Raw genomic sequence first — 57,671 nt, forward strand, 5'->3', positions numbered from 1 at the left:
GACGGCAGCCAGAACGACCACGACCTCGGCCTCTTCGAGATCGGCTCGCAGGCGGGACCGTCCGGAGCCGGCCGCAGCACGGTCGGGCTGTACCACCTGGCCTGGGAGGTCGACACCCTCGACGAGCTCGAGCGGATCGGCCGCAAGCTCACCGAGCTGGGGTCGCTGGCCGGCGCCTCGGACCACGGCACGACCAAGGCGCTCTACGCCAAGGACCCGGACGACATCGAGTTCGAGGTGTCCTGGCTGGTGCCCGCCGAGCTCATCACTGACGACCTGGAGATGACGACGGCACCGCTCGACCTCGCCGCGGCCAAGGAGCGGTACGGCGCCACCACCCGCGGTGGGGTCGGCGTCTCGTTCCCCGCTCGCGTCTGAGGATCTGACCGGCAGCCTGCGACACTGTCGCCGTGGCGGCCATCGACCTCAACTGCGACCTCGGCGAGGGGTTCGGACGCTGGGCGCTGGGTGACGACGAGGCGCTGCTCGACGTCGTCACCAGCGCCAACGTCGCCTGCGGGTTCCATGCTGGTGACCCGACGACGCTCGCCCGGGTGTGCGCGGGGGCGGTCGAGCGCGGCGTGAGCATCGGCGCCCAGGTCGGCTACCGCGACCTGCCGGGCTTCGGGCGGCGGTTCATCGACATCGGGTACGACGACCTGCGGGCCGACGTGATCTACCAGATCGGTGCGTTGCAAGGGCTTTCGCGGGCGGGTGGGGGCCGGGTCGACTACGTCAAGCCGCACGGCGCGCTGTACCACGCCACGACCACCCACGAGCGGCAGGCGGCCGCCGTGGTGGATGCCGTCCGCGCGGTCGACCCCGACCTCGCCGTCCTCGGCTGGCCGGGGTCGCTGCTGCTCCAGGCGGCCGCGTCGGCCGGACTCCGTTGCGTCACCGAGGGTTTCGCCGATCGCCGGTACGGCGACGACGGCAGGCTCGTGGACCGCAGCCGCCCCGACGCACTCCTCACCGATCCGGCGGAGGTGACGGCGCAGGCGCTGTCCCTCGTCGGATCCGTGGACTCCCTGTGCCTGCACGGTGACACCGACGGCGCCGCGGCGTTGGTGCTGGCTGTCCGGGCCGCGCTGACGGGCGCCGGGCACACGCTGCAGCCCTTCTGCGACACCGGCTCCGGGCGGTGAGCGCGCGGGCGGTGGACGAGCGGCTGGTGATCCGACCGGTCGGCGACCGGGCCCTCGTCGCCGACCTGGCCGACGCGGTCGGGCTGCGCTCGCTGACCGCCACCCTGGCCGCTGCCCCACCCCCCGGCACCCTCGACCTGGTCCCGGGCGCGAACAGCCTGCTCCTCACGGTCGCGCGGGGCACCGACCTCGCGGCCGTCGCGCGCGCCGTCCGCGCCGCCGCCGCTCAGGTTGGTGAGCGGCCGGCGGATCCGGCCCCCGCGACGCCGGTCGTCATCGACGTCCGGTACGACGGTCCCGACCTCGCGTCGGCGGCCCAGTCGGCCGGGCTGACCCCGGGCGAGCTCGTGGCGCGGCACACCGCGGAGCCGTGGACCGTGGGGTTCATGGGTTTCGCGCCCGGGTTCGGCTACCTCGTCGGCGGCGACGACTGGCCGATCGTGCCCCGCCGCGAGCACCCGCGCCGCGCCGTCCCGGCCGGCTCGGTCGCCCTGGCCGGTCGATACAGCGGGGTGTACCCCCGCGAGTCGCCGGGGGGCTGGCAGCTGATCGGGACGACCAGCGCCGCCCTGTGGGACCTCGACCGCGCCCCGCCCGCGCTGCTCGCCCCCGGGACGCCGGTCCGGTTCCGGGAGAGCGGATGACGACGTTCGAGGTGCTCGCCACCGGACCGCTCGCCACGGTGCAGGACGCCGGGCGCGCCGGGCTCGCGCACCTGGGCGTCGGGCCCTCCGGGGCGGCCGACCGGACCTCGCTGGGGCAGGTGAACCGGCTGCTCGGCAACGCCGAGGGTGCCGCGGCGGTGGAGGTCACTCTCGGCGGGCTTCACTTGCGCGCCAACGGTTCTGCCGACGTCGCGGTGGTCGGCGCGCCCGCGCAGGTGCACCTGGGTCGCCGCGCGATCGGGTCGGGGACGCCGTTCCGGGTCGAGGCCGGCGACGAGCTGACCCTGGCCGCGCCGTCGCGCGGGTTGCGCAGCTACCTGGGTGTCCGCGGCGGCATCACCACGGACCCGGTGCTGGGCAGCCGGTCCAGCGACCTGCTCGCCGGGGTCGGACCTGGACCACTGCGGCCCGGCGACGTGCTGCCGGTGGGAGCGGACGTCGGCCCGTGGCCGGGCGTCGACGTCCTGACCTGGCTGACCGACCCCGCCGAGCACCGGCGGCTACGTGCCGTCGCCGGTCCTCGGCGGGAGTGGTTCAGCGACGCCGCGCTCGATGATCTCGCGGGCGGTCCCTGGCGCGTGTCCGGCGACGCCAACCGCACGGCCGTCGTGCTGGATGGTCCGGCGATCATCCGTAGCCACGACGGCGAGCTCCCGCCGGAAGGCATGGTGCGCGGCGCGATCCAGGTGCCGCCGAGCGGGCGGCCCACGATCCTGCTCGCCGACCACCCGGTGACCGGCGGGTACCCGGTGCTGGCGGTGCTGCTCGCCGAGGACGTCGACTGGCTGGCGCAGCTGCGTCCCGGTGACCCCGTGCTGCTCCAACCAGTAGTGGCGCCAGTCCTGTGACGGGGGCCGCCACGACGGGGCCGCTGCGCCTGACGCCGATGGGCCGACACGACTCGCCTCGCCTGCTGGCCTTCGTCGGCGCCCACGCGGTGCCGGGCGTCGAGGCCTGGGACGGCACGGTCTGGACGTCGTCCCTGCACCTGCCGCACGGCCCCGGCGTCCTGCAGGTGTCCGCGGCCGATCGCGGTTACGACGTCCGACTGCGCCTGAGCGACCCCGCCGACGAGCCGGTGGCCGTCGCCCGGCTCGTGCGCCTGCTCGACCTGGACCGGGACGTCGCCGCCGCCGAGGCGCACCTGGGCGCCGACCCCGTGCTGGCCCCGTTGGTGGCCCGCCGGCCGGGGCTGCGCGTCCCCGCGGAGCTGGACGCCTTCGAGACGCTGGTGCGCACGATCATCGGTCAGCAGATCTCGGTGTCCGGGGCGCGCACCGTGACGGCCCGGCTGGTGCGGGCGGCCGGCACGGCGCTGCCGCCGGCCCTGCAGCTGTATCCGGACGTGACGCACACGTTCCCGTTGGCGCGCACGGTGGCCGCGCTCGACCCGGACGGCGAGGCGCTGGCGATGCCGCGCGCCCGGGCTCGGGCGGTGGTGGCGGCGGGGTGGGCGTTCGCCGATCGCGAGCCGGGCGGGGGCGCGCCGAGCCGGGCTGAGCTGCTCGCCCTGCCGGGCATCGGACCGTGGACCGCGGACTACCTGGACCTGCGGGTCCGGCGTGATCCGGACGTGCTGATGGTCACCGATCTGGCCGTGCGACGAGCGCTGGAGGCGCTGGGTGTGCGAGGCTCCGCTCAGGTGGCCGCGGTCGGCGAGACCTGGCGCCCGTTCCGCTCGACCGCACTCATGCACCTGTGGGCGGAGTACCTGCACCTGTGACCCCGGCTAGATTTACTTAGGGTTCCTATGTAAACTGCTGGGATGGACACCTCGACCAGTGGGACCCACAGCGGTTCCTTCGGCACCCCGGACGAGCGCGAGCTGGCCTTCCAGCTCGTCGCCAGCAGCGCCCGACTGGTGCGGCTCGCCGCCCGGCAGAGCGCGTCCCCGGTGCCGCGCGCCCTGGCCCGGACCCTGAGCGTCGTCAACGAGCTCGGGGAGCCCCGGATCAGCGACCTCGCTGCCGCCGACCGGATCTCGCAACCCACCGCGACGACGCTCGTCCAGAAGCTCGAGGAGCGCGGCTGGGTCCAGCGCACCGCCGACCCGACCGACGCTCGCGCCGTCCGGATCGCCATCACCGAAGCCGGACGCGCGGCCATCACCGAGTTCCGGCAGGCCGCCGCCGACGCCCTCGCTCCCCGGCTGGCCGCCCTCAGCGCCGCCGACCAGCGGGCGCTGGCCCGCGGCGTCCAGGCGCTCACCACCCTGCTCGACCACCAGCCCCACCAGGAGGAATCCGTATGACCACCGGCTCCACCCAGTCCTCGATCCTGCACCAGCCCCGCGCCGTCTGGGCTGTCGCGTTCGCCTGCGTCATCGCGTTCATGGGCATCGGGTTGGTCGACCCGATCCTCAAGCCCATCGCGGAGCAGCTGGACGCGTCGCCCTCCCAGGTGTCGCTCCTGTTCACCAGCTACATGGCGGTGACCGGCGTGGCGATGCTGATCACGGGGTGGCTGTCGAGCCGGTTCGGCGCCAAGCGCGTGCTGCTGGCCGGACTGGCGATCATCGTCGTGTTCGCCGCCCTCGCCGGGTCGAGCGACACCATCGGCCAGATCGTCGGCTTCCGCGGTGGCTGGGGGCTCGGCAACGCGCTCTTCATCGCGACCGCGCTGGCCACCATCGTCGGTGCCGCCAGCGGCGGGGTCGCCAGCGCCATCATCCTGTACGAGGCCGCGCTCGGCATCGGCATCGCCGCCGGCCCGCTGCTCGGCGGGTTCCTCGGCGACATCTCGTGGCGCGGCCCGTTCTACGGCGTCTCCGCGCTGATGGCCGTCGCCTTCGTGGCGATCGCGATCTTCCTGCCGAAGCTGCCGCGCCCCGAGCGCACCACCAGCCTGCTCGACCCGTTCCGCGCCCTGCGCCACCGCAGCCTGCTGACCATGGCCATCACCGCGCTGCTCTACAACTTCGGCTTCTTCACGCTGCTCGCCTTCACGCCCTTCCCGCTCGCGATGGGCGCCCACCAGATCGGCCTCATCTTCTTTGGCTGGGGCGTCTGCCTGGCGGTCGCGTCCGTGTTCGTCGCGCCGCGGCTGCAGCGCCGGTTCGGCACGCTGCCCGTGGTCGCCGCCGCCCTGACCGCCTTCGCCGTCGACCTCGCCGTCATGGCCGTCTACACCGACGACAAGTCGGTGCTCGTGGTCTGCGTCGTCGTCGCCGGGGTCTTCCTGGGCATCAACAACACGCTGGTCACTGAGGCCGTCATGCTCGCCGCCCCCGTCGAGCGCGGCACCGCCAGCGCGGCGTACAGCTTCGTCCGCTTCGGTGGCGGCGCCATCGCGCCGTACCTCGCCGGCAAGCTCGGCGAGGAGGTCAACGTGCACGTGCCGTTCTGGGTCGGCGCGGGCGCGACGGCGCTCGCGGTCGTCGTCCTGCTGTCCGGACGTCGGGTGCTGGCCCACGTGGACGACCACGAGCCCGCGGCGCACAGCGTCGACGAGGCCCGCGTCCTGGTCGCCGCCGACGCCTGACCCCCGCCCGCCCCGCAGATGTCCCGACATCCGGTTCAAAGAAGCCCCTTTGAGCCCGGATGTCGGGACATCTGCGATGGGGGCGGCGCAGGGATGGTCAGGGGGTGATGCGGGCGGCGAGGTCGGCGACGGTCATCGGCCGTCCGAGGTGGAAGCCCTGCACGAGGTCGCACTGCATCGCCCGCAGCGCCTCGAGCTGGTCCGCGGTCTCCACGCCCTCCGCGATCACGAACAGGTCGTGCGCGTGGGCGAGCTCGATGACGGCGCGCACCACGGCGGCGGAGCGCCGGTCCCGGCACACGTCGGCCACGAACGACCGGTCGATCTTCATGAAGTCGAGGTCGAACCGGCGCAGGTAGCTGAGCGCCGAGTAGCCGGTCCCGAAGTCGTCGAGCCCGATCCGGCCGCCGAGCTCGCGCAGCCCGCGCAGGTTCTCGACCAGGGTGGGCGTCGGCTCGGCGAGCGACCCCTCGGTGATCTCGAACCGCAGCTGGCTCGCGCCGTTGCGGCCGAGCACGGCGGAGATCCGGTCGGCCAGGCCGGCGACCTGCAGCGACAGCGGAGAGAGGTTGACCGCGATGTTGATGTCCGGCACCAGCGGCTGCCGCAGCACCTGCTCGACGGCGTGCGTGAACACCGCGACGTCGAGGTCGACGATCAACCCGGTGGCCTCCGCGACCGGCACGAACTCCAACGGCGGGATGGTCATGCCGTCGACCGTCATCCGGGCCAGCGCCTCGCAGCCCCGCACCCGGTCGTCGCCGACGGTGGCGCCGAGCTTGATGATCGGCTGGTAGACGGGCAGCACGGTGTTGTCGGCCAGGGCGGTGCGCAGCCGGCTCTCCATGTCCTGCCGGGTCACCGTGCGCGAACGCAGCTCGGCGTCGAACACCACGACCCGGTCGCCACCGGCCCCCTTCGCGGCGGCGGCGGACAGCTCAGCCTGGCGGTACAGCTCGGACGAGCTCACGGGTGAGGTCTCATCGACGACCGTGACCCCGATGCTGATGCTGGCGACCACCGGCTGGTCTGCCCCGGACAACCGGTACGGCTCGGTCAGCTCGCGGTGCAGCCGGTACGCGAGCCGCTCGGCCTCGCCGGCCGTCGTCCGCTCCAGGACGAGGCCGAACTCGTTGCCGCCCAGCCGGGCGGCCGTGCAGCCGGGCAGGTCGACGGCGGCGAGCCGCCGTCCGAGCTCGACCAGCAGCGCGTCCCCGACGGGGTGGCCGTAGCGGTCGTTGACCGCGTGGAACCGGTCGACGTCCACCAGCAGCAGGCCGCCCCCCTCGTGCCCTGCCCGGCGCGACAGCGCCTCGTGCAGCAGCTCCTCGGCCTGGGCCCGGTTGGCCAGCTCGGTGAGGGAGTCGGTCATCGTCAGGCGGCGGACGGCGGCCTCGGCCTCGCGCCGGTCGGTGACCTCCTGGGTGGTCCCCCACAGGCCGGTCACGGTGCCGTCGGCGTCGACGACGGACTCGGCCCACATGTGCCAGTGCCGCCAGCCGTCCTCCCACCGGTACCGGATGTCGACCTCGGCGGTCTCCTGCCCGGCGAACAGCGCGCCGAGCATCTGGTCGTGGGCCGGGCGGTCCTCGGGGTGGATGCCGTCGAGGTAGTCCTGCATGGTCTTCTGCTCGCCGGCGATGCCCATGCCGCGGCCGTCACCGTCGAGCCACTGAACCCCGGTGTCGCCGAGCTGGTAGCGCCACACGGACAGCCGGGCCATCCGCTGGGCGACGCTGAGCAGGTGGTCGCGGTCCCGGCGGGCGGCGACGTCGGCGTCCGCGTCGGGTCTGCTGATCGTCACGGCGATGGCGTCGGGCGCCCGGACGTCGTCCGCGGCGGAGTCTTCGCCGTCCGCCGACATGGGCGTGGCCCGGACGGTCAGCCAGCTGACGGTGCCGCCCGAACCGGGCACCCCGACGATGCGCTCGGAGACGAGCCCGGTGACCAGCGCGACGCGCAGCGGGTTCTCGGCGTCGGTGACGGGTCGGCCCTGCGGCCCGAGGGTGGCGCCCCACACCTGCAGGCCGTCCAGCCCGACCAGGTCGGTGCGTCCGAGGAGCTCGGCGGCGGCGTGGTTGGCGCGCTCGATGCGGCCGTCGGCGCCGTGCAGGACGAGTCCCTCACGCAGCAGGTCGGTGACTCCGGCGTCCCAGGCGGACGGCGCGAGGTCGTGGTCTCGGGTGTCGCGGCGCCGGTCTGCCGTCCGCGGGCGTGGCAGATCGCCACGGCGCGCGGGGGCAGGGGGCAGAGCGGTCACGCCCTTCTGATCGGCATCCGCGGCGGCCATCTGAACCGAAACGCGAGGAGCCGGAAGCAACCCTCGCGTTCGACGGGACGACATGGCAGAGTCCCCCCATGAAGAGCACGATGCAGGCCGTCCCCCTGCTCATCTCGCAGATCCTGAACTACGGCACGACCGTGCACGCGACGTCCGAGGTCGTGACCTGGACGGGCGGCGAGCCGCGGCGCTCGAGCTACGCGGACGTGGGGCGCGACTGCGCACGACTCGCCAACGCCCTGCGCTCGCTCGGGGTGGACGCCGACCAGCGCGTCGCGACCTTCATGTGGAACAACGAGGAGCACCTCGAGCTCTACCTGACCGCGCCGAGCATCGGGGCGGTGCTGCACGCGCTGAACATCCGGCTCTTCCCCGAGCAGCTCGTGTACGTCGCGAACCACGCCGAGGACTTCGTGGTCGTCGTCGACAACTCGCTCGCGGCGCCGTTCAGCAAGCTGCTGCCGCACCTGAAGACCATCCAGCACGTGGTCGTGAACGGTCCGGTGCCCGACGAGGTCCGCGAGGCGCTCGGCGCCGACGGCAAGGCCGTCCACGACTACCGCGAGCTGCTCGACGCCCAGCCGGACACCTTCGAGTGGCCCGAGCTGGACGAGGACCTCGGCGCGGCCATGTGCTACACCTCCGGCACCACCGGCAACCCCAAGGGCGTCGTCTACAGCCACCGCTCCAACTACCTGCACGCGATGCAGGTCTGCATGGGCAGCGCGATGGCGATGGCCCAGGGCCAGCGGCTGCTGTCGATCGTGCCCCTGTTCCACGCGAACGCCTGGGGCATCCCGTACGGCGCGATGATGTCCGGCGCCAACCTGGTGATGCCGGACCGCTTCCTGCAGGCCGAGCCGCTCGCCACCATGATCCAGTCGCTCGGCGTGACGCACAGCGCCGCTGTCCCCACGATCTGGAGCGACCTGCTGGTCTACCTGGACGCCCACCCGGACGTCGACGTCTCGTCCCTGAAGTCCTGCATCGTCGGCGGGTCCGCGTGCCCGCCGGCGCTGATGAAGGCCTTCGAGGAGCGGTACGGCGTGGACGTCGTGCACGCCTGGGGGATGACCGAGATGTCGCCGCTCGGGTCGGTGGCCGTGCCGCCGGTCGAGGCCGAGGGCGAGGCGCGCTGGGCGTACCGGCAGTCCCAGGGCCGGCTGTCGCCGCTGGTGCAGGGCCGCCTCGTCGGGCCCGACGGATCGAGCATGGGCTGGGACGGCGAGCAGGTCGGTGAGCTGGAGGTCCGCGGGCCGTGGATCACCGGCTCCTACTACCTGGACGACGACCCGGAGAAGTTCGACGGCGGCTGGCTGCGCACCGGGGACGTCGGCTCGCTGACCCACGACGGGTTCCTCCGGCTGACCGACCGCGCCAAGGACGTCATCAAGTCCGGCGGCGAGTGGATCTCGTCGGTCGACCTGGAGAACGCGCTGATGGCGCACCCGAAGGTCCGCGAGGCCAGCGTGGTCGGCGTCCCGGACGAGCGGTGGGGTGAGCGGCCGCTGGCCACCATCGTCGTCGCCGAGGGCGAGGAGGTCTCCGCCGAGGAGCTGCGCGACCACCTGTCCCAGCACGTCGCCAAGTGGCAGCTACCCGAGCGGTGGGCGTTCATCGCCGAGGTGCCCAAGACCAGCGTCGGCAAGTTCGACAAGAAGGTCCTGCGGAAGTCCTACGCCGAGGGTGAGCTCGAGGTCCGCACGCTCTGAGCGCCCCCGCCGTGCCACCTACCCCACCCCCGCCGTGATCATGCACGTTCGCCCGACGCGGAGCAGGTTGCCGGGGTGAACGTGCATGATCACCGCGGGAGCGGGGGGTGCGGGCGGGGAGGAGCTAGCAGACCTCGGCGAGGTCCTGGGCGTCCTTGCTGTCCGTGGAACCGAGACTGGGCGTCGGGGTGCTCGTCTTCGTGCTCGTCTTGGTGGACGTCGGGGTGGACGTCGACGCCGGGGCGCTCGGCTTCTTCGGGTTCAGCGCGGTCTGCACGTACTCGCGGATCGCCGGGAAGTCCGGGTGCACGGTGCTGATGACCTTGCTCGTCAGCGGCAACGAGTTGATCTCGCCCTTCTTCATCCGCTGAGCGAGCACCACCCACGCCTGCAGCTGGTCCTGCTTGATGTCGGTCGTCAGGTTGTGCTTGAAGACATCGGCCAGGTCGGCGTACTTGCCGAGCATGCGCACCGGGTTGACCTGGTCCACGAGGTCGCCGACCAGGCAGCGCTGGCGGCGCATGCGGTCGTAGTCGTCCGTGCTGTGCCGGGACCGGGCGAACCACATGGCCTTGTACCCGCTGAGGTGCTGCTTGCCGGGCTCGATCCACCCGGTGATCGCTCGCTGGGTGTGGTTGGTGGCGCTCACCTCGCCGCCGCCGATCGGCAGTCGCTGGTGCACGGTGACGTCGACGCCGCCCATCGCGTTGACGAGGCCCTGGAAACCGGCCATGTCGATGGTCACGTAGTTGTCGATCCGCAGGCCGGTGATCTCGCTGATCACGTCGCGGGTCGAGGTCAGCCCGGGGTTGTTGTTGCCCTTGAACAGGTCCTTGTGCTGGACGGCGGCCTGGTTCCAGACCGCGTTGAGCAGGCACTCGCTGCCGCAGTTGAAGCCGTTGGGCCAGTAGGCGTGCAGCGGGTTGGACTCCGGGAACGGCGCGTTCTGCAGGCTGCGCGGCAGGCCGACCAGCGTCGCGTCACCGGTCTTGGTGTTGATGCTCACGACCATCATCGAGTCCGTGCGGACGCCGGTGCGGTCGGCCCCGGAGTCGGAGCCCAGCAGCAGCAGGTTGACCCGCGGGATGTTCTTCCACGGGTCCTTGGCCTTGGACTTCGGCTTGGCGGCCCCCGCGGCGGAGGGGGCCGCACTCGAGTCGGAGAAGACCGTGGTGACCAGGTCGCGCTGCACCATCGCGAGCTGCGCGCCCTTGGCACTTGGTGCGGCGACGATCATGCACAGCGCGAAGACGAGAACGAAGCCGACGATGCCCTGGAACGGCGACGGCCGCTCGGGACGGGCCCGCCACGCGGTCGCCATGATCGTCAGGCACCAGATGGCGCCGATGGCCAGGGCCAGCCCGGCGAGGGCGAGCAGACGGCCAGGGCTGACGGCCACGGTGAGGACCCGGTTGACCACGCCGCCGGAGACCGCGATCACCGCGAGCGAGGCGAGCACCACGGCGGCGAGCAGCAGCAGGAGGAAGCCGACCTTGCGCCGTCCGGTCGCGACCAGCCCGGCGCCAGGCAGCAGGGCCAACGTGGTGATCCCGGCGAACCGGCCGAACCCGTCGCCGTAGCTGCTGGCGTGCCGACCACGCTGACGGGCGCTCGCGTGCCGCGTCTTGGCACCGCGGTGCTTCGGGTTCGGCGAGGTCGGCATGGGCGGTTCGTGCTCCTGGCGTGGGACGGTCGGGTGGCGGGCAGGGGTTCACGCCGTCGCCGGCGGGAGCCAGGCGCAAACGTGCTCGTCTATTTCACCACCTCCGCGCCGCTGGAGCGGGACGCCGAGTCATGACCGTGGCGAGGTCTGGTGGAGAAGTTGTGAAGGCGGGGCATTTTGGAGGTCCGCCGGTCGCCCCGCTAGGCTGGAGCGGCTCTGGACCCGGTCAGCCGGTGTCCGAGCCTCCTGGAGGTGTCGCATAGTGGCCTAGTGCGCCCGCCTGCTAAGCGGGTTGAGGATAAAACCTCTCGCGGGTTCAAATCCCGCCACCTCCGCCACCGCGAGGCCCCGGACCGATGACGTCGGACCGGGGCCTCGCGCCGGTTGGCGCGAGGCGGGGCGGTGGCCCAGGTGGCGAGACGTCAGCCCTTCGCGAGGTTGGTCAGGAACGTCGCCGCGACCGGACCGGCCACCGTGCCGCCGCTCTTGCCCTCCTCGACCAGCACGGCGAACGCGATGTCGCCCTGCCAGCCGGTGATCCAGGCCCGCGTCCTCGGCTGCCCGCCACCGCTGGCGCTGCCGAACTCCGCGGTGCCGGTCTTCGCGTACACCGGGCCGCCCGGCACGGACTTCAGCGCCGTGCCGGTGCCGCTCGTGACGACGTCACGCATCAGCGAGTGCAGGGTGGCGACGGATCCGGCGTCCAGCTTGGTGGCGGCCGCCTTGTCCTTGCCGGTCACCACCAGGGTGGGTGGCAGGTAGCTGCCTCGGGCGACCGAGCCGGTCGCGACCGCGACGGCCAGCGGGGACACCTCGGTGCGCCCCTGCCCGAACGCGGCGGCCGCCTTGTCGACGTCCGAGGTGTTCGTCGGGATGCTGCCGGTGAAGGCGTTCGTGCCGAGGTCCCACGTCTGGCCGATGCCGAGCGCCTGCCCGGCGGTGGCGAGGTCCCCGTCGTCGAGCTGCTTCGACAGGCCCACGAAGGCCGTGTTGCAGGACTTGGCGAAGTCCACCCGGAAGTCCACCGTGCCGAACTCCTCCTTCTCGTAGTTCTTGAAGGAGCGCCCTCCGACCGTGGCCGTCTTCGGGCAGGCCACGGGGTCGGACGGCTTCAACCCGTCGCCCAGCAGCGAGTACGTCGTCACGACCTTGAACGTCGACCCCGGCGCGTACTTGCCGACCAGCGCCCGGTCCAACCCGCTCGTCGGGCTGTTCGCCACCGCCAGCACCGCGCCGGTCCTGACGTCGACCGCGACCAGCGCGCTCGGCTGCTTCTGCCCGGCCAGCGCCGCGTCCGCAGCCATCTGCACCGTGGGGTCCAGGGTCAGGGTCAGGGGCTTGCCCGGCTCGGCGTCCTGCTCGAGCAGTGAGCGCGCGCTGCCGTCGGTCCCCACCGCCTCGACCGTCGTGCCTGCCGTCCCACCCAGCTGCTCGTCGTACTCGCGCTGCAGGCCCGAGACCCCCGCGACGTCACCGGCGGCGTAGCGGCCCTTGCCCTGCTGCACGATCTCGGCCGTGACCGGACCGACCGTGCCCAGCAGCGCGCGGGCGAACTCCCGCGACGGCGCCAGCGGCTGCTTGCGCTCGCGGAACACCACACCGGGCAGCGGCCGCAGCTTCGAGCGCACAGCGTCGTAGTCGCTGCGCCGCAGCGTGATCACGTCGACGAACGCGTCCTTCTGCGCGGCGCTGATGCGCTTGGCCAGCGCCCCGCCGTCCACGTCGACGATGCCGGCCACCTTGGCGGCCAGCGCGGGCACGCTGCCCGTGACCCGACTGGGCTGCACCCCGACGTCGACCACATCGCCCATGGCGACGATCTTCGCGCCGCTGGTGCTCGTGATCTCGGCCCGCTCCGGCTGCGTGCGGCTCACCTTCAGGGTCTCGCCGGTGGCGAGGTCCGGGTGCACCAGGCGGGAGTCAGCCGCGAGCTGCCAGCTCGAGCCCTTGCTCATGGCGACCGGCAGGTCGTACTGCCAGGTCACGCCGCCGGGCAGCGTCCGGGTCACGGCGAGCGTCGCGCTGGCGGTGTCGCCGGTGCGCTGCTCGCTCTTGACGGTCACGGTCGCCTTGCTGGTGCCCAGCCCCTTGAGGGCGGCGGCGGTGTCCTTCTGCAGGGCGGCGGCGCCGGAGCCGGCGACCGGCAGGCCGGACACGTCACCGGCTGCGACGGCGGAGGCCACCCGGGTGGCCAGCGCGCGGGCGGCGTCGTCGTCCACCTGCTGCTGGTGCTGGCGGAACAGGTAGCCACCCCCGCCGACGACCACGAGCAGGACCACCACGGCGGCCGCCACCCACGGCCATCGGCGCCTACCGGGCCGTGCGGTATCGAGGTCAGGGGACGGGAGTGACATGGGGGACATTGAACATCACCGGACCGACAGGTCGTGGAAAGGTGGGTGGATGCCTTCGCCCTGGTGGACGGAATGCCTGCTCTACGAGGTGTACGTCCGGTCGTTCGCCGACGCGAACGGCGACGGGGTCGGCGACCTGGCGGGCGTCGCCGCGCACCTGGACCACCTCGTCGACCTCGGCGTGGACGCGCTCTGGCTGACGCCGTTCTACCGGTCCCCGCAGGCCGACCACGGCTACGACGTGAGCGACCACCGCGCGGTCGACCCGCTGTTCGGCGACCTGGCCGCCTTCGACGAGCTCGTCGCGCGAGCGCACGCTCGCGGTCTGCGGGTCGTCGTGGACGTCGTCCCCAACCACGTCTCGGTCGAGCACCCCTGGTTCGTCGAGGCGGTGGCGTCGCCCCCGGGGTCACCGGCACGCCGCCGCTTCCACGTACGGCCGGGACGGGACGACGGCGCCGCGCCACCGAACGACTGGCAGTCCATCTTCGGTGGGCCGGCGTGGACCCGACTGCCGGACGGCGAGTGGTACCTGCACCTGTTCGACCCGGCCCAGCCGGACGTCAACTGGGCCCACCCGGACGTCACTGCGGAGTACGAGTCGATCGTGCGCTTCTGGCTGGACCGCGGGGCGGACGGTCTGCGGGTGGACGCCGCCGGGGCGCTGTCGAAGCACCCGGACTACCCGGACACCATCGAGGGTGAGCCGAGCCCCTTCTCGGACCGCGCGGAGACGCTCGAGATCTACCGGGGCTGGCGTCGTGTGCTCGACGAGTACCAGCCACCGCGCCTGCTGCTCGCCGAGGCCTGGGGGACACCGCAGGTCGTGAGCCGTTACGCCGCCCCGGGTCTGATGGACGCGACGTTCACCTTCGAGGTGCTCTACACCCCCTTCGAGGCGTCCGCCCTGCGCTCACTGGTCGACGCCTACCTGCGGGGTGCCAGTGACGGCGAGCACCTGCCGTCCTGGGTGGTCGGCAGCCACGACAGCACCCGCGCCGCCACGCGCTGGCCGGACGGCGCGGACGCGGCCATGCTGCTGCTCGCTCTCGCCCTCCCCGGCGGGTTCTGCCTCTACGCCGGGGACGAGCTCGGCCTGCCGGAGGTCGACCTGCCGGTCGAGGCGCGCCAGGATCCCACGGTGCGACGCAGCGGCGGCCAGGACCTCGGTCGGGACGGCGCGCGCGTTCCGTTGCCCTGGAGCGGATCCGGGCGGACGTTCGGGTTCAGTCCGGACGACGCGATGACCCCGCCCTGGCTGCCCCAGCCAGGGAGCTGGGGCAGCCGGTCGGTGCAGGTGCAGCGCGCTGACGGCGGGTCGCGGCTGAACCTGGTGCGGGCGGCGATCTCGTTGCGCCGCAGTCTCTGGCGCGGCGCGGGATCGCTCACCTGGGTACCGGAGCGGTCGGGTCGGGACGACGTCCTGCAGCTGAGTCGAGGCGAGGTGCACTGCGCCCTCACGACGGGTGAGCGCGGGTGGCCCCTGCCGCCGGGGAGTGAGGTCCTGCTGACCTCACGCCCCTTCGGTGACGGTGTCCTTCCGCCGCGGTCCGCCGTCTGGTTCCGCTGAGCCGGACCCGTTGGCGGAGTGGTCCGGCAGGTCCTTGAAGGGGTTGGGGATCGCTTCGAGCAACTGCCTGGTGTAGTCGTCACGAGCCTCCCGGATGACGGTCAGCGCCGGACCCTGCTCGACCAGGTGCCCCTCGTGCAGCACCAGCACCTCGTCGGCCAGCATCCGCGCGCTCAGCAGGTCGTGCGTGATGTACAGGACGGCAAGGTCCCGGTCGCGCACCAGTGAGTCGAGCAGCTCGAGGACCTCGGCGCGGATCGACACGTCGAGCATCGAGATCGGCTCGTCGGCGACGATGATCTGCGGGTTCGGCGCGAGGGCCCGGGCCACGACGACGCGCTGGCGCTGCCCACCGGAGAGCTGGTGCGGCAGCTTCGCCGCGTACTCCTCGGCCGGCGTCAGCCCGACGGTCTCGAGCAGGTTCAGCACCTCGGTGCGCAGCTCCTGGCCGGACAGGCCGCGATAGTTGCGCAGCGGCCGGCTGAGCGCGTATCCCAACGTGCGGTTGGGGTTCAGCGCCGAGAACGGGTCCTGGAAGACCATCTGCACGTGCCGGCGGTAGGCGGTCGCGGCTCGACGTCCGAGCTTGTCGATCCGCTGCTCACCGAAGGTGACCGCCCCCGAGTCCGGTCGCTCGACCGCGGTGATCATCCGCGCCAACGTCGTCTTGCCGCTGCCGCTCTGCCCGACCAGGGCCGTGACCCGCCCGCGCCGCAACGAGAACGACACGTGGTCGACGGCCTGGACCGGCGTCCCGCCGCGGCGGGCGCTGTAGGTCTTGCAGACGTCGTCGACGGTGAGGACGACGTCCTCGTCGATCTCGTCCACCAGGTCGGCGGCGGACTTCACGAACACCGGACCGGTGAAGCCGCGCACCGGCTCCTCGGTCGCGGACGGCGACCGCTGGGCCTGGGCGACGTGGCAGGCCACCTCGCCGCCGGCCAGCGGTAGCAGCTCGGGGTCCTGCTCGTGGCAGAGCGCTATCGCCTCCGGGCACCGCGGCGCGAACGGGCACGCGGTCGGCGGCCTGGTCAGGCTCGGCGGGCGGCCCGGGATGTAGGTGATGCGCACCGTCTCGGCCCGCGGGTCAGCGTAGGACCCCAGCATTCCCTTGGAGTACGGGTGCATCGGGTCACGGAGCATCGAGCCGGCGGGCTGCTGCTCCACGAGCTGCCCGGCGTACATGACCATGACGCGGTCGGCCGCTTCGAGGACGGTGCCGATGTCGTGGCTGATGAAGAGGACGGCGAAGCCGCGCTCGGCCTGCAGGCGGCGCAGGTTGTCCAGGATCGAGCGCTGCACGATCACGTCGAGCCCGGTGGTGGGCTCGTCCAGGATGACCAACTTCGGGTCCAGGCACAGCGCCAGCGCGATCGCGACCCGCTGCTTCATCCCGCCCGAGAGCTCGTGCGGGTAGAAGCGCAGGAACCGGCGCTCGATCGAGACGAGCTCGAGCAGTTCGGCGGCGCGCTCCGTGACGGCGTCGCCGCGCAGGTCGGTGTGCATCTCGATGACGTCGCGGAACTGCGCCTCGATCTTCATCACCGGGTTGAGCGAGTTCATGCTGCTCTGGAAGACGGTCGACATCTGCTGCCAGCGCAGCGGCTGCAGCGCCACGTCGTCGGCCTCGGTGATGTCGGTGCCGTCGAACACGATCGACCCGGAGGTGATCGCGCCCGGCCGCTCCGTGAGCCGCAGGATGGCGGTCCCGAGCGTGGACTTGCCGCTGCCGGACTCACCGAGCAGGCCGATGAACTCGCCCTCGTCGATGCTGAACGAGACGTCCCGCACCGCGTGCACGACGGCGACGTCGCGTGGTGCGTAGTCCACGCTCAGGTTGGTGACCTCGAGCAGTGCCACGGCCTTACCCCTCTCGCAGGTGCGGGTTGCTGAGTGCGTCCACACCGAAGTTGATGAGTGTCAGGGACGTGATGAGCAGGGCGAGGCAGATGCCGGGGGTGAACAGCCAGATCCACTGCCCGGTCAGCATCGCGGACCCGTTCTCGGCGAAGTAGAGCATCGTGCCCCAGCTCACCGTGCTCGGGTCGCCCAGGCCCAGGAAGGCCAGACCGGCCTCGGCGCCCACCGCTGCCGTGGCCGCGCCCATGAAGCCGGCGACGACCAGCGAGGTCATGTTGGGCATGATCTCGCGGAAGATGATCCGCATCGTGCCGTCGCCGGCGAACTTGGCGGCGGTGACGTAGTCCCGGGTGCGAAGCGTGATGATCTGCGAGCGCTTGACCCGCGCGCCCCACGCCCAGCCGGTGATGGCGATGATGAACACGATCAGACCGATGCCGCGCACCGGCGAGTACGCCGCGAGCACGATCATCAACGGCAGCACCGGGATCACCAGGGCGAGGTTGATGAAGAAGGACAGGCCCTCGTCGACCCAGCCCTGCAGGTAGCCCGCGGTCATCCCGACGATCAGGGCGATGAGGGTGGCGAGCAGGCCACCGAGCAGCCCGACGATCATCGACGTCCTGGCGCCGTAGACCAGCTGGGAGAAGATGTCCTGGCCCTGGGACGTCGTCCCGAGCCAGTGCGCGGCGCTGACGGGCAGCGACGGGTCGAACTCCTGGCTCTTCGGGTCGTACGGCGCGATCCAGGGCGCGAAGACGGCCACGAAGGTGAACACGCCGAGCATGATGATGCCCGCCCGCGTCTTGCCGTTGACCCACAGGATCTGGAACCACAGGGGTCCGCGTCGCTTCTTCAGCCTCGGCGTCGCCTCGTCGTCGCCGGAAACGGGCCGGACGGCGCCGGCGACGGCTCCGGGCTGGGCGGCGGCCGAGGCGGCTGCCGGTTGCTGGGTGGCCATCAGGCGGCTCCTCGTCGGACGCGCGGGTCCAGGACCCCGTAGAACATGTCGGCCAGCAGGTTCGCCAGCAGCACGCCCACGGTGGTCAGCAGGAACAGCGCCTGGATCAGCGGGTAGTCGCGGTTGCCGAGCGCGTCGAACATCAGCTTGCCCATGCCCGGGTAGCCGAAGATCTGCTCGATCAGCACCATGCCGCCGAGGATGCTGCCCAGCGCGATGGCGAACCCGGTGATGCTCGGCAGGATCGCGTTGCGGGCGCCGTAGCGCAGGGCGATGGTGCGCTGGCGCAGGCCCTTGGCGCGCGCCAGCCGGATGTAGTCCTCGCCGAGGACCGTGACCATGGTGTTGCGCATGCCCATGATCCAGCCGATCGGCGCGGTGACCAGGATCGCCATCGCGGGCAGGATGCTGTGGTAGCCCGCCGAGTACAGGAAGCCCCAGTTCAGGCCGGGCGTGAAGCCCTGCCCGTACCCGCCGCTGTCCGGCAGCCAGCCGAGCACGAAGGCGAAGACGTACAGCAGCAGCAGCGCGACCCAGAAGAACGGCAGCGTGCCGATGAACGTCGAGGTCAGCGTGACGGTGGAGTCGAACTTGCCGTTGCGCTTCCACGCCGCCCAGGAGCCGACGATCGTGCCGAACGTGAACGCGATGATCTGGGTGACCCCGACCAGCACGATGGTCCACATGAACTTCTGCGCGATCAGGTGGCTGACGCTGTAGGGAAAGCTGCCGTAGGAGATGCCCAGGTCACCGTGCGCCAGCCGCCCGAGGTAGTCCCAGTACTGCGAGATGAGACTGCCGTGCGGCAGGCCCAGGTAGAGCTGGATGGCGTGCAGCTGGGCAGGGTCGGGCGCCTTGTTCTGCCCAGCCAGCTTCTGCACGATCGCCTCCGCCGGATCCCCCGGCTGGAGCCGGGGGATCAGGAAGTTGAGGGTGATCGCAGCCCACAGGGTGAGGAAGAAGAACGCGATCCTTCGGGAGAAGTAGGCCATGGCTCGCTCACCCCTTCGGCGGGGTCAGCTTGGTGATGATGAGCAGGGCGTCGTCCGGCGCCGCGTACGGGTCCTTCTCGTTCGGCCAGTTCTCGGCGTTCTTGGTGCGGTACTGGAACCACTTGGCGCCGTACCAGAGCGGGATCGTCGGCAGCTGGTCGACGAACACGTCCTGCAGCTGCTGGACGATCTGCTTCTGGTCCGCCTCCTTCGTGGCGACCTTCAGCTGCCCGAGCAGGTCATCGGTCTTGGCGTCGTTCCAGCGCACGAAGTTGGCGTCGGCCTTCTTGCCGATCGGCGCGCTGCGGTCGCTGCCCAGCGGGTCGTCGAAGTTCGTGTACATGTTGCAGGTGCCGCCGTGCACGCCGAACGTCATCTCGTAGTTGCCCACCGCGCGGTCGTTCTCCACGTCCGTCGGCGCGGCGGTTCGCACGTCGATCTTGATCCCGGCCTTGGCCAGGTTCGCCTTGATGATCTGCGCGGCCGAGACCCAGTCGAGGTAGCCGGCCTGGACCTTGAAGGTGAACTGCATCGGCTTGCCGGACTTGTCGAGCAGCTGGCCGGCGTCGTTGTACGTGTAGCCGGCGTCGGTGAAGGCCTGCTTCGCCTTGGCGGTGTCGAAGGGGTAGACCTCCCCGTCGGTGTACTTGGGCGAGAGCCAGTCCTTCTGCCCGGGCAGCACCAGGCCCGTCTGCGACGCAGGCTCGACGTAGCCGTACTCGGCCTTCTTCGAGATCTCCTGACGGTCGATCGCGTAGGCCATGCCCTTGCGGAAGCCGACGTCGCTGAAGGGCTTCTTGGTGAGGTTCATGTACAGGCTGATGTCGGCGCCGGCCGGGAACCAGTACTTGTTGTGCTCGGGGTCCCGGGACACGAACGTCTTGTCGATGTCCGCGACGAACATCGAGTTGAAGTCGTAGTCGCCGCGCGCGAGCCGGAGCTTGTCGGTGTCACCGCCGCCGCCGTTGGAGCTGAAGGTCAGCTGGTTCACCTTGACCTTGTCGGCCTGCCAGTAGTTGGGGTTGCGGGCCAGCAGGAGCTGCTGGCCGTTGAACGACTTGACCGTGTAGGGCCCGGTGCCGATGGCCTGCTCGTTGGTGAACTTGACCGGGTCGGCGACCTTGGACCAGATGTGCTGCGGCACGATCTTGGTATTCGCCAGCTTGACCAGGGTCGGCGAGGACGGCTCGGAGAACGTGAAGGTGACCTTGTCGCCACTGGCCTCCACCGACTTCAGCGGCGTCAGCCAGACGCCCTCCATGTCGAACTCCGGGTGCTGCTTGAGCAGGTTGAACGTGTAGGCCACGTCCTGCGCCGAGAAGGCTTGCCCGTCGCTCCACTTCACTCCCGGCCGGGTGGTGACGACCAGGTGGGTCGGGTCGGAGTAGTCGTACTTGGTGGCCAGCCACGGCGTGACGTCGCAGTTGTACTTGTTCACCTGGAACAGCGACTCGTACGTGTAGTCCGTGGTCAGCCGGGACGGCGAGTACGGGTTGAAGTTCTTCTGCGGGTTGTCCCCACCCCCGAAGCCGCCACCGTTGAGGTTGGCGATCATGCCGCCCGTGGACGTCGTCGCCGCGTTCTGGTCGGGGTTGCAGGCTGCGATGGCGGGCACCAGCGCGGCGACCGCCAGGGCAGCGGTGAGTCGGGTGCTGCGGGACTTGTGTCGGGTGGACACGGTCTACCTCCTTGTAGACGGGCGATCCGGTGGGCGACTTCTAGGCCCGAGCGGTTGCCCTTCTTGGCCGCGAGGGAGCGCGGTGGGACGTGCGGGGCCGGGTGGCCCCCGCAGGGTGGTCAGGGGCACAGCCGCAGCTGGCCCGAAGGACGACCTCCGCCGGAAGCTCGACTTCCGATGGCAGGTCGGTCCCCCCGTCGATGGCGGTACGCAGCATGCGCACCGTGCATGAGCCGAGCTCACGCATCTGCTGCCTCACGGACGTGAGGCCAGGAGCAGTCAGTGCCGCGGCGGGCAGGTTGTCGAACCCCGTGAGGGCGACGTCCTGCGGCACGCGGATTCCCCTGCCCAACAACGTGATCAGCATGCCGATGGCGATCTCGTCGTTGACGCACACGGCGGCGCGGGGGCGGTTGCGCATGCCCAGCAGGTCGTCCGCGGCAACCAGACCACCGGCCTGGTCGTGCGCGGCCCGCAGCGGGGTGCGCGGCAGCGGGAGACCGAGATCGCGGTGTGCCTGACGGAAGCCGTTCCACCGGTCCTCGCCGTCCGGGGATCCGGTGGGGTTGCCGACGAAGACCAGCCGGTCGTAGTCGTGGTCCTCGATCAGGTGCCGGGTGAGCTGGCGGACCGGCTCCGCGCCGGCCGTCCGCACGGTCGGCACCGCGGCGCCGGGGGAGCCGGCGAGCTGGACGACGGGGCAGCGGGCCTTGGTCAGGGCGTCCAGGACGTCCTGCGGCACGCTGCCGCCCATGACGGCGATGCCGTCGACGCGGTCGGCCATGTCGAGCACGAGGCGCCGGGAGTGCTCCAGCAGGTGCGTCCCGAGGATCAGCACGGACAGCTGGGAGGCAACGGCTTCCTCCTCGAAGCCCGCGATGACCTCGGAGTAGTACGGGCCGGCCAGGCCGGGGAAGACCACGCCCACGGCCTGGTGCCGGCGAGTGGCGAGGGCCCGACCGCGCAGGTTCGGGCGGAACCCGAGCTCGAGGACGGCCGCCTGGACGCGGGTCGTGGTCTCGTCGCTCACGGCGTCGACGCCGCGGACGACGCGGCTGACGGTGGCGATGGACACGCCCGCCCGCTCAGCGACCTGACGGAGGGTGGCCGGGTCGTCGGCGGTGCGTCGAGAACGCCTGGGGGCCAACGGTTTCACCGCCTCTCGTCATCGAGCTGGCTATCGCGCTCACCATCGAGCGGATTGTGGTCCGGATCCCCTGCAGCCGTTGACAACGATTACAGGAAACGTTTACATGAACATAGAACGGACAGACCGACATGACAACCCCAAATTTCGTGATCGTGGCGAAAGACCGCCTGGGAGGCGAACTCGCACATGCTCGAGATCCAACGCCGGCAGCTGCTGGTGGACGGCGAACCGCGCCTGCTCGTGGGGGGTGAGGTGCACTACTTCCGGGTCCCGCGCGACGAGTGGCCCGATCGGGTGCGCTCACTCAAGGCGGCCGGCTGCAACCTGCTGGCGTCGTACATCCCGTGGCTGCTGCACGAGCTGCCGGACGGCAGCTTCGACGTCACGGGTCGCACCCGGCCCGAGCGAGACGTCGCCGCGTTCATCGACCTGTGCCGCGACGAGGGTCTGTACTTCCTGGCCCGCCCCGGCCCGTTCGTGATGGCCGAGCTGAAGAACGAGGGGCTGCCGTACTCGGTGTACCGCGACCACCCCGAGATCGTGCCGAGCGGTTGGGACGACGTCCCCGCGCCGACCCGCACCGTGGACTACCTCGCGCCGTCGTTCCTGGCGGCCAACCGGCGCTGGTACGAGGCGATCATGCCGATCCTCGCGCCGCGGCTGCAGCCCAACGGCGGCAACGTGATCGGCGTCCAGCTCGACAACGAGGTGGGCATGCTCGCGTGGGTCACCAACTCGCCCGACCTCACGGACCACCTGCTGTCCGACCTGCGCGACTGGGTGCGGACGACGCACGGCGACGAGACCGCGCGCCGCTATCCGTTCGACCTGGCGGACGACGCGACCTGGGCGCGCGCCGTCCGCTCACCCGACGAGCAGTGGGCCGCGGCGCTGCGGGTCGACCTCGGGCGCTTCATGCGCACCCGGTTCGCCCACTACGTGCAGGCTCTGCGGGCCGATGCCGAGGAGCTCGGCATCCGCGACGTCCCGTTCGTGGTCAACATCCACGGCACCGAGGGTGGTTCCGGAGCGCCGTTCCCGATCGGGATCAGCCAGCTCGTCGAGACCTATGCCGGCGTGCCCGGCATGCTGTCTGGCTCGGACCACTACATGGGCGACATGACGCTGGGCACCACCACGGACCTGCACATGATCAACGCGTTCATGGCCGCCGTGCACGACGCCGACCAGCCGATCACCTCGGTCGAGTTCGAGGCCGGCTCCGGCGACTACGGCGGCGGGCTGGACATGCAGTACGACCCGTCGACCGTCGAGCTGAAGACCCGGCTGTGCCTGGCCCAGGGCAACCGGCTGATCAACTACTACCTGTTCGCCGGCGGCATCAACCCGCCGCTGGACGAGCCCGTCGGCGACGGCAACGACCGGATCAGCTTTACAGGCGAGCGGCACGGCACCGCGGCCCCGGTCGGCCCCGAGGGCCAGCACGGCCTCACCTACGCGCCGACCGCACGGGTCACCCAGGCCGCGATGATCCACGAGCGCTGGCTCGCCTCGACCGACGAGGAGCACGACGACCTCGCGCTCGGCTTCGTCCTCGACCACTACCTGACCGAGTACCACCACCCGGGCAGCCCCTTGATGACCGAGATCGTCGAGCACCTGCAGGCGCATCGCGGGGCCGGGGCCCGTCGCGCGCTGTGGCGGTCCCTGCTGCTGGCCGGCTACCGGTTCGGTGCGGTGGACCTGCAGTCCGCGGACGTCGAGCTACCGCACGTCGTCGCGCTGGCCACCACCCGCTACCTGGACGCGGACGTGCAGCAGCGGCTGGTCGACCACGCCAGCGCCGGTGGAAGCCTGCTGCTGCTGGGTCCGGTACCCGAGCTCGACCTCGAGGGCCGCCCCTGCTCGCTGCTGGCCGACGCGCTGGGCGTCAAGCCCGGCGAGCTCGTGCACGGCGAACGCGACTACTGGCCGACCCTGGTGGCGCACGGCTGGGCCGCGCCCTGGCCGCAGACCACTGCGGGCTGGCTGCAGCCGTTGCAGGTCACCGACGGGGACGTCGTCCTGACCGACGCGCACCTCGACCGCCCCTGCGGGGTCGACGTCCGGATCGGGTCCGGTCGCGCCATCGTGCTGGCCGCCGAGCTGCCCAGCGACCCCGCCCTGTTCGCCACCGCCGCGCGCGAGCTGGGCGTCACCCCCGGTGTGGGCCTGACGGCCGACGTCCCGGGAGTGGTCGCGACGACGTCCGCGAACGCCGACGGCGAGCGGCTGCTGCACCTGCTGAACGTGTCCGGCTACCCGGCGCACGTGACGGTCTCGACCGACCCCGGAGCGGACGTCAGCCACGAGCTCGAGGTACCCGCGCGCAGCGGTCACTGGCTCGCCCTCGGACTCGAGGTCGGCGGTGCCCGGTTGGCCTGGGCGGACGCCGAGCTCACCGAGGTCGGTGCCGGCCGGCTGTCCCTGGGGCCGGGCCTGTCGACCCGCGGGGACGCCGTCCGCGCTGTGCTGCAGTCGGATCGGCCGGTCGCGGTCGAGGGCGACAGCCACCAGATCAGTACCGAGGGACGCCAGGTCGTGGTGACCGGCGACGACTCCCCCCTGACCCTGACCTTCTCCTGACGAGAGGACACCATGAGCACCGACGCACGGTCCACCACAGCCGCCGACGCCAAGCGTGACTGGGACGAGCGGATCTACCGACGCACCGAGACCGGCGGTGGCAGCGACATCCAGCTGCCCGCCCCGGACGACGTCACCGCCGAACCCGGCTGCGGGCACATCGCCCTGCGCTGGCGACCGGTCGCGGGCGCCGCCGGCTACATCGTGTCGCGGGCCGAGTCACCGGACGGTGAGTTCGTCGTCCTCGACCACGGCAACAGCGACGTCCCGGCCTCGCCCGACCCCTGGTACTCCGACGCCGTCACCGAACCCGGTGTGGCGTACTCCTACCGCGTCCAGGCATCGCCGTCCCCGGACCTGCAGCCCGGGCCGCCCTCGGCGGTGGTGAGTGCGGCGGCCACCGACGAGGTGGTCGAGCCGATCACGGTGGAGGTGGACGCGGCCACCACGACCGGTGCGCTGCAGCGGGTCTGGGAGATGGTCGGCTCCGAGCGGCTGTCCCAGCTGTGGCTCAAGAGCGACGACAACGGCAACCCCGTGGCCGAGGAGTTCGACACCGCGTTGCGCCGCGCGCACGACGAGCTCGGCGTGCGCCGGGTCCGCGCGCACGCGATCTTCCACGACGACGTCCAGGTGCTCACCTGGCCCGAGGGCGGCAAGCCGGCGTTCGACTTCGCAGGTGTGGACCGGATCGTGGACCAGGTCATCTCGACGGGGCTGCGACCGGTGCTGGAGCTGGGCTTCATGCCCCGCGACCTGGCGAGCGACGCCAGCAAGACGTGCTTCCAGTACGAGGGGATCGTCTCGCCGCCGAAGGACTGGCAGGTGTGGGCGGACCTCAACGGCGCCCTGGCGGCGCACCTGGTCGAGCGCTACGGCATCGAGGACGTGGCGACCTGGGGCTTCGAGGTCTGGAACGAGCCGAACCTCGAGGTCTTCTGGACCGGCACGAAGGCCGAGTACCTGCGGCTCTACGAGCTGGCCGCCCACGCCATCAAGGCCGTCGACGCGCGGCTGCTGGTCGGCGGCCCCGCCACTGCGGCGTCTGAGTGGGTCGAGGACATCTGCGCCTACTGCGCGGAGCACGACGTCCCGCTGGACTTCGTCTCGACGCACACCTACGGCAACGCGCCGGTCGACGTCCACCCGTCGTTGCGCCGGCACGGCTTCGAGGACGCCGAGGTCTGGTGGACCGAGTGGGGTGTCGGGCACACGCACTTCCACCCGGTGCACGACACCGCGTTCGCTGCACCGTTCGTGCTGCATGGGTTCAAGTCCGCGCAGGGCCGGGTGGACGCGCTGGCCTACTGGGTGGTCAGCGACCACTTCGAGGAGCTCGGCCGTCCGCCGAAGCTGCTGCACGGCGGTTTCGGCCTGCTCACGGTCGGCAACCTGCGCAAGCCGCGCTGGTGGGCCGTCTCGCTGGCCGCGGAGCAGGGCGACGCGGTGCTCGCGTCGACGGTGACGGGGGACGGCGCGCAGACGCTCGTCGAGTCTTGGGCCACCAAGCACGACGACGGCACGGTCGACGTCCTGCTGTGGAACGTCTGCCCGGACGCGTCGCAGTTCGCCGGACGCCCCGACCTGGACCGTTGGGTCACCGTCACGGTGTCGGGCCTCGGCGCGGGCGTGTACGACGGGCGGCTGGCGCGGGTGGACAACGCGCGGTCCAGCATCGACGTGCACGTCGACCCGGACACGGTCTGGCCCGATGAGGACGAGTGGCAGCGGCTGCACGAGGTCGACCAGCTGCACGAGGAGGGACTCGACGTCCACCTCGACGAGAACGGGCAGGTCACGGCGATCGTCGACCTGCCGATGCCCGGCATCGCCAGGTTGCGCCTGACGCCGCGTGGCTGATCCCCGGGACAGCGAAGGGCCCTGCGACCACCGGTGGTCGCAGGGCCCTTTCGTCTGGGAGGGCTACCGAGCTCGCTACTGGACGCCGAGCCGCGACTTGAGCCCGTCGAGCTCGGTCCACAGCGTGGTCGGCAGGTTCTCGCCGAACTTGTCGAACCACTCCTGGATCTGCGGGATCTCGGCCTTCCACTCCTCGGCGTCGACCTGCAGGCAGCCGGCCAGCTCCTCGGCGGTCATGTCGAGGCCGTCGGTGTCCAGCGACTCCGGGGTCGGCACGTGGCCGATCGGGGTCTCGACGGCGGCCGCGCGACCCTCGATGCGGTCGATGGCCCACTTGAGGACCCGCGAGTTCTCACCGAAGCCTGGCCACACGAAGTTGCCCTCGGCGTCGCGGCGGAACCAGTTGACGTAGAAGATCTTCGGCAGCTTGGCGGCGTCCGCGTCCTTGCCGACGTTGATCCAGTGCTGGAAGTAGTCGCCCGCGTTGTAACCGATGAACGGCAGCATGGCCATCGGGTCGCGACGGACGACGCCGACCTGGCCGGTCGCCGCCGCGGTGGTCTCGGACGAGAGCGTGGCCCCCATGAATGTGCCGTGCACCCAGTCGCGGGCCTCGGTCACCAGCGGGATCGTCGTCTTGCGGCGACCGCCGAAGAAGATCGCCGAGATCGGCACGCCCTTCGGGTCGTCGTACTCCGGCGCCAGGATGGGGCACTGGTTGATCGGGGTGCAGTAGCGGCTGTTGGGGTGGCTGGACAGCTCGTCGGAGTCCGGCGTCCAGTCGTTGCCCTTCCAGGACGTCGCGTGCGCGGGCTCGTTCTCCATGCCCTCCCACCAGATGTCGCCGTCGTCCGTGAGGGCGACGTTGGTGAAGATGGAGTTGCCGCGCTCGAGGGTGCGCATCGCGTTCGGGTTGGTCTTCTCGTTGGTGCCGGGGGCGACGCCGAAGAAGCCGAACTCGGGGTTGACCGCGTAGAGGCGGCCGTCCTCGCCGAAGCGCATCCAGGCGATGTCGTCGCCGAGGGTCTCGACCTTCCAGCCCGGGATGGTCGGCTCGAGCATCGCCAGGTTGGTCTTGCCGCAGGCGCTCGGGAAGGCGGCCGCGATGTAGTAGGTGCGCTGCTCGGGGTTGGTGAGCTTGAGGATCAGCATGTGCTCGGCCAGCCAGCCGCCGTCGCGGGCCATCACGCTGGCGATGCGCAGGCTGTAGCACTTCTTGCCGAGCAGGGCGTTGCCGCCGTAGCCGGAGCCGTAGCTCCAGATCATCCGCTCCTCGGGGAACTGGACGATGTACTTGGTGTCGCTGCAGGGCCACGTGACGTCCTGCTGGCCGGGCGCGAGCGGCGCGCCGACGCTGTGCAGCGCGGGGACGTAGTCGGCGTCCAGCTCCTCGATGCGGCGCAGCACGTTCGTGCCCATCCGGGCCATCACGCGCATGGAGGCGACGACGTACGCGGAGTCGGTGATCTCGACGCCGAACATCGGGTGCTCGGACTCGAGGTGACCCATCACGAACGGGATCACGTACATCGTGCGACCACGCATCGACCCGCGGTACAGGTCGGTCATGATCGCCTTCATCTCGTCCGGCGCCATCCAGTTGTTCGTGGGGCCGGAGTCCTTCTCGTCCACGCTGCAGATGAAGGTGCGGTCCTCGACCCGGGCCACGTCGGTGGGGTCGGAGGCGGCGTAGAAGGAGTTCGGCTTCTTGCTCGGGTTCAGCCGGGTGAAGGTCCCGCTGGCGACCAGCTCGTCGGTGACGGCGGCCCACTCCGCATCGGAGCCGGTGCACCAGTGCACGCGGTCCGGCGTGGTCAACGCGGCGACCTCGTCGACCCACGCGAGCAGCCGCGCGTGGGTGGTCGGGGCTTCCGTCGATTCGACCCTCAGGTCGCTCGTCGGAGACGACGTATCGGCACTCATGGGGGTGGCATCCCTTCGCGCGGTCACCGTTGACCTGTTCGGCTCGGCCGTCGGAATCTCCGGCGGCCCCCGGACTGCTGGTCCGGTGAACCCGCCTCGGCTCGAACACGTCCGGTTCGCGCCGATGGGCGGGTTCTTCGTCACGGTAGCCCCTCGTCTCAGGTGTTGGTACGCCGAAGTGGGCAACGAGTTCGTGAAATCCCTCACAAGGACGAGGATTGTTGCGGGCTTCTTGCGAGGGGGTGCTGGCTTCTTGCGGACGTCGTCGGATCCGTTGTGTCGGTGCGGGTTCCGGGCTTGCGGCCGCGTCGGGTATTTGTTGTGGGCGGCAACTTTGATTCGTGCTCAAGATCGGCTTGGCGGGCGCGATTGTCGCCTCAACGCGTCTCCTGCCCGATCGTGGCACCCCCGCATCGTCGGCGATGCGACGTTGCCACGTTGACGGCGCTCAGGACGGCGGACGCTGGGCTGCAGGCGACCGATTTCAGGTCAGCCGTGGTGCTCCGGTACTATCGTTCGCGGCCACCAGGCCGGGCGCCCGTAGCTCAACGGATAGAGCATCTGACTACGGATCAGAAGGTTAGGGGTTCGAATCCCTTCGGGCGCGCACCGTCTTGAGACAGCGGTACTTACTACGGATCAGGCCCCTGACCTGCGGAAACGCGGTCGGGGGCCTTGTTCGTGCCGCCGTTGTGAGCCTCGGCCGCCCCAGCGGTCCGGCCGCTCGGCGCTAACTTCTCGCTAACTTCCGCCCCTCGGGAACGGCCCCGAGGCAGTACGGCGGCGATCTGGTCCGCCGCCTCCTGGCCGACCACGGGGCTCACGTGCGTGTACAGGTCGGCCGTGATGGCCGTTTGAGAGTGGCCCAGGCGATCAGACACGACCTTCAGCGGGACGCCTGCCTGCAGGGCCAGGCTCGCGTTGGTGTGGCGCAGGTCGTGGAGTCGAATCGTGGGCAGACCAGCTCGCTTGGCTAGGACCTTGAAGTGCTTGGTCACGAACTCTGGGCGCAGCGGACGACCATCCGGCTGCGTGAAGACCAGTCCGTGCTCCTTCCAGACTGGCCCAGCGGCCTCACGCTCGAGCTGGTTGGCGATCCGGTGTTCGCGCAGTCGTCGAGCGGTCTCGATATCAAGGGCCACGCCGCGGACGCCGCGCTTGGTCTTGGGCGTCCCGATGGTGAGATGGCCGCCCACGTCGACGATCTGCTGCACGACCATCACGGACATGCAGTTGACGCCCACGGCATCCCATCGCAGCCCCACCGCCTCGCCGCGCCGCAGGCCGGTCACGATGAGCAGCTCGTAGAGGCAGGACAACCTGTCCCCTTCGATGCTGACAAGGAACGTGCCGCACTGCTCGGCGGTCCAAGGCTTGGGCCGCTTGGGGTTCTCCGACGCGAGCTCGATGTGGTCGGCAGGGCTGTAGGGGATCAGGCGTCGTTTGACCGCGGCATCTTGGGGAGCGGCTCGGTGATGTGGTCGACGGGTCCCCAGGGTCCTTGAGGACTGGAAGGCTTTCCGGGATGCTGACGGCCTGGTCGAGCAGGGCGGGCGCGCTCGCCGAGTTGGCGAACCGGGATGTTTCACCTGCAGAGCGCCTGGGACGAGTACACCGCCAGCGACCGCCTCGCGCGAAGTGCTCCGCCGGAGCCGGATCGATCCTCGTTGGGGGCCATGACCGGCGCAACTGAGGGTGTGGGTGAAGCAGGCGGCGCCGAGTCTGCGCCCGCCGGCGACGTCTACCTGGTCTGGGTCAACCGGGGACCTGCAGGGCGTCTTTGCCCGGGAGGTGGACGCCAACGAGGCAGCGAACAGAGCCAGAGCCGAGTGGACCTCAGGGCTGGGATCGGACGCCACTAGTACCGTCGCGGTGGAGCACGTAGCGGTCTGGTGACGCTGCGGATCCACGCTGGGTAGTCACAGGGTTCGACTGCAGAGGCGCTCTCGAGGCAGCGACGGCGGACCCCGCCGCGCCCAGTTGGAGCGACGGCCCCGGCGAACAATCTGGCCGGACGATGCGAAGCGCACGGTGAGTGGGCCATGTAGCCCTCAGGTGTCGCCCTACAGCTAACGCCTCTTCATATTGCACCCTTGGCAATCTGATATATCACCAGTAATGTTTGCGACATCAGGGCAGCCAACATTGTGAGGGCAGCGCAGTGACGCAGAACGTCGCCCGGGTGCACCACCGGCCCTTGCTGTTCGCTTGCCACTTCGCCCTGTGGTGGCTGCTCGTCGGCTGTGAGGCGTACGGCCGGTGCTCCCGCCTGGCCTTCGCGCCAACCTCAGGGCCAGCGCTGGCAGCACCAAGACCTGTTTGGTGGCGCGAGGAAACCCGTGGCCTCAACGACCTGGAACGCTACCTAAATCAGGTGTGAGCCTCGCCCAAAGTGCTGGCTCGAGGGTAGCCCTGCGATCTCCGTGCCGTCGCCTCCAGTGCGGCCGCGGCGTCCCGACTACGTATCTGCGCTCAGGCAAAGGCCCTGGCGACGGCTGCCTCGATGTCGCGCTGCACTCCGATATCGGGTGCGAAGTAGAACAGTGACCAGCCGGCCGCCGGACAGACCCAGAATCTGCGAGTTCCGACACCGTCCCAGCCGAACGAGCCAGCGGGGAGTGCCTCGTGTGCCGCAGTTGGATCATCGAGCACCGCAACCCCTAGACCGAACCCGACTCCGCCCGCAGGTTCGCGGCCGTTCAGCCCCGTACACAGCTCGCCCACCTGATTGGTCGTCATTCGGGCAACGGTTTCCTGCTGCAGCAGTCGCCTGCTCCCGTGCACACCGCCATTGCGCAGCATCTCGGCAAAGATCAGGTAGTCGTGGGCTGTGCTCCACAACCCCGCTGATGTGCTGCGGAACGTGCGCCCGGCGATGACCTCGTTGTCCAACAGTGCGGCAGCCAGCGGCTGGGCGGCGGCGTGGCTGGCGCACCCGAACCCGGTCTGCCGCAGCCCCATCGGTTCGAAGAGACGCTCCGCCAGGAACTCGTCGAGTTCCTGGCCGGAGGCGATCTCGACCACTCGCGACAGCACGTCGAACGATGCGCCGTTGCTGTATGCCCAGCCCTGGCCGGGTTGAAAGTCACGGACCAAGCGCGCCAGCTTGGGTGCATACCCGCGGAGTGTCTCCCCTTGAGCGGGCATGACGTACTCCGGATTCCACATGAAGATGCTCTGCAGCCCACCGGTATACGTGAGCAGGTCCAAGAGTGTGAGCTCCCTAAGTGCGGGAACGATGTCGAAAACGGGAGCGGGGTCCGGCGGAGGTCCAAACGGCGGCCCGAACGGTGATGGCGAACCTGGTGTTAGGACTCTCACTCGCCCGGGCTCAGCGAACTCTGGCAGGTAGGCGCTCACGGCGTCCTCGAGCCGAACCCGGCCCTCGTCCACCAGGCTCAACAGGGCTACGGCCCCGAATGGCTTTGAGAGCGAAGCTAGCCACAGCAGCGTGTCGGGACGCAGGCCAGATGCTGAGTGATGGTCAACGCTGCCATGAGCGGAGTGGTGCACCAACTCGCCGTCGGCACGCACGGTGACGATCGCACCAGGGATACGACCCGACGCGGTCGCCTCCTCGACGACGGCGGTGATCATGGCATTCTCGGGCACGGAAATCCCTGCCCTGATTAGGCTGACTGCGAGAGATAGGCCAGCTGGGACAGCGCCTCATCGAAACCGAGCTTGAACGGTTCCAGGTCGGGCACGTGGGTCCCGTCGGCGCTCAGTCCGACGCTGAGTCGACCGGCATATGACTCGACTGCAACGTTCAGCGCCAGCTGGTTCGCGATCGGCACCATCGGGTTTAGCTCAAGCATTCTGGCGCCCAGTACGAACAGGGGCTTGCGGGGTCCCACGACGTTCGTCACGGTCAAGTTCATGAGGTGTCGCTGGTTGCGCACGCTAGGACCGACCAGCTCAAGGAGAGCGGCGGGGAGCAACTCGACCGCGTCAAGGAGGAGCGAAAACCCTCGCGGTTGATGACCGGCCTTGAGAGCAACCATCGACTTCTGGATCGCGATCAGCCGTTCCTGATCATCGGCCAACTCGACAAGCAGCGGAGCCATGATCGCGCTGAGCCGGTTGCCTCCTGACGCGTCCCGTTCATCGTCAGAACGCATCGACACGGGCACGAACACGCGCAGGTGGCTGGCATCGGGGTCATGGCCGCCGGCACTCAGGAGCTGGCGCAGTCCAGCCGCTACGCAGGTCAACATGACGTCGTTCAAGGTGGAGCCCGGTGCCAGCGCCCGTATTGGCTTCACGGTCTCGATGTCTGTGTGCAGCCAGTCAAATCGCCGCGACCGAGTGTTCACTGCATTGATGGGACTGGGTGCCGACAGTCCAAGCGAACCAACGGCGAACAGACCCCGAAGGTTGCTCCACAGGCGTGACGGTGTCACAGGTGCATGCGGACCGCCGATCGCCACTTCCCACACCTTGCCCAGACGGTGACCGAAGTGTGTGGTCACCACTTGGAGGGGCCCAGGCGACGGACGTGCCGTGTGTACAGCCTGCGTCTCTGGTGCGGGCTCGTGTCCCGGCACCTGAGGCGCAGAGTCCAACAGTGACTCGAGAACGTCAACCGTGCTCTGCCCATCGAACGGGGCGTGGTGGATCTTTTGGATCATTCCCACGTTCCCCGATTCCAACCCCTCGACGAACCAGATCTCCCACAGCGGTCGAGACCGATCCAAGGTGCCCTCGTGGACCCGTGCGAACACCTCCTTGAGTTGCGCATCGGTCCCAGGCCTGGGCAGGGAGATGAGTTTGACGTGCTGGGCGATGTCGAAGTCGGCGTCGTCGACCAAGATCGGGTGTGTCAGGAATCGCACGCCGCGATGAACGCGCATGGTGTACCGCGGCACCAAGTGCAACTTGGCCGCGAAAGCGTCGCGAACCTCCTGCAAGCGGAACACTCCGTGTTCATCAAACAGGGGCGGACCTTCGAAGATGCAGATGTTGCCCATGTTGATCGGCGTGGACTCGAAGTCCCAGTACAGGAAGTTGGAGTCAAGGGCCGAGAGCCGCTCGAACGAGCCCATGTCTTCTTCTCCCAGGGTGAGAGCCGGCAGGCATCAGTTCGACGACTGTGATATATCAACAGTCTGCACCGACATATCAGACATGGCAAGACTTTGGGGACGACGCCTAGGGCCCACTCCGCGGCCCGCAGTCGCCGTTAAGGCGAACCCACCTCATCGTCGGCGCCACCTTCGGCCGCACTGATGGGCGCCAAGCGGAGCCGCGTCCCGCTGGGGCCGCTGAAGTGCGTGAGGATTGACCAGGCTGTCCCCGCTGGGAGAACGACATGGATGGTGCCGTTGTCCATGAACACCACCTCCGCCTTGCGCCCGTCTGGCGATTCACACAGTTGGGCGTGCGTGCGCTTGGTCATGCGCTTGATGGTGGTGTTGCCGTGGGCCACCGGCCAGTGCCGACCCGCCGATTGCGTTGAGGCAGCAGGATGCCGGACCGCACCGCCCCAGCTTGTGATTCGTTCCAGCCGGTGACCGCCGTACGCGATTGACGGCTCTGGTCAAGTCTCACGACGGATCCTTCCTGGCCTCAGATCAGGTGCTGCGACCGCTCATTGGGGCCACCTCGGTGGACATGACGGAGGGCCATCGGGAGAAGATCCTCAGGATGCGGTCGTGCATGGCAACGATGTGGCGGCGCGCGTAGTCCGCAGCCATTTCGCTATCCCGATCGGTGAAGACCTGCTCCGGGAAGTTGTGAGACTCGACCTCGTCCAGTGTCTCGGGGTAGGCGGACAGCACCGTGGACCAGATGCGGTGCATGTCCCCGCTGACCCGCATGAACAGGTTGATCAAGTACTCATTCTTGGTGGCCTCTGCGAAGAGAGCGAACATCTCGTCGGTCAGATTCAGCACGCTCTCGCGCAGTTCCTGCTTCTCCTCTACGCCGTGGGCGAGCTCATCGACTTCGCGGAAACCACGACGCAACTGCTCGAGTTGGTCGTGAGTGGCGTTCTTGATGCCGCGGCGGACCAGCTCAGGTCCAACGATCGTCCAGAGATCGAAGAGATCGTCGACGGACTTTGGCGTGAGGGGGGTTACTTGGTAGCCCTTGCGGGGGAGGGTGCGCACCAGGCCTTCATGATCGAGGCGGGTGAGAGCCTCCCGCAACGGTGAGCCGCCGAAGCCTGTTTCGGCGGCCAAGGCCTTCTCTGTGAGCTTCTGGCCGGGGGCTAGTCGGCAGCTGACGATGTCTGTGCGCAGCCGCTGGTAGGCCGCTTCGCCCAACGACACACGCGCAGACTCCACGAGGGGCGTCTCCGACTTCACCACTGCGGTCTCCTTCATGGGCGGTCGTTTCAGTTGAGCCTAACGTCTCAGCATGGACATGTGATGCATCAGCGTCAGGCTGTGGCGGCTCCAGTGCTGGCGTCTACGGAGAAGGCGTTCGAGCGGCGGCGCCATTCACGGTTGGAAGCGAGTGACTCGGCCGCGCGGCTAGTGTGTTGGCCGCGTCCAACCCTCCGCTGGGCGCGTGCTCGCCTCTACCGCCCATGGAACACAGCCCGTCCGGGCCCGTTGTCGAGCAGGGAACGGACGCCGTCCTGCAAATCGTCGGTCGTCAGGAGTTGGCCTACCAATCCGGCGGTCATCTCGTCGGCTGCGTCGGCTCCGTTCCGCTGCGTAGTGAGCAAGATCGACTTGGCGGCGGAGATGGCCAAGGTGGGTCCATGTGCGAGGCGCTGGGCGAAAGCGCGTGCTTCATCGAGGAGCGTCTCCCTTGGGACGACTCGGCTGACGACACCCCATTCCATGAGGGTGGCCGCCGGGTACTGATCGCCGGTGTAGACAAGCTCCGCTGCCCGCGCGTGTCCAGCGCGCACGGCAACCCTCTGTGTGCCGCCGGCGCCCGGTGTCAGGCCGACGGTGGATTCGACCAGCCCGAACCGCGCGGTGTCGGCGGCCCAAAGTAGATCGCAACCAAGGCTGAGTTCGAAGCCGATGGTCAGGCAGAGACCGTGAACTGCAGCCAGGGTTGGAATGGCGAGGGCTTCGAGCCGGTGGGTCAGTGCCAGGTGCCGGGCGATGTGCCTAGTTCCAGATTCGGCGTCATGCCCGAGGAAATGGTGGACGTCGACGCCGGCGCAGAAGATGCGCCCTTCGGCGCGGAGGATTAGAGCGCGACACTCTCCGCTCGCCACCCAGTTCTCGATGTCCCCGAGGCGCTGTTCCAACTCGTCGACCACCGTCAGGTCGACAAGGTTGAGCGGGGGGTTGTCGATCACGAGCTCGGCCAAGAAGTCGTCGAGGAACACCTGTACCACAGCCATCAGGCCTCCTCGGCACTGAGAAAAGTCTCCATGATGGGGGCCAAGGTCGACGGGCTGTCGACAAGCATGAGGTGGCCCGCCTTCTCAATCACCTGCACCTCTGATTGGCTCAGGATTCGGTGAAGGAAGTACTGATTGGCGGTCCGCACGATCGGATCGTCATCGCCTCCCAGCACCAGGGTCGGGTGCTTGATGCGGTGCGCGAATGGAATCACCGAGAAGGTGCCCGCGGCGATGAGTTGCCACATGTATCCGATCCAGCCCGGTGGGTGGTCCACTCGCCGAGCCGCTTCCGCCCTGACTAGGCCAGGTTGCCTTCGGAACTCACCGCCGTAGGTCTGCGCCGCGATCTTGGCGAGGTAGGCGGAGGAGTAGTAGCGGCGGGGTGTAAGCAAGCGTGCTGCCACGCGCGGATCTGCCGGGACGCAGATAGGTCCGGGTCCAGTGCAGGCGAGTATGAGTTTGCGGACCTTGCCGGGGTGCTGGGCGGCGAACGCCTGAGCCAGGAGGCCACCCCACGAGTAGCCGACGATGTCGACCTGCTGGAGCCCGAGCCGGCTCAGGAGCAACCTGACGAAGAGCGCGCCGTGGAACATCGTCGGTGGAAACCACGGTGCCGTCGAACCGCCAGTTCCTGGAAAGTCGAACATGACGAGCTGGCGTCCCGGCAATTGGTCTGCCAGTGGAGTCCACATGTCGAGGTGGCCGCCGATTCCCATGATGAGCACCAGTGGCTCGCCCTGCCCCGTGACGCGAACGCGGACGTGGCCGAGCCCGACCCTGACCTGGCGGGTCGAGATGGCGATCTCCGTTTCAGTCATGAGGTCTCTCTGGCACGGAGAACCTTCTTGTCGAACTTGCCGACCGCCGTTTTGGGGACCTCATCGATGAGCTCGACTCGGTCGGGGAGCTGCCAGTTGGCGAACCCGTTGGCCAGCAAGTGCGCTCGGATGCTTGACGGCTCGACGTTCTGTCCAGGCTGCACCACGACAAAGGCGACAGGGCGCTCAACCCACTTGGGGTCCGGGACCGCGATTACGGCCGCCTCAACGATCCCGGGCATCGCCATGATCGCGGCTTCCATGTCGACCGACGAGATCCACTCTCCACCCGACTTGATCAGGTCCTTCGTGCGATCGGAAATGACGAAGTAGCCGTCTTCGGACCCAATCGCCACGTCTCCCGTGACGAACCAACCATCTGCCGTGAAGTTCTCTGACCCGTGGCCATGCAGGTAGCTGTCCGCAACCCACGGGCCTCTCACCTCCAGGCTCCCCATCGACTCGCCGTCGAAATCAACGGGTGCGCCGCCCTCGTCGCGGATGCGCACCGCGATGCCCGGTACTGGAAGCCCCGCTTGGCGACGAGCAGCGTCGGTGACGTTGTCCTCATCCCAACCCAACATGCGGTGCTGCGGCCAAGCGACGCTTGCAAGCGGGGAAGTCTCCGTCATGCCCCAGGCTTGGACGATGGGGATCCGCAAGTTGCGCAAGTAGCGTTCGATCAGTGTGCGTGGAGGTTGGCTGCCCCCGGAGATGATGTGTCGGAGGTACCTGCCGGGGTCGGATCTCTGCTCCAACTCATCGGCTACGGAGACCCAGACGGTCGGAACGGCGGCTGTGACGGTGACCTGCTCGTTTAACAGCAGTTCCACAAACGGAGAGGCCTCCAGTGGCCCGCCGAAGAAGACCAGCTTGGCTCCAACGGCCACGGCTGCGTAGGGCATTCCCCAGGCGCTGGCGTGGAACATCGGCACCTGCGGGAGAACACAGTCGCCGGGGCCAAAGGCCATGCCGGCGGCGGAGGTCACCGCGAGGGCGTGCAAGAACACTGATCTATGACTGGAGACCACGCCCTTCGGGCGGCCGGTCGTACCGGACGTGTAGCACAGGGATGCGGCCGCACGTTCATCCAGCTCGAGCGCGGAGTAGTGGGTCGGCTCATCGGTCAGCAACTGCTCGTATCCGAGCACGCGCGGATCCGTCGACCCGGGGTTATCCGCGAGGACGATGATGTGCCGGAGGCTTGGGACCCGCTCGGCCACGTCCAGCAGCATCGGGAGGAACTCCAGGTCTACCAGGACTGTCGAGTCTCCGGCGTCCTGCATGACGAAGGCGAGCTCATCCGCAGACAATCGGATGTTCAGCGTGTGCAGAACGCGACCCGAACAGGGGATCGCGAAGTAGGCCTCAAGATGGCGGTAACCGTTCCACGCGAGCGTGGCCACGACGGCCCCTGAAGGCAAGCCGAGCGTGTCCAGAGCGTTCATCAACTGCTTGGCGCGTAAGGCGAAGTCGGAATACGTGTATCGATGGACGTCGGCGCTCGGCAGTCTGGTGACGATCTCGACCTGGCTGTGGTGCGTCGCTGCACCCTCGAAGAGCAGCCACGTTGTGAGAGGGAGGTCCATCATGTCGAGGCTGCCTTCTACTCGGTGACGTACGCGCCCGGGGCGTCCGCCAGCCTTGGGTATCTGGGACTTCCCAGGGAGCGCGGGCGGCTGCGCAGAACGCCTGACCGTGCGCTACTCCATGTGCTCCAGTCCTCCCACCACGACCCCCTGTGCTTCTCTGCGCCATTCAGCCAGTCCTCGGCATCGCCGTTGCCGGCCTCGTTGATGAAGTAGGTCGCCTTCGGGTTGCCAGGCGGGTTGATCAGGGCCTGGATGTGGCCGCTGTTAGACAGCGCAAAGCGCACGTCTCCGCCGAACAGTCGTGTTGCTGCGAAGGCGGACTGCCAAGGAACAAGGTGGTCGGTCACAGCGGCCACGACATACAAGTCAGTGTCGACCTTGCCGAGGTCGACTGGTGTGCCGAGCACGCTGACCCGACCTGACTGCACTAACGCGTTGTTCAGCCACATGTCTAGGAACGTGGCGTGGAGGGCCGCGGGCATATTGGTGGTGTCACTGTTCCATGCGAGAACGTCGAACGCTGGCGGGTTCTGGCCGAGAAGGTAGTTGGAGACGACGTAGTTCCAGATGAGGTCGTTGGGTCGAACAAAGGCGAACATCTTGGCGAGGCTCGCCCCGCTGAGGACGCCTCGCTTGCCCGAGCGGGCTAGCGCGGCCTCGACGGTCCGCTCGCTCGCGAACATGTTCAACGTGCTGTGCACGTTGCTGTCGATCATGGTCACGCCGAGGGTTGCCGCGTTCACCAGCGTCGGATCGATCGCCGCAACATGCGAGAGCACGGAGGACGTCGTCATGCCCCCGGCGCAGAATCCGGCGATGTTGACTGTCTCCGACTTGGAAATGGCACTGGCCACGCGCATGGCCTCAAGACAGGCGCCGGCGTAGTCGTCGAGATCCCAACCGCGCTGCCGCGACGTCGGATTGCGCCACGAGATGCAGAACACCTGGAAGCCCTGGCTTACCGCGAACTCCACGAAGCTTCGACCCGGCGCAAGATCGAGGAAGTAGTAGCGGTTGATCTGCGGAGGAATCAGCACAGTCGGGATGCTGTAGACCTTGCCGGCCCTGGGCGCGTACTGCAGCAGCTCGAACATCGGTGATCGGTAGACCACGGCGCCAGGTGTGGAGGCGGTGTTCACGCCTACCTGGAAAGGCCGAGTGTCGACCTGCGAGGGCATGCCACCGTTGTGGAGGAGATCGTGAAGGAAGTGTCGGCCACCCGCGACAGCTGACCTACCGCGGGTCTCCATCAGGGTGTTGAGTGCGGTCGGGTTGGTGAGCAGGTTGTTGGTCGGGGCAGCGGCCTCGGTCACCTGCATCAGGGCGAAACGAGCCCGATCGGCCGACTTCTGGTCGAGTTCGAGCTCGTCGACGGAGCCGAGCACACAATCTCGGGTGAGCAAGTAGCTCTGGGCGACCCGTCGCCACAGCCCAGACTCCGTCCAGATCGCATCTGCGAAACGCCGGTCCTTCGGATCGGGAGCAAGCTCGGAGGTGCCACCGAGCACGCCGATCTCCCCAGTAGCCCACGAGCTCAGCGAGCCGGCCAAAACGCGCGGACGTCGTGCGAGGGCTTCCGCCCAGCGAACGCCAGCCCGGACCACCTGGCCCGCTGTTAGGCCGACAAAAGGGTTGGCGCCCTGGACAGACTCGAAGGCCTCTTCAGTGGATGCGGCCAAGTGAGGCTCTGAGTCCGCGATCACACGCACGTTCGCCCGGGGGGCACGGTCAGCCACGTTCGAACCCCCGCCTTTCCGACGGGGCGGAGTCGTGAGCGTTCGAGGCATGGCGCGACGCCTTTCGCGATCTAGAGAAACAGATCTGGTTGGAGGTCGTGTTCGCTGGCCCCGTCATGGGCGTAGACGGAAAGGTCCACGACTCCTGAGGAGCGAAGGACCTCTTCGTCCAGGTAGCAGTGACCGGTGCCCGCGCTTGCCGGGCGCGTCAGAAGCAGTCCGGCTGCGTCGGCCATGATTTCCGGACGACGCGACGCACGCATGCCCTCCTCGCCCGCAACGACGTTCTTGACCGCTGCAGTCGCGATGAGCGTGGCGGGCCAGAGGCAGTTGGCGACGATGCCGTGCTCTCTGTACTGCTCCGCAACGCCGAGCGTGAGCATGGTCATCGCGTACTTGCTGACGGTGTACGGCGCGTGCCCCGCCAACCACTTTGGGTCTGGGTTCAGTGGTGGCGAGAGTGTGAGCACCCGAGCATCGCTGGAACGGAGCAGGTGCGGGATGCTCGCAGTGAGCATCGCGAACGTGCCGCGTGCGTTCACGTCGAGCATCAGGTCGTAGCGCTTGATCGGCAGGTCACCGATGCCTTGGAGCGCTATGGCTGAGGCATTGTTGACGACGATGTCGATTCCACCGAACTGCTCCACAACTGCGGCAACGGCGCCTTCAATGACCTGCTCATCGCGGACATCCCCGACGATCGGCAAGACCTGTCCGCCCACAGCCTCGATCTCGGCAGCGGCACTGTGGACCGTTCCGGGAAGGCGTGGGTCGGGATCGCTGGTCTTGGCGATGAAGGCGATGTTGGCTCCATCGCGGGCGGCGCGTAAGGCGATGGCGAGTCCGATTCCACGGCTACCACCGGACATCAGGAGTGTCCGGCCAGCGAGCGGCCCGTCAGTGGTTTGGCTGGCTTCTCTCACGTCATCGTCCTTCAAAGGTCGGATCGCGGCGCTCCATGAATGCGCGCTGTCCCTCGCGCGCGTCCTCCGAGTCGAGGCACGCCGCGACGTGACGTTCGGCGCGTTCGGCGAGAGTGCTGTTCGTGCGGGCCTTGATCGAGGTCTTCGCCGCGCGGACGGACAGCGGGGCGTTCGCAGCGATCTGGCTGGCCACTTCGAGGACGTGTGCCTCCAAGGACGCGGAATCGACGACACGGTTGATCAGGCCGATCGATTGGGCCTCCTCGGCGGTCAAGGTCCTGCCAGTGAAGAGCATGTCCGACGCATGTCCGGGTCCGACGGCATCGACGAGTGCGTGGGTCAGGGTCACCGGGTATCCGATGCCGAGGCGTGCCGCTGGGATGGCGAACCGGCCGGTAGGTGACGAGATTCGGAGATCGGCGGCAAGCGCGAGAGCCATTCCAGCCCCGATGCAGTAGCCGTGCACCATGACGATCAGTGGAGTTGTGAGCTCGCTCAAGGTCCCGAAGAGCGTGCCAACGGCCTCCTCGTTCTCCTGTCGGGAGGCTTGCTTCGTCTGGTGGGTTTCGAACTCGGAGATGTCTGCGCCGGCGGCGAACGCGTCTGTTCCGCGGCCTCGAAGCACGATGACCCGGATCGTGGGGTCGTCATCGAGTGCACGCAGAGTACTACCCAACGTCGCCATCATCGAGGTGGAGATGGCATTGCGTCGCGTTGGGTTGTCCAGCGTGACCCAACCAATGCCGTCGCGGATTTCTGTCCCAACGATGCCTACGGATTCGGGTGGGGTCATGAGAGCGTCTCCGCCCGATAGGTGTTGCGGATCGCGCCGATTCCCTCGATGCGGACCTCGAACTGATCTCCGTCCTTGAGGAACAGCGGGGGCTGTCTCACGGCGCCGACGCCTGCCGGCGTCCCCGTCAGGATGATGTCCCCCGGCTCAAGGGTCATGAACGTGGTGATGTAGCTGATGAGTCGCGGCAGTCCAAAGATCAGGTGAGAAGTGCGGTCTTCTTGGACGGGCTCGTCGTTCAGGAGGCCTGTGATCTGCAGATCGGGCGAGTCGCCGCCGAGTGCAGCTGCTGGGACCACGACAGGCCCGAGGGGGGTGAGGCCATCCCACGCCTTCCCCGCCGTGCGCTGGGTGGTGTGAAATTGAAAGTCTCGCACCGAGCCATCGTTGGCTGCCGTGTACCCAAACACCACGTCCCGTACGGCAGCCTGGGCAACGCGCCGACACGTGCGGCCGATCACCACGGCGAGCTCGCTCTCGAAGTCGATCTGAGTTGACTCAGGGGGGAGAGCGACGTCCGCGTACGGCCCAGCGAGCGCGTTGTCCCACTTGGCAAACAGGTCTGGGTGCTCGGGTGGCGCGGGACGCCCACCTTCGTGCACGTGCGCAAGGTAGTTCTGTCCAACGCAGATGATCTTGCGGGGGCGGCCCACGGGGCTCAGGAGCTCCTCGGGATCCATGGCAAAGCTGTCGCCACGGGTGATTCGCGCGGCGTCACCGCCTGCAGCGCCCAGGAGCTCTGGCAAGTCGGTGTACTCACGACCGTCGACCAGCGCCGGCGTTGCCTGGCCCGTGTTGGGTTCGTGGAGCACAACAAGGGACGCGGCATTGCGCATGACCCTGCCGAGTCCGGTCTGCCCACCCCATGGGTTCGTGCTCACCGTGGTACGTCCCATCTGCGGCCGTGAATGGCCACTCAGTGCTAGACGTGATGGTTTCGTGATGCCAGACTATGGACTTGTAACATTTCAGTCAACCGGTGCTGATGTATGACGGAGGCTTGCGGCGATGAGCTCGTTCAGGGATTTCCTCTTTCCCCTCGACCACCCTCGGCTGGCCGGACTGGACGAGTTTGACGCTTACAGCTACCCCGATGCCATCCGGACCAACCCGATGGTGGACGAGGCCCTGACTGGGTGGCTCAACTTGTTTGAGACCTCCGAGTTCGGCGGCATCACAACTGACGGTTCGCTCATACCGGGGCTCTTTGGTCTCGAGGGCTCGGACGAACCTCCCAACCACGCAGCCGCCACGGCGGCTCGGGAACTCCTTGACGCTCTGCCGAGCACACTGCGCGATCGAGTCTCGCATCCCCTGGACAGCAAGGTGTGGCGAGCCTGGATGAACCCCGAGTTCTACGTGAACAGGTTCGGCCTACGTCTCGAGGAGCTCGAACCGGCGCACATTGAGCGGGTCCTCGCACTCCTGGCGGCCAGCCTGAGCCCGGCCGGGTTCGAGAAGACCCGGTTGCTTATGAAGGTCAACCAGTTCCTTGGCGAACTGGTGCATCTACCGAAGCTTCTCAACGAGTTCAGCTACAACATCAACCTGTTCGGGGACCCGGCAAGCGGCCAGCCGTGGGGGTGGAATCTGTACGGCCACCACGTCTGCCTCAACACGTTGTTCATCGCTGACCGGCAGGTCTTCACGCCGGTCTTCTTTGGAGCCGAACCAGTGGAGATGGACGAAGGGGAAGCCGCGGGCACGGTGCTCTTCACCGATCAGGAGCGGCTCGGGCTTGAGCTCATCCAGGCGCTGTCACCGGAGCAGGCGGAGGCGGCGATCCTGTACCACCAGAAGCGGGACCCGACAATGCCGGCCGACCGGAGGCACCCCGGCGACGAACTGCATCTTGGCGGAGCGTTCCAGGACAACCGAGTCATCCCCTACGAGGGTGTCGCGGGTTCTCGACTGGATGCATCCCAGCGGGCGCGAATCTTGGAGCTCGTCGAAGTCTTCCTGGATTACCAGCCTGAAGGTCCACGACGGGCACGGGTCGCCGATGCTCGCCGTCACCTGGATGACACCTGGTTCTGCTGGATCGGTGGGACTCGCCTTGGCGATGCCTTCTACTACCGGATCCAAAGCCCCGTGATCCTAATTGAGTTCGACCACCATGCTGGCATCTTCTTGGCCAACACGGAACCAGAGCGATTCCACGTACACACGCTCGTGCGCACCCCCAATGGCAACGACTACGGCGTCGACCTGGTCCGTCAGGCCACCGGGGACCCACAGCGCCTGAATGGTCCGGCCTGATGGCTGGCCCAGACAACGATGCTGAGCGCGCTTGCGAGCGCCTCATCATCCAGTTTGCCCACTATCTCGATCATCGCCGCTTCACCGAGGTGGCCGCTTTGTTCGCGGAAGACGGGGTCTGGCTACGGCATGGCGAGCAACTCGTTGGGCCCCAGGCAATCCGGTCGCTGTTGGAACAGCGATCCGCAACGCAGGTTGAGCGGCATGTGATGACGACGGTGTTGGTTGAGCAGGCATCACCGACCGAGTGCACGGCTGTCAGCTACGTGCTCATCTTTAGGGCGCATGGTCCGGATCCCCACGGTCAGCTGCCCAAGGTGGGGGAGTTCCACGACCGGTTCAGCCTGACTCCGCACGGATGGAGGTTCGCCTTTCGGACCTCCCTGCCCGCGTTTGCCGGCGACTCGCAGTAGCAGCCCCGGCCGAACCGACCGCGCCGCCTTCGGGTGGAGTTGCTACACCATGAGGGCCTGACAGGGTCGGGAGACTTGGCAGCCAGTGGCGGGACGGCCGCCGCGACCCCTTGGTGACCGGACATCACCGCTGCCTTGGAAACTGCCCATGACGGGCACCACATCCGGCCTCAAGTCCTGCGTCCAGGCTCACCCGGCGGTCTGCCCCGTTGCGGTTGAGGCCACGGTGAGCTTTGGCTGGGTCTTGTCGAGCACCTCCCTGAGGTCAACGCCTGGCGCCAGCTCGACGAGTTTGAGCCCGCTGCCCTCGGATTCGGGGACGACATCGATCACGCACAACTCAGTGATGATCCGCTGCACGACCCTACGGCCGGTGTAGGGAAGGGTGCACTCGTCGACAATCTTGTAGGAGCCGTCTCTGGCAACGTGCTCCATGAGCACAATTACGCGCTTGGCGCCATGGACCAGGTCCATGGCGCCGCCCATCCCCTTGACCATCTTTCCGGGGATCATCCAGTTCGCAATGTCGCCGTGCGCGGACACCTGCATAGCGCCGAGGATGGCCACGTCGATCTTTCCTCCGCGGATCATCCCGAACGACGTCGCGGAGTCGAAGAACGAGGCTCCGTCTTGGATGGTGACGGTTTCCTTGCCTGCGTTGATCAGGTCCGCGGACTCCTCACCTTCGTACGGGTAGGCCCCGAACCCGAGAATTCCGTTCTCTGATTGAAGCACCAGGTGCACCGAGTCATCGACATAGTTAGGCACCAGTGTGGGAAGCCCGATGCCGAGGTTGACGTACGACCCGTCGGCGAGTTCTGCCGCCGCCCGCGTTGCCATTTCCTGACGTGTCCAAGTCACTGTTCACCGGCCCTCTGGTCGATTCGGATGTGGTCGGCAGAGATGTGCATGGACACTTGTCCATCGTGCGTGAACTTCGCCGGCCCATCGACGGGGCACCGGCGATCAAGGCGCTTCGCCCGTGCCAGGAACGATGCGTTGGCGATCATCTACGGCGCCCCGGGGGCGGCCCGGACCGTTCGCTTCTCGATTCGCTGGTCGGCGGCCTGCTCAACTGACATCGGTACGACGCGGTGCACGTAGGCGCCGGGTGTGTGAACGTGATTGGGGTCGAGGACGCCGGGCTCGACAAGCTCTTCGACCTCGGCGATCGTGATGCGTCCGCACATCGCGGCAAGCGGGTTGAAGTTGCGCGCCGAGTCCTTGTAGATGAGGTTTCCGTGCCGATCACCCTTGTGGGCTCGCACCAGCCCGTAGTCGGCGACGATCGCTCGTTCCAGGACGAACTCCTGTTCGCCGTCAGTTGTCTCGAAGAACTGCGTCTGCTTTCGAGGGCTTGATCGAACAACATTGCCTGTCGCGTCGTATCGCCAGGGCAAGCCACCCTCAGCCACCTGGGTACCGACGCCGGTAGCAGTGAAGAACGCGGGGATGCCCGAGCCGCCGGCGCGCATCCGTTCCGCCAGCGTTCCTTGCGGAGTCAGCTCGACCTCCAACTCGCCGGCCAGGTACTGGCGAGCAAACTCCTTGTTCTCACCAACATACGAGGCCACCATCCGCCGTAGACGACCTGACTCCAGCAACAGCCCGAGACCCCAACCGTCCACCCCGGCGTTGTTGCTGACCGCCTCCAGGTCTTTGGTGCCGGCTTCCAGGAGAGCCTGGATGAGGACTGAAGGGATTCCGCACAAGCCAAAACCCCCAACCGCAATGGTTGCCCCGTCCAGCACGTCGGCAACCGCTTCCGCGGCCGACGTCACCACCTTGTCCATCTGTCAGTCCACCTATCTGTCGAACTAGGCCAGGGCCGACTCCTTGGAGGCGGCCTCTCTGCCATGCCGTCGTCGGGCCACCTCACCGCTGAGCTGGTCCAGCCGCACCGTCCCTCAGGAACGGCGAGGTTGAGGGGGTGGAGGTAACCGCCGGATCAGCCCGCTCCGGCCAAAACGTCTGCCCCGACGCGCCGTTGGCCCCGGCCGCCCGACTTCCCAGCGGACTCAGAAGTTGCCGCGGCGCTCCTGTTCGCGCTCGATCGCCTCGAAGAGGGCCTTGAAGTTGCCCTTGCCGAAGCCGAGCGAGCCGTGCCGCTCGATCAGCTCGAAGAACACCGTCGGACGGTCGCCTGTCGGCTGGGTGAAGATCTGCAGCAGGTAGCCGTCCTCGTCGCGGTCGACCAGGATGCCGCGTTTCTGCAGCTCCTCGATCGGAACTCGAACCTCGCCGATGCGCGCGCGCAGCTCGGGGTCCTCGTAGTAGGAGTCCGGGGTGTCCAGGAACTCCACACCTTCCGCGCGGAGAGCGTCGACCGAGCGGATGATGTCGTTGGTGGCCAGCGCCAGGTGTTGGGCGCCAGGGCCGTTGTAGTACTCCAAGAACTCGTCGATCTGGCTCTTCTTCTTGGCGATCGCCGGCTCGTTGAGCGGGAACTTCACCCGGTGGTTGCCGTTCGCGACCACCTTGCTCATCAGGGCGGAGTAGTCGGTGGCGATGTCGTCACCGATGAACTCTGCCATGTTGGTGAAGCCCATTACCTTGTTGTAGAAGCGGACCCATTCGTCCATCTTGCCGAGCTCGACATTGCCCACCACGTGATCCAGTGCCTGGAACACACGCTTGGGAGCACCAGGGCGCTTCTGATACGCGCCGGTTCGGGGGACGTACCCGGGGAGATACGCGCCTTCATAGCGTCTGCGATCGACCAGAGAGTGCCGGGTGTCGCCGTACGCTGCGATCGTGGCGATGCGGACGGTTCCGTATTCATCGGTCTCGTCGTGCGGCTCGACCAGGATGGTCGCGCCCACAGAACGCGCGTGCTCGACGCACTTGTCGACGTCTGACACCTCCAGCGCGATGTCGCTCACGCCGTCACCGTGTTCGGCGTGGTGAGCGACCAGAGCGCTGCTTGGATCCACGGCACCTCGGATGACGAACCGCACCGCGCCGCTCTTGAGTACGAACGCCTTGTGGTCCCGGTTGCCGGTCTCGGGCCCGGAATACGCGACCAAGTTCATCCCGAAGGCGGACTGGAAGAAGTGTGCGGTTTGCGTTGCGTTGCCGACCGTCCAGACCACTGCGTCCCAGCCAATCACCGGAAAGGGATCGCTGTCCGCGTCGTACTCCACGAGACCGACCAACTGCTGGAGCGTTGCCAGATCGAGCTCGGCGAGGCGTTCCTCGTTGGTGAGTGTGTCATGAACCGTCATTGACATTCCTTTGCGGCTCGGTGATATTTCATGCCAGTGTGCAGGGGTCGGTATGACGGGCGCAAGAGAGCCTCCGCGTTCCAGGCAGGCTGCACAGCCAAGCCAGCAAGTCCGCAATAAGGCTGGACAAGTTGCTCACTCAAAGAAGTGCTTGACATACAACAAGCCCAGGCAGGGGTAGGCGTGAAGATCATCGACATCTCGATACTGCGTCATCAGCAACCCTTCCCCGCGGCCGTAGGCCCCGAACACGTCACCCTGGACTTGCTGACCATCGCAACGGACGAGGGCATCCAGGGGCACACCTTCGCGGGAGGCCCGGGCGAGGACATCGCCTCGGTACTTCTCGATGTCGTGCGGCCCATGCTCATCGGGCTGGATCCCCTCGACATCGGCCGTGTCTGGGCCATGACCGGAAGGCGAGGTCTACCCGCAACGGTGCGCGGCGCGGTGGACGTTGCCCTCTGGGACATTGCCGGGAAGGCCGCGGGTCTTCCCGTCCATCGCCTGATCGGCACCGTCCGGGATCACGCGCCGGCGTATATCGCCACATGGGTGCACCGAGACATACCCACATACGTGGACGAGGCGCTGGCCTACCGTGAGATGGGCTTCACCGCTCACAAACTGCATCCGCTCACTCAGCTCCGGCATTTCGATGGCAAGCAGGTGCCCGTCACGGACGACATCGACCTATGTGCACAGGTCCGAGCGGCCGTCGGGGACCGACATGTCCTGGCCCTGGACGCAGCGTGGGCCTACGACTACCCGGAGGCCGTCCAGGTCGGCCTGGCAATCGAAGAGCTCGGATATGCCTGGTACGAGGATCCGCTCGCAGCGGACGATCTGTACGGCTACATCCGCCTCAAGCAACAACTGTCGATCCCACTAATGGCGACCGAGGTGACTCAAGGAGGATTGACGGCGCTCGCGCCATGGGTCGTGGAGCGTGCTACCGACTTCCTGCGGGGGGACGTCGTACTCAAGGGTGGGATCACTGGCATGGTGAAGATCGCGCACCTCGCGGAGGCGTTCCATCTTCCATGCGAGATCCACGACGCCTACAACAGCCTCAACAACCTCGCCGGGCTCAACGTCATGATGGCGATCGCAAACTGCCAATGGTTCGAGATTCTCGCGCCCCATGCCCCGGGCTCATATGACATCGATGCACTGAGCTATGGGCTTGTTGAGCCCATCACGATCGACCCGACTGGCAACGTCCATGCACCAACTCGCCCCGGTCTGGGAATCGACATCGATTGGGAGCTGCTGCGGGCCAGTGGGGAGTTACTCGGCTAAGCAGCCCCAGGAGGGCTGGCCATGCCCCGTGCATCGCGCCGAGTCAGCGGTTGAGGAACTCCTCAACGAGAGCGACGAACTCCGCGACATTGATGTTCTGGAGGTCGTGCATTCCCCCAGCGACGAACCTGAAGTCGGCGTGCGGCAGGTACGTCGCGAACGCTTCGCGCTGACTCGGCCTCAGGATCTCGTCCTGATCTCCCAGGAGCGCCAATACCGGGAGGCGCAGATCAGTGAGCGATTTCAAGGCGTCCTCCGGCAGAAACTCCGGCGCCACCCAGGCGATCATCTTGAACCTGTTGGCCATTTGGTTGGCAATGAACTCGTCCGTCGCCCACGGCTTCTTAGGGTTGACCGGAGGCTGGGGGTACTGAGGAGCGCCTTCGGACTGAAACGGCGCCTGCACGGGCGCGTCGGGCTCGGGGCGCGGCGGCGGCGGCACAATGACGTCTTGCTCTCGCGCTGGCGCCATCCCGCCCTCGAGGATGATGCCCTTCACCCGCTCTGGGTGTGCCGCGGCGGCATACACGGCGTTCACTCCACCCATGGATGACCCAAGGATGTAGTACCGGTCCTGGACCAGTTGGTTGGCAGCCTCAGCGAGAAGTTGCGCGGTCTCAGCCATCGGCATCGGACGGTTCAGGTCGTCCTTGCCGCCCCAGCCAGGTGGGTTGATCTCGATCACCCTGTACCTCTCGGCAAGAATGTCTTTCGAGGGAGACATCTCGAGGCCAGCCGAGCCAGGAAACGACACCAGAGTCTCAGTGGGCGCATCAGGTCGCGCCTCCGCGTAGTCCAGGACGAACTCGCCGGCCTTGACGGTGCCATAGGTGAATGGCGCTCCGGGTTGCTGCACGACCATGGGTCGCCCCTTCTGTTCGCTGCCCGGTCACCGGTCACAGCTGACGATTCATGAGTGTGCCCACCATCCGGCAGGCACAACCGAGGCATGACGTCCGCTCGATACACACCACCTGACCAGCAATGGCGGGCGACAATTCAGCGGCCTGTAAAACATCTCACAGGGGGTGTGGCATGTCTAGTGACGAGAGAGAGGTTTCAGAAGGCGCGGGGAGGCCTGCGCGTCGCTGCGGGTGGGCGGCTCCCACCGCTGTGTCTTCGTGCGATGAGGCCCGAAGGGCCTTAGCCCTGGGGTCGTCGACGAAGGGCAACCGGCTCATCTCGGTACCTCTCCATCACGGCGCGGAGGGCGTCGGTGATGGCCCAGGCGCAGTCCAGGGACTGATCCCAAAGGACGAGCGATGTCTCAGCCACGAGGGCGGGCTCGTGCCCCGGCGCAACTCGCATCTCCGAACTGACGCTGAACGAGGTTCGCCCGACGTGACTGACCCACAAACGCACGAGGAACGGTTGGTACGCGGCGTAGCGCATCTCGGCGTGATAGTCGACGCGTTGGGCGCCCACGAGTTCGGACACGGTGATCGGGAGTCCGCCCAGTAGCCCAGGATGGGAGTCGCCTGTTCCCGGGAGCATGGCGTAGCGGAAGAACAACACGCGCGCCTCGTCCACCACCCGGATAGCTTCGACGTTGTCAACGTGGCCGCCAAGGTTGACGTCCCGCAACCGCGCCTGAATCTCGCAATCAAAGACCGCGGCCATGGCGATCTCCATCGCGGGTGACGGCCTCGCTGCCGCGGCAAGAATCGTGACAGCTCAAGGAAGACGGCATCCAAGTTCCTTAGGTCAGGCGGTCACCCGTTGCCGTCCGAAGCCGGCCGTGCGATCTCGCTGTTGACACTCCCGGCCCGGATCGTGGGCACCAGGGGCAGCCGGCGGTCCCCATCGTTGACCAGCTGATATCGGCTGGGTAGTTTGTGAAACATTACGGATCTCCTCTGGGAGGTTCAAGCCCAACCGACGGGGAACGCCGCATGCCGCTCTCTTCCCATCGGGCCGCCAGTCGGCGGCCGGTCCCTGAGCACGCGCGCAGCGCCATGGCCCGGTCAGCCGTGATTGATCGCCCCGGCGTCGCCCCTCGCATCAACGACGCCACAGCCCCGCTGCGCCACCGAGGAACGACCCTGGTGCGCGTGCTTGCGGCCGCGTTGAACCCGTTGGACATCAGTATTGCCGCTGGGCTCGTGCCAACGGCGCGGCATGAGAAGCCATACGTGCCGGGCATCGAGGCTGTGGGGGAGGTGGTCGAATCAGACGTCTTCGAACCTGGTCAGATCGTTTACGGAGAGTGCCATCCGAGCCCCACTCGCCCGGGATGTTTCGCCACTCACGTCGTCCTCGAGGACCAAGCGCTACTCAGGTTGCCCGAGAAGCTCGACCCTGTCGCGGCTGTGGCCGTGGGGAACTCCGGCGTGGCCGCCTTCCTCCCACTCATCGGGGTCGCGGCTCTGCAACCCAACGAAGCGGTGCTCATACTCGGTGCCACCGGAACCGTGGGCAGACTTGCCGTGCAGGTTGCTCGAGAGCACGACGCCGGCTACATCGTGGCGGTGGGCCGTAATGAAGAAGCCTTGGCGCGCGTTCGCGAACTCGGTGCGGATGCTGCGATTCCACTCAGGTCCGGAGAGGCCCAAGGCGAACTTGTGCGGCGACTGCAACGCGCCGGTCCTGCGGCGGACGTCATTCTTGATGGCCTCGGCGGCGACCCGCTGAACGCAGCGATGCATGCCTGCGCGCCGCTGGCCCGAATCGTCAACATCGGCAACTCCGCCGGCGAGCAGGTGAACTTTGCAGCGACCCTGCTGCGCAGCCGGCAGTTGACTATCAAGGGTTTCGCCAGCTTCCTCACACCGCTAGCAGTCAAGCGTCCAGCGCTTGAGTGGATGTGGAGCGGCCTTCTGGACGGAAACATCCACGTCGACACGCGAGCGCGACCACTCGAAGAGCTGCCCGTTGCGTGGACCGAGAGACCTTCAGTAGCGCAGCCAAAGACGGTCATCGTGCCCTAGGCCGTGAGGCAGATGTGCCCAAAGCTAGCGGCACGGGCGGGCCACATGGTGGACCACTGGACCGCAGCGTGGCACGGGGTGCAGACTGTCGACCTCTCGGCTGTCGTCATGTTCAAGGGGATCCCCCCAGGAGTAGGAGCGCAGGCAGAGATGAGACCGCAGTTGCAGACTGTCGACTATGTTTCTGGCAGTGGTGATCGGCTAAGGGGCTACGCCGGGTCGAGCGATCTACCCGCGGCAATGGCCGTCGTTCTCTTCCCTGACGTGATGGGGATCCGAGAACACATTCACGCCCAAGCGGCGCGCGTTCTCGCGGCCGGGTTCGACGTGTTCATCGCCGACATGTATGGGGGAGGCCGTGCGTTCACCGCGGCGGATGAGGCATTCGCGTCACGGGATGCCTTGCTGAGCGAACCGCAGCTCCTGCAGGATCGGGCCGCAGCCGCGGTCTCGACGCTTTCCTCGATCGGTCGGGACCCGGCGATGATCGCCGCGGCGGGATACTGCTTCGGAGGACAGGTGGCGCTAGAGCTGGCTCGGTCCGGCGCGCCACTCAAGGCAGCCGTCAGCTTTCACGGCGAGCTCCTGCCGCTCGGCTCCGCTCTGAGTTCGCCGAGCATCAGCGTACTCAGCTACTCCGGAGGGGCTGACCCCTTCATCCCCCCCGAAATGGTCAGCACGTTCAGGAGTGAAGCCGAAGCGGCGGGCTGTCCGTGGCAGATCGTCGTTGACGGCGGAGTCGGGCACGCGTTCACCGATCCGGGGGCTAACGCCATGGGCATCCCCGGCGTGGCGTACGACCGTCGGGCCGACCACCTGTCCTTCGCCCTAATGCGCGAGCTGCTCGCCGACCTGGTCGCGCAAGAAGCGCCCGGGCGAGCCGACTGAGCTGTGCTGAGGAGCAATAGTGAACCCTGAGAACTCTCTGCTCATCAGCCCGGACTCGCGGACGGGCCGGGTCGGGGTACCCGCCGGCTCGACACAGGACCCCGTCCTCGTACGCGCCCCACGAGACGAGATGGACCGGCGGTGGGCGCTCGTGCGCGCGCACCTCACCGCCCAGGGTCTGGATGCAGTCATCTGTCTGGGTTCTGACGACAGTCTGTCCGGGAGCATCCGGTGGCTGTGCGACTTCGGTGCGCCTGCCTACATGAAGGTGGCGTTGTTCTTCGGTGAAACCCCAATGACGGTCATCGAGCACGGCGCTATCTCAGGGATTCGCGAAGTGTCTCCTGCCGACGCCAACACGCCGGGCGTGGGTCGCGTCAGGGCTGTGTCCGCGTTCAAATCGGTCAGACAAACGCTGGAGTACGAAGCGCGCGCCGTGGTCGAGGAGTTCAGCGCGCGGGGCATTGAGAACGTGGGGCTGGTGAGGCCCGGGAGCATGCCGTCCGCGTTCATCGATCGACTCAAGCAAGACCTACCGCAGGTGTCGTGGTCGGACGAGACCGCCGCCTTCGACAGCATGATGGCGATCAAGAGCCCGGTCGAGCTCGACAGTCTGCGCGAAGCATGTCGCGTGCAAGACCAAGCCTTCGAGCGCTTGCTGGGGCAGGTTCGTCCCGGCGTTCGTGAGGTCGAACTCATGGCCTCGGTCGAGCGTGAGCTTCGGTTGCGGGGAGCACTGGACGGAACGTTGGGATGCGGGTCCGCTCCTGCAGGGCAGCCGACCGGAATGCGCTCATGGCGCGCACAGAACCGGGAGTTGCAGAAGGGGGACACATTCACCGTATTGATCGAGCTCTCCAACGCCGGCGGCTACTACGCCGAGCTGGCCCGTCAGGTGGTGCTCGGACGGGCCAGTCACGAACAACGGCGCGCCTTCGAGGTCGTCCGCGAGGCGCAAGCGGAGACGGCGGCTAGCCTCTACGCCGGTGCGAGCTGCAGCGCGCTGGCGGGGGCGCACGACGCGTTCATGGAAGCGCGTGGTTACGAACGGGAAACGCGCCTATTGGGGCACGGACAGGGCTATGACATGGTCGAGGCTCCGCTGCTGCGAGCCGACGAAACGATGGCCCTGAGGGCGGACATGTTCGTGTCCGTGCACCCCTCCGTCGTCACCCCATCCATGTTTGTGTTCTTGTGCGACAACTACGTTGTGCAGCCCGCCGGGCCAGCCGTTCGCCTTCACGACACGCCTCAGGAACTCTTCGAGGTGTGACGTTGCATGGCGAGGCTGCCTCTCGATCCTCCGGCCGCACCTCGGAAACTTGGCTCGACCTTCGCTGCCGTCGCTCTGACCCGCTGAGTTCGGATCCAGTCCGACCTCAACGCTGAGAATGTGGAGGGGCTCGACCGATCAGCTGGTGGCGTCAGCCACCAGCCTCGCCGCCTCCTCTGGCTCAATTCCACCAACTCCCAGGCCCGCGACAACCTGTCCGTCACGGGTCAGGGGAACTCCGCCCCCGACGTACAACTCCCGATGGGGGTGCAGAGTCGCCAAAGCGAATGCCTGCCCCCCATACAGATCCGCAAGGCGATGGCTGGGCATGCCATGCCTAGCTGCGGCCCGGGAGACTGCCCCGGCAACGTGCGTTGCAGCAGCGACGGCTCCGTCCATGTGGTCCTGCTGGATCGGATCACCCCCCCGGTCCACCACGACTGTCGCCACCTCGAGGCCACGCGACGCCGCCAAGGTGAGGACGTGATCGCAAACTTCTTTGGCCCAGAGCAACTCGGGCTGATGCGAGGCAGTCGGTGCCGGCTTCATGCCGAGGCTGTCCTCCGCGGGCACCACGAGATCCCCGAAACGGTCCTTCCAGAGGATGGTGTCGTCCCCATGTTGGCCGACATAGGGACCGCCGAGCGCGTAGGAGATGATGAGATCCTCAGGATTTGCCGGACTCCCCTCAGCGCTGACCAACTCGGGCGCAACGCCCGCGGGCAGGAACGGACTGACCGTGGCGCCCGAGGCCGCGATGCCGCCGAGGATCTCGCCAGACTCCGTGAGGATTTGCATCCCGCCGCCGCCGGGAAAGACGGACTCTGGAGAGACCTGCATAAAGCCCCAAGCCATGATGGCTGGAGCTGCCGCGATCCTGTCCTTGTGGACACCGCTTGCGAGTTGTTGTGTCCCCGAGATCCAGGCCTTGGAAACCGCACGCCCCATCCCGCCCGGCCCACCGAAGTCGAGCCGTGAGGCGCTTATGAGGGTCCCACTCGCTCCGACAACCGCGATGCTCCCGCGAACCCCAAGCTGCTCCGCCTTGTCGACGGCTCGAGAGACCATGGCGCGGGCATCGTCCAAGCGGACATCGCGTGGGTGAGGAGTCATGTCAGAACCCTTCTCGAGGTTGGGGTGCGCTGGAACGATGTGCGCTTGGAGGCGAGCATCTCGACTACCAGGCGGGAGCCTTCGCGCCTCGATGTCGCAGTTCTGAACGTGCGGACCGGTCTACGGACCACTGGTCCCCCAAGTGGACCAATTCGCACGTACTCTAGCCCCCGACGACTCAGCAAGCCAGAGCTGCCGGTTGGCCTGCGCACCAGCGGTTCGGCTCCGTAGCTCGCCGCTCGGTCAGGAGTCCAGCACGAGCCGCTCCGCCGCTCGTGTCACCGCCTGCGCGCGGGCTTTGGCAAGGCCGAGCATGCGCAGCTGCGCTATCGCGAGCAGCGTGCCGACATGGCGGGGCTCAGATCCGGAGAGGACCTCGCGGGCACCCACCCCAAACATGGACCCCCAGACCTGGACGAACATCGGAACGTCGTCAGGCTCAATGTCGAACGCTCCAGCCGTGATCCCTGTCCTCAGGTCGGCACCGAGCTGAGTCGCGGTCTGCCGAAGCACATCGCTGCGCTGCTCAAAGTATTCGGCCATGACGGCCCCGATCGATGGGTTGGTGGCGACGCGACGCATGACCCAGAACGCGCCGACGGCAATTCGCCTGGGAATCTCGAGCGCTTCCTGGAAGGCCGTCAGTTCGCTCGTCATGTCTGAGATAACCAGCGCTCCCACGGCTTCGGCGATGTCCCGCTTGTCTGCGAAGTAGTGGTAAAAGGTGCCGTTGGAGACGCCCGCGTGCTTGGTGATGTCAACGATGGACGCGTTCGCGAGGCCTTCCTCGGCGAAGACCTCCACGGCTGCCCGGATCAGCTGATCGCGTCTGTCTACCGGCGCCAGTCGGGTTCTTGCCGCTTTTGGCGTGGCATGCGACGGCATCGAACAACCTCTCAGGCAGCAACTCCGATGGACAACCGTACTGCCGAGTCGCATAGGCGACGGGAGACGGCCGGCCACTTTCCACGCTATTGACAGGGCTCTCAATAGTGAGAGTACCCTCAAGTCGACGACAGCAAACTGGCGCGGCTCCGCCTCCACAGGTACCTCCGTCGCCGTGCAGGTTCGGAGTAGAGGCATGGTCGACGAAGCAGTGTCCGATATTGCTCCTGTAACCGTCGCGGGGGGTGGAGTCGTTGGACTCACTCTCGCGCTGATGCTTGCGCGACGAGGGGTACATACGGTGGTCCTTGAGAGGGACCTCGTCCCATTGCCGCTGCCACGCGCACACGCGGTGAATCCGAGAACGCTCGAGATCCTTCGAGAGATCGACATCCTGCCTCAGGACGTCGCAGCAGTTGCCGCGCCCCGAGAACTGACTGCAGAGGTTCGGTTCGTCACAACCATGACTGGCCACTGCTTTGGGGTTCTGCCCTACGAGCGTCAAGATCCCGACGTGCTAGCGCTCACGCCGACGCCACTACTCAACGTGCCCCAGCCGGAGCTGGAGCGTCTCCTATTGGCTCGCGTACAAGCCGACGATCGAGTTGACCTCAGACGAGGGCACACGTGGGTGTCGGCTGTGCAACGGGACGGCGAGGTTACGTCGACAGTCCGCGCCGGCGAGGAGGCGTATGAGCTGACCTCGGAATACCTCGTCGCTGCTGATGGAGCGGGCAGCCAGGTGCGCGAGAGCCTCGGAATCAGCATGACAGGCGTGGAGGAAGTCGCCGCTGCCGTAACGATGACGTTCAAGGCAGACCTCACACCAATCGTCGCCTCCCGGCCCGGTGTCTTGCATTGGGTGTTCGAGCCACAGCCGCACGGCACTTTCATCTCGTACCAACCGGACAGCCTCTGGGCCTACATCATCACGATGCCGCCCGGTCACGTGGACATGACCCAGTACACGCGGGAGCGCGCGCTCGACCACATCCGGGCCGGGCTCGGTCCTGGTGCCACCGATGTCGCGATCGAGTTGGTTGCCGTTATCCCGTGGACCATGCGAGCACAGGTTGCCGACAGGTACCGGCAGAGCCGCGTCCTACTTGCGGGGGATGCAGCCCATCGCTTCCCGCCCACTGGGGGGCTGGGTCTGAACACCGGACTCCAGGATGCTCACAACCTTTCGTGGAAACTCGCGGCCGTGATCGCCGGCTGGTCCCCCGAGCCTGTGCTCGACACCTACGAAACAGAGCGTCGTCGTATTGCCGTGCAGAACGCTGATCAGAGTCTGCAGAACGCCAGGGCATTGGCCGTGCTGTCGATCATCGACGAGGCCTGTGGGCTTGGATCCGGGACGGATGCATTCAAGAATTGGCTGGCGGATGGCGCAAACGCCTCCGCGGTTGCTCAGGCCATCGCTGAGCAGCGAGGACACTTCGACAGCCTTGCTCTGCAGCTGGGATTCTCGTATGACCCGGACGACGAGCCGCCCGCAGATGTGTCGACCTACGTGCCGAGCGCGCGTGCCGGTCGACGACTGCCGCATGGATGGCTGAATTGGGGAGATGAGCGGGTTTCCACACTGGACGTCCTGGACCCCGAAGCGTTCACCGTGCTTTGGCTGGCTGACGATCCCAGCCCAATCGACGCTGGACCCGTTCCGGTCACTGTGGTTCACCTCAGCCCAGGTCGCCCGGACGTCCAAGGTTGGGTGCGGGCCGCGGGGCTGACCAAAGTGGACGCCGTCCTAGTACGGCCCGATGGTCACATCCTGGAGACCTTCCCCAGCGGCTTTGATACCGGGCAACTGGTGGCGGTGATCCGGGACCTCCTCAACGGCGGAAGGCCTCTGGCTAGCACGCAATCATGACCTGTGGACCGCCGTCCACCATCACGCAGACCGACCCGGCGGCCTTCTCGCCGCAGCAGCTTTCGGCGCCGCGATCTGGTCCTTGCGCCGACGGGGTAGGTGCCCCGGCGCGGATCGCTTTGGCCGAAACGGGGTCAACAAATCGGCTGCGATCGGAGCCGCCGCGGACATGGCGCACGTCCGGTGCCAGGTCCGCGACGGCCCGCTCAACTCAGTGCCGGAGCCGGCGAGCGCCTCTGCAGTACAACGGTTTCAGCTAGTCAAGGACAACTGTGAAAGCAAGTCCTCGACCAGGGCCTTGGTTTCATCCGGACCTGCGGCGACGCCGAAGAGGAAGAAGTCGGGTCGGGCAAGAAGTGCGGTGACCTCGTTCGCCGCGAAGAACTCTGAGTAGGTGCCGTCAAGGTCTTGCAGGTCATCCGGTCCCTCCCCGAGGACCAGGACGTGCACGCCCAGCCTT

The 57,671-nt window shown here is 67.8% G+C and carries 46 protein-coding genes and 2 tRNA genes (2 of these 48 cut by a window edge); 20 read left to right on the forward strand and 28 right to left on the reverse strand.

The genetic code is table 11. From position 1 onward, the window contains the following. The 7 genes in view from ABEB17_RS08295 to ABEB17_RS08325 are tightly spaced (at most 42 nt apart) and all read left to right on the forward strand, a layout consistent with a single transcriptional unit that may run on beyond the window. On the forward strand, positions 1–378 hold the 3' portion of the coding sequence (locus tag ABEB17_RS08295; protein ID WP_345716210.1) for a VOC family protein. The gene continues 129 nt to the left of window position 1, outside the view; the window shows 378 of its 507 coding nt (coding positions 130–507); its start codon lies off the left edge, out of view; the stop codon is at positions 376–378. Positions 379–410: 32 nt separating this feature from the next. After that, entirely contained in the window at positions 411–1,145 is a 735-nt protein-coding gene (locus ABEB17_RS08300) for a LamB/YcsF family protein (RefSeq protein WP_345716211.1), read from the forward strand. 29 nt (positions 1,146–1,174) lie between these two features. Continuing rightward, positions 1,175–1,789 (forward strand): 5-oxoprolinase subunit B family protein, encoded by a 615-nt coding sequence (locus ABEB17_RS08305; protein ID WP_378227035.1) that lies wholly within the window; start codon positions 1,175–1,177, stop codon positions 1,787–1,789. Continuing rightward, on the forward strand, positions 1,786–2,658 hold the full coding sequence (locus ABEB17_RS08310) for a 5-oxoprolinase subunit C family protein (protein WP_345716213.1): 873 nt from the start codon (positions 1,786–1,788) through the stop codon (positions 2,656–2,658). Before ABEB17_RS08305 ends, ABEB17_RS08310 begins: the two co-directional genes overlap by 4 nt. A gap of 38 nt (positions 2,659–2,696) precedes the next feature. Continuing rightward, on the forward strand, positions 2,697–3,533 hold the full coding sequence (locus ABEB17_RS08315; RefSeq protein ID WP_345716214.1) for a DNA-3-methyladenine glycosylase family protein: 837 nt from the start codon (positions 2,697–2,699) through the stop codon (positions 3,531–3,533). A gap of 42 nt (positions 3,534–3,575) precedes the next feature. Next, positions 3,576–4,061 carry a MarR family winged helix-turn-helix transcriptional regulator gene (locus ABEB17_RS08320; RefSeq protein ID WP_345716215.1) on the forward strand — a complete coding sequence of 162 codons (486 nt, stop codon included), beginning with the start codon at positions 3,576–3,578 and terminating at the stop codon, positions 4,059–4,061. Beyond that, positions 4,058–5,290, forward strand: coding sequence for an MFS transporter (locus ABEB17_RS08325; protein WP_345716216.1), 1,233 nt, complete (start codon positions 4,058–4,060; stop codon positions 5,288–5,290). The genes ABEB17_RS08320 and ABEB17_RS08325 overlap by 4 nt, the downstream gene beginning before the upstream one ends. 97 nt (positions 5,291–5,387) lie before the next feature. Here ABEB17_RS08325 and ABEB17_RS08330 read toward each other — a convergent pair whose 3' ends face one another. Then, entirely contained in the window at positions 5,388–7,550 is a 2,163-nt protein-coding gene (locus tag ABEB17_RS08330; RefSeq protein WP_345716217.1) for a putative bifunctional diguanylate cyclase/phosphodiesterase, read from the reverse strand. A gap of 98 nt (positions 7,551–7,648) precedes the next feature. On the opposite strand from ABEB17_RS08330, the gene ABEB17_RS08335 reads away from it, so the two are divergent. Next, positions 7,649–9,283, forward strand: coding sequence for a long-chain fatty acid--CoA ligase (locus ABEB17_RS08335; protein WP_345716218.1), 1,635 nt, complete (start codon positions 7,649–7,651; stop codon positions 9,281–9,283). A 124-nt stretch (positions 9,284–9,407) separates the two neighbouring features. On the opposite strand, the gene ABEB17_RS08340 is transcribed toward ABEB17_RS08335, so the two are convergent. Continuing rightward, entirely contained in the window at positions 9,408–10,946 is a 1,539-nt protein-coding gene (locus ABEB17_RS08340; protein ID WP_345716219.1) for an LCP family protein, read from the reverse strand. A 248-nt stretch (positions 10,947–11,194) separates the two neighbouring features. Between ABEB17_RS08340 and ABEB17_RS08345 the strand changes: the two genes are divergently transcribed. Then, positions 11,195–11,284, forward strand: a tRNA-Ser gene (locus ABEB17_RS08345). Positions 11,285–11,368: 84 nt separating this feature from the next. On the opposite strand, the gene ABEB17_RS08350 is transcribed toward ABEB17_RS08345, so the two are convergent. Beyond that, complete coding sequence (locus tag ABEB17_RS08350) at positions 11,369–13,240, reverse strand: penicillin-binding transpeptidase domain-containing protein (RefSeq protein ID WP_345716220.1); 1,872 nt, start codon at positions 13,238–13,240, stop codon at positions 11,369–11,371. A 109-nt stretch (positions 13,241–13,349) separates the two neighbouring features. Between ABEB17_RS08350 and ABEB17_RS08355 the strand changes: the two genes are divergently transcribed. Beyond that, a complete protein-coding gene (locus ABEB17_RS08355; RefSeq protein WP_345716221.1) occupies positions 13,350–14,870 on the forward strand; it encodes an alpha-amylase family glycosyl hydrolase in 1,521 nt (506 codons plus the stop codon). On the opposite strand, the gene ABEB17_RS08360 is transcribed toward ABEB17_RS08355, so the two are convergent. The 5 genes from ABEB17_RS08360 to ABEB17_RS08380 are packed head-to-tail and all read right to left on the reverse strand — an operon-like array spanning position 14,814 to position 21,517. Beyond that, the gene (locus ABEB17_RS08360; protein ID WP_345716222.1) at positions 14,814–16,730 is read right to left on the reverse strand and encodes an ABC transporter ATP-binding protein; all 1,917 of its coding nucleotides are present in this window, start codon (positions 16,728–16,730) and stop codon (positions 14,814–14,816) included. The genes ABEB17_RS08355 and ABEB17_RS08360 overlap by 57 nt on opposite strands. Positions 16,731–16,734: 4 nt before the next feature. Continuing rightward, on the reverse strand, positions 16,735–17,691 hold the full coding sequence (locus ABEB17_RS08365; protein WP_345716223.1) for an ABC transporter permease: 957 nt from the start codon (positions 17,689–17,691) through the stop codon (positions 16,735–16,737). Further along, positions 17,691–18,683, reverse strand: coding sequence for an ABC transporter permease (locus tag ABEB17_RS08370; protein ID WP_345716224.1), 993 nt, complete (start codon positions 18,681–18,683; stop codon positions 17,691–17,693). The genes ABEB17_RS08365 and ABEB17_RS08370 overlap by 1 nt, the downstream gene beginning before the upstream one ends. A gap of 7 nt (positions 18,684–18,690) precedes the next feature. Next, positions 18,691–20,361 carry an ABC transporter substrate-binding protein gene (locus tag ABEB17_RS08375; protein ID WP_345716225.1) on the reverse strand — a complete coding sequence of 557 codons (1,671 nt, stop codon included), beginning with the start codon at positions 20,359–20,361 and terminating at the stop codon, positions 18,691–18,693. 40 nt (positions 20,362–20,401) lie between these two features. Next, a complete protein-coding gene (locus ABEB17_RS08380) occupies positions 20,402–21,517 on the reverse strand; it encodes a LacI family DNA-binding transcriptional regulator (RefSeq protein WP_345716226.1) in 1,116 nt (371 codons plus the stop codon). Between the two features lie 180 nt (positions 21,518–21,697). Here ABEB17_RS08380 and ABEB17_RS08385 point away from each other — a divergent pair, with 180 nt between their 5' ends. Continuing rightward, positions 21,698–24,097, forward strand: coding sequence for a beta-galactosidase (locus ABEB17_RS08385; protein WP_345716227.1), 2,400 nt, complete (start codon positions 21,698–21,700; stop codon positions 24,095–24,097). A 12-nt stretch (positions 24,098–24,109) separates the two neighbouring features. Beyond that, complete coding sequence (locus ABEB17_RS08390; protein ID WP_345716228.1) at positions 24,110–25,957, forward strand: GH39 family glycosyl hydrolase; 1,848 nt, start codon at positions 24,110–24,112, stop codon at positions 25,955–25,957. A 75-nt stretch (positions 25,958–26,032) separates the two neighbouring features. On the opposite strand, the gene ABEB17_RS08395 is transcribed toward ABEB17_RS08390, so the two are convergent. Then, a complete protein-coding gene (locus ABEB17_RS08395) occupies positions 26,033–27,880 on the reverse strand; it encodes a phosphoenolpyruvate carboxykinase (GTP) (RefSeq protein WP_345716229.1) in 1,848 nt (615 codons plus the stop codon). A 534-nt stretch (positions 27,881–28,414) separates the two neighbouring features. On the opposite strand from ABEB17_RS08395, the gene ABEB17_RS08400 reads away from it, so the two are divergent. Then, positions 28,415–28,487, forward strand: a tRNA-Arg gene (locus ABEB17_RS08400). A gap of 25 nt (positions 28,488–28,512) precedes the next feature. Here the strand turns inward: ABEB17_RS08400 and ABEB17_RS08405 are convergent. From ABEB17_RS08405 to ABEB17_RS08455, 11 genes are all read right to left on the reverse strand, one after another. Further along, positions 28,513–29,199, reverse strand: coding sequence for a site-specific integrase (locus ABEB17_RS08405; RefSeq protein WP_345716230.1), 687 nt, complete (start codon positions 29,197–29,199; stop codon positions 28,513–28,515). A gap of 1,153 nt (positions 29,200–30,352) precedes the next feature. Further along, positions 30,353–31,492, reverse strand: coding sequence for a serine hydrolase domain-containing protein (locus ABEB17_RS08410; protein WP_345716231.1), 1,140 nt, complete (start codon positions 31,490–31,492; stop codon positions 30,353–30,355). Between the two features lie 17 nt (positions 31,493–31,509). Beyond that, entirely contained in the window at positions 31,510–32,925 is a 1,416-nt protein-coding gene (locus ABEB17_RS08415; protein ID WP_345716232.1) for a wax ester/triacylglycerol synthase family O-acyltransferase, read from the reverse strand. A 528-nt stretch (positions 32,926–33,453) separates the two neighbouring features. Then, positions 33,454–34,206, reverse strand: coding sequence for a GntR family transcriptional regulator (locus tag ABEB17_RS08420; RefSeq protein WP_345716233.1), 753 nt, complete (start codon positions 34,204–34,206; stop codon positions 33,454–33,456). Positions 34,207–34,403: 197 nt separating this feature from the next. Further along, entirely contained in the window at positions 34,404–35,189 is a 786-nt protein-coding gene (locus tag ABEB17_RS08425; protein WP_345716234.1) for an enoyl-CoA hydratase/isomerase family protein, read from the reverse strand. Continuing rightward, positions 35,189–36,010, reverse strand: a complete 822-nt coding sequence (locus ABEB17_RS08430; protein WP_345716235.1) for an alpha/beta fold hydrolase — start codon at positions 36,008–36,010, stop codon at positions 35,189–35,191. The genes ABEB17_RS08425 and ABEB17_RS08430 overlap by 1 nt, the downstream gene beginning before the upstream one ends. Next, entirely contained in the window at positions 36,007–37,602 is a 1,596-nt protein-coding gene (locus ABEB17_RS08435) for a long-chain-fatty-acid--CoA ligase (RefSeq protein ID WP_345716236.1), read from the reverse strand. Before ABEB17_RS08435 ends, ABEB17_RS08430 begins: the two co-directional genes overlap by 4 nt. A gap of 14 nt (positions 37,603–37,616) precedes the next feature. Then, positions 37,617–39,110 (reverse strand): PHA/PHB synthase family protein, encoded by a 1,494-nt coding sequence (locus ABEB17_RS08440; RefSeq protein ID WP_345716237.1) that lies wholly within the window; start codon positions 39,108–39,110, stop codon positions 37,617–37,619. 299 nt (positions 39,111–39,409) lie between these two features. Continuing rightward, on the reverse strand, positions 39,410–40,261 hold the full coding sequence (locus tag ABEB17_RS08445) for an SDR family oxidoreductase (RefSeq protein WP_345716238.1): 852 nt from the start codon (positions 40,259–40,261) through the stop codon (positions 39,410–39,412). 1 nt (position 40,262) lies between these two features. Continuing rightward, positions 40,263–41,054 (reverse strand): enoyl-CoA hydratase-related protein, encoded by a 792-nt coding sequence (locus ABEB17_RS08450; protein ID WP_345716239.1) that lies wholly within the window; start codon positions 41,052–41,054, stop codon positions 40,263–40,265. Then, a complete protein-coding gene (locus ABEB17_RS08455; protein ID WP_345716240.1) occupies positions 41,051–41,890 on the reverse strand; it encodes a fumarylacetoacetate hydrolase family protein in 840 nt (279 codons plus the stop codon). Before ABEB17_RS08455 ends, ABEB17_RS08450 begins: the two co-directional genes overlap by 4 nt. 172 nt (positions 41,891–42,062) lie before the next feature. Here ABEB17_RS08455 and ABEB17_RS08460 point away from each other — a divergent pair, with 172 nt between their 5' ends. After that, entirely contained in the window at positions 42,063–43,313 is a 1,251-nt protein-coding gene (locus tag ABEB17_RS08460) for a DUF3500 domain-containing protein (RefSeq protein WP_345716241.1), read from the forward strand. After that, complete coding sequence (locus ABEB17_RS08465; protein ID WP_345716242.1) at positions 43,313–43,726, forward strand: nuclear transport factor 2 family protein; 414 nt, start codon at positions 43,313–43,315, stop codon at positions 43,724–43,726. Before ABEB17_RS08460 ends, ABEB17_RS08465 begins: the two co-directional genes overlap by 1 nt. 189 nt (positions 43,727–43,915) lie before the next feature. Here the strand turns inward: ABEB17_RS08465 and ABEB17_RS08470 are convergent, their stop codons facing one another. The 3 genes from ABEB17_RS08470 to hppD all read right to left on the reverse strand — a co-directional run bounded on the left by ABEB17_RS08470 (position 43,916) and on the right by hppD (position 46,950). Beyond that, positions 43,916–44,587: a 3-oxoacid CoA-transferase subunit B gene (locus ABEB17_RS08470; RefSeq protein WP_345716243.1), complete on the reverse strand. Its 672-nt coding sequence runs from the start codon at positions 44,585–44,587 to the stop codon at positions 43,916–43,918. A gap of 149 nt (positions 44,588–44,736) precedes the next feature. Beyond that, a complete protein-coding gene (locus ABEB17_RS08475; protein ID WP_345716244.1) occupies positions 44,737–45,519 on the reverse strand; it encodes a CoA transferase subunit A in 783 nt (260 codons plus the stop codon). Between the two features lie 225 nt (positions 45,520–45,744). Then, positions 45,745–46,950 (reverse strand): 4-hydroxyphenylpyruvate dioxygenase, encoded by a 1,206-nt coding sequence (gene hppD / locus ABEB17_RS08480; RefSeq protein ID WP_345716245.1) that lies wholly within the window; start codon positions 46,948–46,950, stop codon positions 45,745–45,747. Positions 46,951–47,133: 183 nt separating this feature from the next. Between hppD and ABEB17_RS08485 the strand changes: the two genes are divergently transcribed. Further along, positions 47,134–48,252: an enolase C-terminal domain-like protein gene (locus ABEB17_RS08485; protein WP_345716246.1), complete on the forward strand. Its 1,119-nt coding sequence runs from the start codon at positions 47,134–47,136 to the stop codon at positions 48,250–48,252. Between the two features lie 43 nt (positions 48,253–48,295). Here ABEB17_RS08485 and ABEB17_RS08490 read toward each other — a convergent pair whose 3' ends face one another. Continuing rightward, positions 48,296–49,114, reverse strand: coding sequence for an alpha/beta fold hydrolase (locus tag ABEB17_RS08490; RefSeq protein ID WP_345716247.1), 819 nt, complete (start codon positions 49,112–49,114; stop codon positions 48,296–48,298). A gap of 281 nt (positions 49,115–49,395) precedes the next feature. Then, positions 49,396–49,884 (reverse strand): acyl-CoA thioesterase, encoded by a 489-nt coding sequence (locus ABEB17_RS08495; RefSeq protein ID WP_345716248.1) that lies wholly within the window; start codon positions 49,882–49,884, stop codon positions 49,396–49,398. Positions 49,885–50,207: 323 nt separating this feature from the next. Between ABEB17_RS08495 and ABEB17_RS08500 the strand changes: the two genes are divergently transcribed. The 3 genes from ABEB17_RS08500 to ABEB17_RS08510 all read left to right on the forward strand — a co-directional run bounded on the left by ABEB17_RS08500 (position 50,208) and on the right by ABEB17_RS08510 (position 53,340). Next, positions 50,208–51,179, forward strand: coding sequence for a quinone oxidoreductase family protein (locus tag ABEB17_RS08500; protein ID WP_345716249.1), 972 nt, complete (start codon positions 50,208–50,210; stop codon positions 51,177–51,179). 150 nt (positions 51,180–51,329) lie between these two features. Beyond that, the gene (locus ABEB17_RS08505) at positions 51,330–52,067 is read left to right on the forward strand and encodes a dienelactone hydrolase family protein (protein WP_345716250.1); all 738 of its coding nucleotides are present in this window, start codon (positions 51,330–51,332) and stop codon (positions 52,065–52,067) included. Positions 52,068–52,218: 151 nt separating this feature from the next. Continuing rightward, positions 52,219–53,340, forward strand: coding sequence for a M24 family metallopeptidase (locus ABEB17_RS08510; RefSeq protein ID WP_345716251.1), 1,122 nt, complete (start codon positions 52,219–52,221; stop codon positions 53,338–53,340). Positions 53,341–53,478: 138 nt separating this feature from the next. On the opposite strand, the gene ABEB17_RS08515 is transcribed toward ABEB17_RS08510, so the two are convergent. Beyond that, positions 53,479–54,426, reverse strand: a complete 948-nt coding sequence (locus tag ABEB17_RS08515) for a GlcG/HbpS family heme-binding protein (protein WP_345716252.1) — start codon at positions 54,424–54,426, stop codon at positions 53,479–53,481. A 270-nt stretch (positions 54,427–54,696) separates the two neighbouring features. Further along, positions 54,697–55,338 carry a TetR/AcrR family transcriptional regulator gene (locus ABEB17_RS08520; RefSeq protein ID WP_345716253.1) on the reverse strand — a complete coding sequence of 214 codons (642 nt, stop codon included), beginning with the start codon at positions 55,336–55,338 and terminating at the stop codon, positions 54,697–54,699. A 196-nt stretch (positions 55,339–55,534) separates the two neighbouring features. Between ABEB17_RS08520 and ABEB17_RS08525 the strand changes: the two genes are divergently transcribed. Further along, the gene (locus ABEB17_RS08525) at positions 55,535–57,211 is read left to right on the forward strand and encodes an FAD-dependent monooxygenase (RefSeq protein WP_345716254.1); all 1,677 of its coding nucleotides are present in this window, start codon (positions 55,535–55,537) and stop codon (positions 57,209–57,211) included. 252 nt (positions 57,212–57,463) lie between these two features. Here the strand turns inward: ABEB17_RS08525 and ABEB17_RS08530 are convergent, their stop codons facing one another. Then, positions 57,464–57,671 carry the 3' end of an FAD-dependent monooxygenase gene (locus ABEB17_RS08530; RefSeq protein WP_345716255.1) on the reverse strand. Its footprint extends 1,358 nt past the window's final position, so only the last 208 of its 1,566 coding nucleotides appear in the window; its start codon lies beyond the right edge, outside the window; it ends in the stop codon at positions 57,464–57,466.

Origin of the sequence: Angustibacter luteus (assembly GCF_039541115.1) — a bacterium.
GTDB lineage: Bacteria > Actinomycetota > Actinomycetes > Actinomycetales > Angustibacteraceae > Angustibacter > Angustibacter luteus.

Coding starts and splice junctions, on each gene's coding strand:
- ABEB17_RS08310 (WP_345716213.1), top strand. CDS start 1,786: ATGACGACGTTCGAGGTGCTCGCCACCGGACCGCTCGCCACGGTGCAG.
- ABEB17_RS08315 (WP_345716214.1), top strand. CDS start 2,697: ATGGGCCGACACGACTCGCCTCGCCTGCTGGCCTTCGTCGGCGCCCAC.
- ABEB17_RS08320 (WP_345716215.1), top strand. CDS start 3,576: ATGGACACCTCGACCAGTGGGACCCACAGCGGTTCCTTCGGCACCCCG.
- ABEB17_RS08325 (WP_345716216.1), top strand. CDS start 4,058: ATGACCACCGGCTCCACCCAGTCCTCGATCCTGCACCAGCCCCGCGCC.
- ABEB17_RS08335 (WP_345716218.1), top strand. CDS start 7,649: ATGAAGAGCACGATGCAGGCCGTCCCCCTGCTCATCTCGCAGATCCTG.
- ABEB17_RS08340 (WP_345716219.1), bottom strand. CDS start 10,946: ATGCCGACCTCGCCGAACCCGAAGCACCGCGGTGCCAAGACGCGGCAC.
- ABEB17_RS08355 (WP_345716221.1), top strand. CDS start 13,350: ATGCCTTCGCCCTGGTGGACGGAATGCCTGCTCTACGAGGTGTACGTC.
- ABEB17_RS08365 (WP_345716223.1), bottom strand. CDS start 17,691: ATGGCCACCCAGCAACCGGCAGCCGCCTCGGCCGCCGCCCAGCCCGGA.
- ABEB17_RS08370 (WP_345716224.1), bottom strand. CDS start 18,683: ATGGCCTACTTCTCCCGAAGGATCGCGTTCTTCTTCCTCACCCTGTGG.
- ABEB17_RS08385 (WP_345716227.1), top strand. CDS start 21,698: ATGCTCGAGATCCAACGCCGGCAGCTGCTGGTGGACGGCGAACCGCGC.
- ABEB17_RS08390 (WP_345716228.1), top strand. CDS start 24,110: ATGAGCACCGACGCACGGTCCACCACAGCCGCCGACGCCAAGCGTGAC.
- ABEB17_RS08395 (WP_345716229.1), bottom strand. CDS start 27,880: ATGAGTGCCGATACGTCGTCTCCGACGAGCGACCTGAGGGTCGAATCG.
- ABEB17_RS08415 (WP_345716232.1), bottom strand. CDS start 32,925: ATGGGCTCGTTCGAGCGGCTCTCGGCCCTTGACTCCAACTTCCTGTAC.
- ABEB17_RS08420 (WP_345716233.1), bottom strand. CDS start 34,206: ATGAAGGAGACCGCAGTGGTGAAGTCGGAGACGCCCCTCGTGGAGTCT.
- ABEB17_RS08425 (WP_345716234.1), bottom strand. CDS start 35,189: ATGGCTGTGGTACAGGTGTTCCTCGACGACTTCTTGGCCGAGCTCGTG.
- ABEB17_RS08430 (WP_345716235.1), bottom strand. CDS start 36,010: ATGACTGAAACGGAGATCGCCATCTCGACCCGCCAGGTCAGGGTCGGG.
- ABEB17_RS08435 (WP_345716236.1), bottom strand. CDS start 37,602: ATGATGGACCTCCCTCTCACAACGTGGCTGCTCTTCGAGGGTGCAGCG.
- ABEB17_RS08450 (WP_345716239.1), bottom strand. CDS start 41,054: ATGACCCCACCCGAATCCGTAGGCATCGTTGGGACAGAAATCCGCGAC.
- ABEB17_RS08455 (WP_345716240.1), bottom strand. CDS start 41,890: ATGCGCAATGCCGCGTCCCTTGTTGTGCTCCACGAACCCAACACGGGC.
- ABEB17_RS08460 (WP_345716241.1), top strand. CDS start 42,063: ATGAGCTCGTTCAGGGATTTCCTCTTTCCCCTCGACCACCCTCGGCTG.
- ABEB17_RS08465 (WP_345716242.1), top strand. CDS start 43,313: ATGGCTGGCCCAGACAACGATGCTGAGCGCGCTTGCGAGCGCCTCATC.
- ABEB17_RS08475 (WP_345716244.1), bottom strand. CDS start 45,519: ATGGACAAGGTGGTGACGTCGGCCGCGGAAGCGGTTGCCGACGTGCTG.
- hppD (WP_345716245.1), bottom strand. CDS start 46,950: ATGACGGTTCATGACACACTCACCAACGAGGAACGCCTCGCCGAGCTC.
- ABEB17_RS08490 (WP_345716247.1), bottom strand. CDS start 49,114: ATGGTCGTGCAGCAACCCGGAGCGCCATTCACCTATGGCACCGTCAAG.
- ABEB17_RS08495 (WP_345716248.1), bottom strand. CDS start 49,884: ATGGAGATCGCCATGGCCGCGGTCTTTGATTGCGAGATTCAGGCGCGG.
- ABEB17_RS08500 (WP_345716249.1), top strand. CDS start 50,208: ATGGCCCGGTCAGCCGTGATTGATCGCCCCGGCGTCGCCCCTCGCATC.
- ABEB17_RS08505 (WP_345716250.1), top strand. CDS start 51,330: ATGAGACCGCAGTTGCAGACTGTCGACTATGTTTCTGGCAGTGGTGAT.
- ABEB17_RS08520 (WP_345716253.1), bottom strand. CDS start 55,338: ATGCCGTCGCATGCCACGCCAAAAGCGGCAAGAACCCGACTGGCGCCG.
- ABEB17_RS08525 (WP_345716254.1), top strand. CDS start 55,535: ATGGTCGACGAAGCAGTGTCCGATATTGCTCCTGTAACCGTCGCGGGG.